Origin of the sequence: Pseudomonas sp. Sample_9, from assembly GCF_004307535.1 — a bacterium.
Taxonomy (GTDB): domain Bacteria; phylum Pseudomonadota; class Gammaproteobacteria; order Pseudomonadales; family Pseudomonadaceae; genus Aquipseudomonas; species Aquipseudomonas mercuritolerans.
On record NZ_RAZO01000296.1, the window covers coordinates 7,319 to 50,155 of the forward strand.

Here is a 42,837-nt window from a genome sequence, read left to right on the forward strand (position 1 = left end):
GTCCTCGGCGCAGCGGTGGACGCGCAATGAATCCGCGTCTGGCCGCCGCCAAGGCCCTCGCTGCCGTACTCAGCGGCAAGGCTTCGCTGAACAGCTCTCTGCCGACGCAACTGGACAAGGTCGAGGATCGCGATCGCGGTTTCACTCAGGACCTGGCCTTCGGCACCGCACGCTGGCAGCCACGCCTGTCGGCATTGGCGGAAAAACTCCTGCAGAAACCGTTCAAGGCCGCCGACGCTGATGTCGAGGCGTTGCTGCTGGTTGGTCTGTACCAATTGCTCTACACCCGCGTGCCGGCCCACGCCGCCATCGGCGAAACCGTCGGTTGTGCCGACAAGCTGAAAAAGCCTTGGGCCAAAGGTCTGCTCAACGCGGTGCTGCGCAATGCCCAGCGCGAAAGCGAGACGATCTTCGCTGAGCTGGAACGCGACCCGGTGGTGCGCACGGCTCACCCGCGCTGGCTGCAAAAATCCCTGAAGGCCTTCTGGCCCGAGCAGTGGGAAGCGATCTGCGCAGCGAACAACGCGCATCCGCCGATGATCCTGCGGGTCAACCGTCGCCATCACAGCCGCGATGCTTATCTTGCGTTGCTGGGCGAAGCCGGGATCGCCGCGACGCCGTGCGTTTACAGCCGCGACGGCATCGTCCTCGAAGCCGCTGCCGACGTGCGCAGCCTGCCGGGTTTCGCCGAAGGCTGGATCAGCGTGCAGGACGAAGCCGCGCAACTGGCTGCCGACCTGCTTGATCTGGCGCCGGGGCAGCGGGTGCTCGACGCCTGCTGCGCCCCCGGCGGCAAGACCTGCCACATCCTCGAAGCCGAGCCGGCGCTGGCCGGGGTGGTGGCGGTGGATCTTGAAGCCAAACGTCTGGTGCGCGTGAAGGAAAACCTTGAGCGCCTCGGCCTCAACGCTGAGTTGATCGCCGCCGACGGTCGCGATATCGATAAATGGTGGGATGGCAAACCGTTCCAGCGCATCCTGCTCGATGCGCCATGTTCGGCCACGGGGGTGATCCGCCGCCATCCGGATATCAAGCTGACCCGCCAGCCCGACGACATCGTCGCGCTCGCGCAACTGCAAGGCGAACTGCTTGATGCGATGTGGAAAGCCCTCGAGGTCGGCGGCATCCTGCTCTACGCCACCTGCTCGACGCTGCCGACCGAGAACACCGAAGTCATCGCTGCGTTTCTCGAACGCACCCCCGGCGCGCGGGAACTCGATCTGGCCACCGCGGCCGGCATCAAGCAGCCCCATGGTCGCCAGTTGCTGGCCCAGCAGGGCGGGCATGACGGCTTCTACTACGCCAAGCTGATCAAGATCGCCGCCGCGCGCGGCTAAACGGATTCATGGAGTGACTGGATGAAAATCATCATCCTCGGTGCAGGACAGGTCGGCGGTTCGCTGGCCGAACATCTGGCCAGCGAGGCCAACGACATCACTGTGGTCGACACCGATGGCGAGCGCCTGCGCGACCTCGGCGACCGCCTCGACATCCGCACCGTGCAGGGCCGGGGCTCGCTGCCGTCGGTGCTGCGTCAGGCCGGTGCCGACGACGCCGACATGCTGGTCGCGGTGACCAACAGCGACGAAACCAACATGGTCGCCTGCCAGGTCGCCCACACGCTGTTCCACACGCCGACCAAAATCGCCCGGGTGCGCGAAGCGTCGTACCTCAATCGCGAGGAACAGCTGTTCCAGAACGAAGCGATTCCGGTCGACGTGCTGATCAGCCCCGAGCAGGTCGTGACCAATTACATCAAGCGCCTGATCCAGCACCCCGGCGCGTTGCAGGTGATCGACTTCGCCGAAGGCGCGGCGCAACTGGTAGCGGTGCGCGCCTACTACGGCGGGCCGCTGGTGGGCCAGCAACTGCGCCAGTTGCGCGAGCACATGCCGAACGTCGAAACCCGCGTCGCGGCGATCTTCCGCCGTGATCGGCCGATCCTGCCCCAGGGCGACACGGTGATCGAGGCCGATGACGAGGTGTTCTTCATCGCCGCCCGTGAGGACATTCGCGCGGTGATGAGCGAAATGCGCCGCCTCGACGAAACCTACAAACGCATTGTCATCGCCGGCGGCGGGCAGATCGGCGAGCGTCTGGCCGAGGCCATCGAAAGCCGTTATCAGGTGAAGATCATCGAGATGAGCCCGGCGCGTTGCCGCTACCTCTCCGACACCCTCGACAGTACCGTAGTGTTGCAGGGCAGTGCCTCGGACCGCGATCTGCTGCTGGAAGAGAACATCGCCGACGCCGATATCTTCCTCGCCCTGACCAACGATGACGAAGCCAACATCATGTCGTCGCTGCTGGCCAAACGGCTGGGGGCGAAGAAGGTCATGACGATCATCAACAACCCGGCCTATGTCGATCTGATCCAGGGCGGCGACATCGATATCGCCATCAGCCCGCAACTGGCGACCATCGGCACCTTGCTCGCCCACGTGCGTCGCGGCGATATCGTCAGCGTGCACTCACTGCGGCGCGGCGCGGCGGAAGCGATCGAGGCGATTGCCCACGGTGATGCGAAATCCAGCAAGGTGATCGGCAAGCCAATAGAAAAGATCGGCCTGCCGCCTGGCACCACCATCGGCGCGGTGATCCGAAATGAGAAAGTGATCATCGCTCACGACGACACGGTGATCGAAGCGGGCGACCACGTGATTCTGTTCCTTGTGGATAAAAAGCATATTCGCGATGTGGAGAAGCTGTTTCATGTGGGGTTGAGCTTTTTCTGACCTGAAAACAACGTTGCCCGTAATTGCCCCTTCGCGAGCAGGCTCGCTCCCACAGTGGAATGCATTCCAACTGTGGGAGCGAGCCTGCTCGCGAAAGCGGTCTGACAGACTCGCAGGTTCTCTGACGAACAATAGAAAGGAATCCGCCAATGCTCGAATCCCTGGAAAAAATGCTCGCCAAGGGTGTGGATAACGCTCTGCTGCGCTTCGGTCTGGGCAAGGGTTATCTGGACTTGGGTGACAACGCCAAGGCTGCCGAGCATTTTCAGCGTTGTGTCGCGTTCGATCCGAAATACTCGGCGGCGTGGAAGCTGCTGGGCAAGGCGCAGCTGGCGCTAGGCGATCACGCCGCTGCGCGTCAGGCATGGGAACAGGGCCTCGAAGCGGCCCGCGCTCATGGGGACAAACAGGCCGAGAAGGAGATGACAGTGTTTCTGAGGAGGCTCGAGCGGCAGACGCCTTGAGCTACAGATAGCGCAAAGCGTCTGCATTTACCGTCACCACATGGAGGCGGCTCAGTACCAGCGCGCCTCGCCCGGCGGACGCTTCTTGAAGCGTTTCATGCTCCACATGTACTGGCTCGGATACGCCGCGACGTAACGCTCGACCACTTTGCTCATCGCCGCGCAGGACTCGGCGGTATCGGTGCTGTACATGGCTTCTGGCGCGGCTTCGAGAATGACTTTGTAGCCCGAGCCGTCAGGCAGGCGCAGGGCATGCAGGAACACACCGACCGCTTTGCCGCCGGCCAGCATGTTCGGCACGAATTTGCTGGTCAGCGCCTGAGTGGCGAAGAACGGCACGAAAATCCCGGCGGATTCGGCCGGTTCCGGGTCGGCGGGGATGCCCACGGCACCGCCCTTACGCACTTCCTTGATGACGCTGAGAATGCCTTCCTTGGTCGACGCCGCGACCTTGTTGCCCAGCTGCACGCGCTGTTTGCGCAGCAATTCATCCACTGCCTTGAGCTTCGGCGGACGGTAGAAAATGATCGGTTTGCACTGGCTGCAATAGAAGTGGTTGAGCACTTCCCAGTTGCCGAGGTGGCTGGTGATGCCGACCACGCCTTTGCCCGAGGCCAGCGCGTCTTTCAACACATCGAGGCCTTCAACTTCACGGACCAGATCGATCGAGCGCTGCGCCGGCCAGATCCACGCGCAGGCGCTTTCGGTCAGCGACTTGCCGATGTCCTTCAGACTCTGCCCGACCAGACGCTCACGTTCGGCCGCATCCATCTGGGGAAAACACTTGGACAGATTGATCCGCACCACGTCGCGGGAACGGTTGGGGGTTTTCCACATGATCCAGCCGATCGCCGAACCCACGGCCTGCACGGCTCGCCATGGCAGCAGGGCAAACAGCCGCAGAGCGCCTACCAGCAAGGCGCCTTTAAACTTTTCCACAGGTCACTCCTGATCTTTGTGCTGTGCGCAAGGCGGGCATTCTAACCGGCGTTGGCAAGCTGCGCGTAGCGGTCGCAATCCTGGGTGTGATCCATGACCATGCCCGAGGCCTGCATCAGCGCGTAGCAAATGGTCGGACCGACGAAGGTGAAGCCGGCTTTTTTCAGCGCCTTGCTCATCGCCAGCGCTTCGGGGGTGATCGCCGGGACTTCGCTGCGATCCTTGAAATGATTGATGATCGGTTGGTCGCCAACAAACGACCACAGAAATGCCACCGGATCCTCCAGCGCCAGCCACGCCTGGGCATTGCGCCGCGCGGCGTTGAGTTTCAGGCGATTGCGAATGATGCCCGGGTCGAGCATGAGCTCGTCGATTTCGGCATCGCTCATCTGCGCCACGCGCTGCACATCGAAGCCGAACAACACCTCGCGATAGCGCTCACGTTTGCGCAGCACCGTGATCCACGACAGCCCGGCCTGGAACCCTTCGAGCAAAAGCAACTCGAACAAACCCTGCGCATCGCGCAGCGGCGTGCCCCACTCCTGATCGTGATAAGCCATGTACAGCGGATCTTCGGTACACCAAAAGCAGCGTGGCATAAGGCTCCAGGGGGCGTGCGCAGCAACGAATCGGGTATACTCCCGCTCTTTAAATCGCAGCCCAAGAAACAGGTGAATTTCGTGAGCCAGCCTACGCCAGCCGTGCGTACCTTCCAAGACTTGATCCTCGCGCTCCAGCAATACTGGGCCGAGCAAGGTTGTGTGGTACTTCAGCCCTACGATATGGAAGTAGGCGCCGGCACTTTCCACACCGCGACCTTCCTGCGCGCCATCGGCCCGGAAACCTGGAACGCCGCGTACGTGCAGCCAAGCCGCCGTCCGACTGACGGCCGTTACGGCGAAAACCCGAACCGTCTGCAGCACTACTACCAGTTTCAGGTAGTCCTGAAGCCGAACCCGGACAACTTCCAGGAGCTGTACCTGGGCTCGCTCAAGCATGTCGGCCTCGACCCGCTGGTGCACGACATCCGCTTCGTCGAAGACAACTGGGAATCGCCGACCCTCGGCGCCTGGGGTCTGGGCTGGGAAGTCTGGCTCAATGGCATGGAAGTCACCCAGTTCACCTACTTCCAGCAAGCGGGCGGCATCGAGTGCTACCCGGTGACCGGCGAGATCACCTACGGTCTCGAGCGTCTGGCGATGTACCTGCAAGGCGTCGATTCGGTCTACGACCTGGTCTGGGCTGACGGCCCGTTCGGCAAAGTCACCTACGGCGATGTGTTCCACCAGAACGAAGTGGAGCAGTCCACCTACAACTTCGAACACGCCAACGTCGACAAACTGTTCGAGCTGTTCGACTTCTACGAAAGCGAAGCCAAGCGCCTGATCGAACTCGACCAGCCGCTGCCGTTGCCGAGCTACGAAATGGTGCTGAAGGCGTCGCACACCTTCAACCTGCTGGATGCGCGCCGGGCGATCTCGGTGACCGCGCGTCAGCAATACATTCTGCGCGTGCGCACCCTGGCGCGTTCCGTTGCGCAAGCCTACCTGCTGGCACGCGCCAAGCTGGGCTTCCCGATGGCGACCCCGGACCTGCGTGACGAAGTACTGGCCAAGCTGGAGGCTGCACAATGAGTGCTCTGGATTTTCTGGTTGAACTGGGCACCGAAGAACTGCCACCCAAAGCCCTGAACACCCTGGCCGAGGCGTTTCTTGCCGGTATCGACAAGGGCCTGCAAGCGGCTGGCCTGAACTACGAAACCAAAACCGTCTACGCGGCGCCGCGTCGCCTGGCCGTGTTGATCACCGATCTGGCGACTCAGCAGCCGGATCGCAGCATCAACCTCGATGGCCCGCCACGTCAGGCCGCGTTCGACGCTGATGGCAATCCGACTCAGGCCGCTCTGGGCTTCGCCAAGAAGTGCGGCGTCGAGCTAAGCGAAATCGACCAGAGCGGTCCGAAACTGCGCTACAGCCAAAACATCTCCGGCAAGCCGACCGCGAGCCTGCTGCCGACCATCGTCGAAGACTCGCTGAACGACCTGCCGATCCCGAAACGCATGCGTTGGGGTGCGCGCAAGGAAGAATTCGTGCGTCCGACCCAGTGGCTGGTGATGCTGCTCGGTGATCAGGTCATCGAGTGCACGATCCTCGCGCAGAAGGCTGGCCGTGATTCCCGTGGTCACCGTTTCCATCACCCTGAGAGCGTGCGCATCGGTTCGCCGTCGAGCTACCTCGCCGACCTGCGTGCCGCTTACGTATTGGCCGATGCCAACGAGCGTCGCGAGATCATCAGCAAGCGCACCGAAGAGTTGGCCACCCGTCAGGAAGGCACCGCGATCGTGCCGCCGGCGCTGCTCGACGAAGTGACCGCGCTGGTCGAATGGCCGGTGCCGCTGGTGTGCTCGTTCGAGGAGCGCTTCCTCGACGTGCCGCAGGAAGCGCTGATCACCACCATGCAGGACAACCAGAAGTACTTTTGCCTGCTGGATGCCGACGGCAAGTTGCTGCCACGTTTCATTACCGTGGCCAACATCGAAAGCAAAGACCCGCAGCAGATCATCGCCGGTAACGAGAAAGTGGTGCGCCCACGCCTGACCGACGCCGAGTTCTTCTTCAAGCAGGACAAGAAGCAGAAGCTCGAAGAGTTCAACCTGCGCCTGCAGAACGTGGTGTTCCAGGAAAAACTCGGCAGCGTCTACGACAAGGCCGAGCGCGTATCGAAACTGGCCGCGTACATCGCCGCACGCATCGGCGGCAACGCCTCGTGGGCAGCCCGCGCAGGCCTGCTGTCGAAGTGCGACCTGGCCACCGAAATGGTCGGCGAGTTCCCGGAGATGCAAGGTGTCGCCGGTTACTACTACGCCCTCAATGACGGCGAGCCACAGGATGTCGCGCTGGCACTGAACGAGCAGTACATGCCACGCGGTGCCGGTGCCGAATTGCCAGCGACCCTGACCGGTGCAGCCGTCGCCATCGCCGACAAGCTCGACACTCTGGTCGGCATCTTCGGTATCGGCATGCTGCCAACCGGCAGCAAAGACCCGTATGCCCTGCGCCGTGCGGCACTGGGCGTGCTGCGGATCCTGATCGAGAAACAACTGGATCTGGACCTGAACGACGCCGTGGCTTTCGCGGTGAATGCGTTCGGCGGCAAGGTCAAGGCGGCCGGCCTCAACGAAGCCGTGCTGGAATTCATCTTCGACCGTCTGCGTGCGCGTTATGAAGATGAAGGCGTCGACGTCGCCACTTACCTGTCGGTCCGTGCCCTCAAGCCGGGCTCGGCGCTGGACTTCGACCAGCGTGTGCAGGCGGTTCAGGCCTTCCGCAAACTGCCGGAAGCGGCAGCGCTGGCGGCGGTGAACAAGCGTGTGTCGAACCTGTTGAGCAAAGTCGAAGGCTCGGTACCGACCGTGGTCGAGGCCAAGTATTTCGACAACGCCAACGAGTTCTCGCTGTACTCGGCAATCCAGCAAGCGGATCAGGCGGTGCAGCCAATGGCCGCGGCGCGGCAGTACAACGAATCACTGGCGCGCCTGGCGGCCCTGCGCGAGCCGGTCGATGCGTTTTTCGACGCAGTGATGGTCAATGCCGACGATGCCAATGTGCGGGCCAACCGTTACGCGCTGCTGGCGCGTCTGCGTGGGCTGTTCCTCGGTGTTGCCGACATTTCGCTGCTGGGTTGAGGGATTGCTGTTGAAACTGCTGATTCTCGATCGTGACGGCGTGATCAATTACGACTCCGATGCCTACATCAAGTCGGTGGAGGAGTGGATTCCGCTGCCCGGCTCGATCGAAGCGATTGCGCAGTTGAGCAAGGCCGGCTGGACGGTGGCGGTGGCCACCAACCAGTCGGGCATTGCTCGCGGCTATTACGACCTCGCCACCCTCGAGGCCATGCACGCGCGCCTGCGCGAGCTGGTCGCGGAGCAGGGCGGTGAAGTTGGCTTGATCGTGTATTGCCCGCATGGCCCGGATGAGGGTTGCGATTGCCGCAAACCGAAACCAGGAATGTTGAAAACCATTGCCGAGCATTACATGGTGCCGTTGACCAACGTCTGGTTCGTCGGCGACAGCCTTGGTGACCTGGAGGCCGCCAAAGCCGTCGATTCACAGCCAGTTTTGGTGAAGACCGGGAAAGGCGAAAAGACTCAGGGCAAAACCCTGCCGGTTGGCACTCTGATTTTTGACGATCTGGCGGCGATTGCCGCAGAACTTATCCACAACTAGAGTACTTCTGAATTTCCTGGCCAGGGATTGCTCGGGAGTGCGCTTGAACAGTCGGGGCATTGCCCCGTAACGGTAACCGTCGCCATGTCGATACTGCGGGCCTTCAGAATCTTTGTTTTTTATCTGCTGCTGGGCACAACAGCGTTGCTGTGGTGCAGCCTGAGCTTTTTCATCGCGCCGTTTCTGTCCTTCAAGGCGCGCTATCGTTTCATCAACGTGTACTGGTGCCGTTGCGCCATGTGGCTGACCAAGGTTTTCCTCGGCATCCGCTACGAAATCAAAGGCGCGGAGAACGTGCCGGACCGGCCCTGCGTGATTCAATCGAACCACCAGAGCACATGGGAGACGTTCTTTCTCTCCGCTTATTTCTCGCCATTGAGCCAAGTGCTCAAGCGCGAATTGCTCTACGTGCCGTTCTTCGGCTGGGCGATGGCCATGCTGCGCCCGATCGCCATTGACCGCGACAACCCGAAAGCCGCGCTCAAACAGGTCGCGGCCAAAGGCGATGAGCTGCTCAAGGACAACGTCTGGGTGCTGATTTTTCCGGAAGGGACACGAGTCCCGTACGGCACCGTTGGGAAGTTCTCTCGCAGTGGCAGCGCATTGGCTGTGAATGCGGCGCTTCCGGTGCTGCCGATTGCACACAATGCCGGCAAATTCTGGCCGAAAATCGGCTGGGGTAAACAGTCCGGAGTGATCACCGTGGTCATTGGCGAACCGATGTATGCCGAAGGCAGTGGGCCGCGCGCCATCGCTGATCTGAATGACCGTGTGCAGGCGTGGAACGAGAAAACCCAGCGTGAAATGGGCTCACTGCCACCGGCGCCACAGGCACCGGCCGCTAGTGACCAACTGGCTGTCTGAATTTTGTGGATAACCTGTGTACGCTTTTGCTTCAAAAGACCGTAATTGTTTTCTAACTTGTTGATTTTAATCAATATTTATTAATCGATGAGTTGAACGAAATCCGTGCATAAGTTTTATTCGGATGTAAAAAAGCCGGCCGTTATAGCCGGTTTTTTTGTGCCCCTTTTTCATTCAGCAATCAGCGGCAACTCGATGCGGAATGTGGTTCCGGTATCGACCACGCTATGACATTCGATCGTCCCGCCATGATGGTCGATCACAGCCTTGACCATCGACAAACCCAGGCCCACGCCGTCGATGCCCTGAGCGGAGGAGAAACGCCGATACTGGCTGAACAGGTCAGGCAATTCATCGGCAGAAATCCCCTTGCCCTGATCGGTCAATTCGCAGCGCAGCCACTGTCCGTGACAACTGACCTTTAGTTGCACAGTGGTGTCTGCCGGGCTGTACTTGATCGCGTTCTCCAGCAGGTTGAACAGGGCGCGCGTCAGCAATCCCTGATCGGCCAGAAGCAGACGCTCCTGGCATTCTTCATCGACTTGATTCAACAGTTCGATATGTTTCTGCTGAGCGATGGGCAGGGCCTGATCGAGGACGTCCAATACCAGCATCGCGAACAATGTCGGGCGGAACTGGTAGGTCTCGGACTCAGCCCGCGCCAACAAGACGAAACCATCGGTCAGATCCAGCGCTCGGCGCACCTGACGCTCAATCTGCTCGAACAACGGCGCATCAGCGCCCGCCTGATGACGATGTACATCCAGCAGGGCGAGAATCGCCGAATGTGGCGCGCGCAGGTCATGGGAGAGAAAGCGCAGCAGAACGCCGCGCTGCTCCTCGGCCGCACGCTCGGCACTCAAATCCGTAAGGCTGAGCAGCCAACCGATCGGCGTATCGCCGTCGACCGGCAGCAGCGCTGCTCTTTCCAGGCGCAGGCTGCGCTCCTTGTGATCGCGAAATTCCAGCAGCGGCAGGGTGGCCAGCGGCGGTCGCGGCGCTGTGGACAACTCCGGATAGCCGAGCCGTGCCAGTTGATCGAGTACGTCGTCGCCCACCAGCGGATCCTCGAACAACTCGCGCGCCTTGCGATTGCCCAGCAGAATCTTGCCCTGCGGATCACTGATCAGCGTCGCCACCGGCAGGTATTCCAGGCCATCGGCAATGAAGCGCCGGGTATCGCGGGTGCGGCTCATGGCTTGTTCGAGCGCCATGATCTGGCCTTGCAACTGGTCGGCACCGGTGAAACGAGTCCGGCGTCGTTCCGGGAAGACTTTCGGTTCACTGTCCAGACGCGCCAGCTCCCAGCCGAAATAGGTCAGCACCACACTCAGGCGTCTCCAGTTCCAGATCAGGTAACCGAACAACATGCCCAGCGCGGCAGATGTGGGCGACCACCAGTAGCGGATCTCGGCGAGCAGGGCGCTGGCAATCAGCGTACAGGCCATACCGATCAGGGTGACCCACAGCGCCCAGCGCGGTCGCCACAGCAATAATCCCAGCACACAGGCGACCATTGCCACCGACAGCAGCGCGCCGAGCGCCGGCGACGGATTGTGCAAATTGATCTGGGCGCGATAAGACAACAAGGCAGTCAGTGGCAACAGCACTAGACTTATCCACAACCACTCGCGTACGAGCCGCCGGAACAGACGCTGGACCTGGCTCGGCTCACGACTTTCACGTCGGCGTTGAGGGTTACGCATAAGGCAAAGGGCAGGGCAGCGGGAATGGTTTCATAGGTCTCGGGTCTGAGGCGTAGACCCGAGGAATCATAGCGGACGTCGACCAGCGACGGGCCGCTTCTTTCATCGCGGCCGAGGAGTCGCTATTGTCGACATCCCAGCCCCAGCGACAAGGAACACCGCCGATGCGCGTTGCCATTCTGGACGACGAACCCGCCGAACTGCGCCGGGTCGAGCAAACCCTGGAGCAAATGGCCGAAGCTGGCGAACAGCCGTGGTCACTGCACAGCTTCGAGCGCGGCGAAGACTTGTTGCGCCAGTTGCGCCGGGAGACTTTCGACCTGCTGATCCTCGACTGGCAACTACCGGACCTGACCGGCCTGGCACTGCTACGCTGGACCCGCGAACACATGGACGCGCCACCCGCCGCAATCATGCTCACCAGCCGCGATGGCGAGAGCGATATCGTTCAAGCCCTGAACGCCGGTGCCGATGACTATGTCAGCAAGCCGTTTCGCCCCAATGAGTTGAAGGCGCGGGTGGCAGCGGTATTGCGTCGGCATAGCCAGCCGCGCAGCGCAGCGGGTGAAGTGCAGACGTTTCACGATCTGGTTTTCGACGACGCCGAACTGACCGTCACCCGTGAAGGCAAACCGATCCTCATGACCGAGCGCGAATACCGCCTGGCGCGATGTCTGTTCAGCAATCTGGGTCGGCCGCTGTCGCGGGACTATTTGTATGAGCGCTTCTGGCCGAACGAGGAGACGACATCCTCGCGACCACTGGATACGCACATCTACCGGCTGCGCAACAAGCTGGGGCTGACGGCGGATCGCGGTTGGCAGTTGCTGACGATTTATGGATATGGGTATCGGTTGGAGAGTGTGGCGACAGGGGGCGACTGAGCCACGACAATCGAAAAATTTATCAAACGATGAAAAAGGGTCTCAGGGAATTGACTGCTTATCACGAACAATCGAAACCTGCTGCCTCCATCGTGGTGTTCGAGGCCAGCGTTATCTCGGGTGACTGTGCCGAGGCTTTGCAGACCTTGGGTTTGAGCGTGACACCTGTGGCGCTGAATGAAGATAACGTCATGGCTCTGATGAGCATGCGGCCCGACTACGTGCTCACCATCAACTTCAATCAGTACATCAGTGAAGTCTGCGAACTGCTGAGAATTCCTTATCTGGCCTGGGTGATCGATACCCCGTGCTATCCGATCTATGACAAGGCGATCAATCATTCACACAGCTTTACTTTCATCTATGACGCGTCAGTTGCGCGCGGGTTGAGGCAGAGCGGGGTTCGGCAGGTCTATCATCTGCCGGTCGCTGCCAACCTGGAGCGCATTGATCAGATCGATTGTCTCCCACAGGATTCGTCTTTTGGAAACGACATCAGTTTTGTCGCCAACCTGACCCGTACCGAATACCGGACTTCGATGTTGCCGCACCTTTCGCCGCAGACCGGCGAGCGGTGTCAGCGGCTGATCGACTTGCTAGATCAACCCGAGGGTTTCTTGAACCTGTCGGCGCAGTTGGGCGAAGAGCTTATCGGCACGATCAAGCAAGAGTCGAGCTACCCGCTGGTGGGCGATCACTATCTTTCGGTGGCGCAGAAGCTGGCTTACCTGCTGGGCAGAGAGCATTCGTGGCAAGAACGCATCGACGTTATTCAACAGCTTGAAGAACGCTTCAGGGTTGCCGTGTATGGCAATAATGAATGGCAAGCCCAAGTCCGCAGCTACGTCGGACATGCCGACCACTTCGCAGAGATGCCGGGGATTTTCCAGCGCTCGAAAATCAACCTCAACATCATCCGCTCGTTCGTGGAATCTGGCCTGCCGATGCGCGTGTTTGATGTGCTCAGCTGCGGCGGCTTCCTTGTCAGCAACGATAAGGATGACCTGCACAAGCTGTTCACCGATGGCAAAGATCTGGTGATCTATCGCGACACTCAGGATCTGATCGAAATTTGCGGCTATTACCTTGAGCACGATGAAGAGCGCAGGGCGATTGCCCGGCACGGGCGGGCAACATTGGCGCAAAATCATACCTTTGTGCAGCGCATGAGCGACATGCTGTCCACGGTGCAGAGTGAGCTGCGCGGTGAGCCAGGGGCGTTCAGCCGCTGGTATCACTGATCTCGTTCCCTCCGACATAAAAAACCCCGGCGCACTGGCCGGGGTTTTTTATGGGCGGGCAAACAACAGGGATCAGAAATCCAGGTTGGAAACCGCCAAGGCGTTGCTCTCGATGAAGTCCCGGCGAGGTTCGACCGCATCACCCATCAGGGTGTTGAAGATCTGGTCTGCACCGATGGCGTCTTCGATGGTGACCTTCAGCATGCGCCGCACGCTTGGGTCCATGGTGGTTTCCCACAGCTGATCCGGGTTCATTTCGCCCAGACCCTTGTAGCGCTGGATAGTGTGGCGCTTGGTGCTTTCGGCCATCAGCCAGTCAAGGGCTTCCTTGAACTCGGTAACGGCTTTCTTGCGTTCGCCACGCTGGATGTACGCGCCTTCGTCGAGCAGGGTGCTCAGCTGCGCGCCCAGGGTGACCACGGTTTTGTAGTCGTTGCTGCCGAAGAAGTCGCGGTTGAAGGTGACGTAGTTCGACAGGCCGTGGGAGATCAGTTCGACCTCTGGCAGCCAGACGCCACGTTCACGGTCTTCGCGCAGGCTGGCCTTGTAGACCAGGCCGGACTTCTCGTTGGTCCGCAGGCGGACTTCGTACTGCGCCAGCCACTCTTGCATCGCCGCGTGGTCGCCGAGGGTTTCGAGGCTGACGGCCGGCAGGTAGATGAAGTGCTCGGTCAGTTCCTGCGGGTACAGGCGCGACAGACGCTTGAGCGTCTTCATGACCATGCGGAAGTCATTCACCAGACGTTCCAGCGCTTCACCGGAAATGCCTGGGGCTTCTTCGTTCAGGTGCAGGCTGGCATCTTCCAGGGCCGACTGCGTCATGTACTCTTCCATGGCGTCGTCGTCTTTGATGTATTGCTCTTGCTTGCCTTTCTTGACCTTGTACAGCGGCGGCTGGGCGATGTAGATGTAGCCACGCTCGATCAGCTCCGGCAGCTGACGGAAGAAGAAGGTCAGCAGCAGGGTGCGGATGTGCGAACCGTCGACGTCAGCATCGGTCATGATGATGATGTTGTGATAGCGCAACTTGTCGATGTTGTACTCTTCGCGCCCAATGCCGCAGCCCAGCGCGGTGATCAGCGTGCCCACTTCCTGGGACGAGATCATCTTGTCGAAACGCGCTTTCTCGACGTTGAGGATCTTGCCCTTCAACGGCAGGATCGCCTGGGTCTTGCGGTTACGTCCCTGCTTGGCAGAGCCGCCCGCGGAGTCACCCTCCACCAGGTACAGTTCGGACAGCGCCGGGTCTTTTTCCTGGCAGTCCGCGAGTTTGCCCGGCAGGCCGGCGATGTCCAGTGCACCTTTGCGGCGGGTCATCTCACGAGCCTTGCGCGCCGCTTCACGGGCACGGGCGGCGTCGATCATTTTGCCGACCACCAGCTTGGCTTCGTTGGGGTTTTCCAGGAGGAAGTCGGAGAAATACTTGCCCATCTCCTGTTCCACCGCGGTCTTAACTTCGGAAGACACCAGCTTGTCTTTGGTCTGCGAGCTGAACTTCGGATCCGGCACCTTCACCGAAATGATCGCGGTGAGGCCTTCACGGGCATCGTCACCGGTGGTGGCGACTTTGTGCTTCTTCGCCAGACCTTCCTGTTCGATGTAGTTGTTCAGGTTACGCGTCAGCGCCGAGCGGAAGCCCACCAGGTGGGTGCCGCCGTCGCGCTGCGGAATGTTGTTGGTGAAGCACAACAGGTTCTCGTTGAAGCTGTCGTTCCACTGCAGGGCGATTTCCACGCCGATGCCGTCTTCACGCTGGATGTTGAAGTGGAATACCTGGTTGACCGCAGTCTTGTTGGTGTTCAGGTATTCAACGAACGCACGCAGGCCGCCTTCGTACTTGAAGAGCTCTTCCTTGCCGCTGCGCTCGTCCTTGAGGACGATGCCGACACCGGAGTTGAGGAAGGACAGTTCACGAATGCGCTTGGCCAGGATGTCCCAGCTGAAGTGAATGTTCTTGAAGGTTTCGCTGGACGCCTTGAAGTGGATCTGGGTACCAGTGGTTTCGCTGTCGCCAACGATGGCCATCGGTGCCTGAGGCACGCCGTGGACGTAGGTCTGTTCCCAGATCTTGCCACTGCGACGAACGGTCAGGACCAGCTCTTCGGACAGTGCGTTCACTACCGAAACACCTACACCGTGCAGACCGCCGGAAACCTTGTAGGAGTTGTCGTCGAACTTACCGCCAGCGTGGAGGACGGTCATGATGACCTCAGCGGCGGAAACGCCTTCCTCTTTATGCACGTCTACCGGGATGCCACGACCGTTGTCTTTAACGGTGATGGATTCGTCCGGGTGGATGATGATGCTGATGTCGTCGCAATGGCCGGCGAGGGCTTCGTCGATCGAGTTGTCGACCACCTCGAACACCATGTGGTGCAGACCGCTGCCATCGTCGGTGTCACCAATGTACATACCGGGACGTTTGCGTACGGCATCCAGGCCTTTCAGCACTTTAATACTCGTTGAGTCGTACGTATTTTCTTCGCTCAATGCCTTCACTCCCGATGGTCGTGGGTCTGGGTGATACGGCCCTGTTCCACGTGGAACAAAGCGACTGGCGTTTCCGTCTGCCAGCCTTCCCTCAGTAATTCGTGATCTACACAGGTGATGAACACCTGGCAGCGTAAGTCTTCCAGCAAGCGGCATAGCGCGCGACGGTGGCTCTCGTCCAGCTCGGACGGCAAGTCATCCACCAGATAAATACACTGACCGCGGCGGGCCTGGCTGACCAGGTGCCCTTGGGCGATGCGCAATGCACAGACCACCAACTTCTGCTGACCCCGGGACAAGATGTCCGCGGCATTGTGTGCGCCCAATCTGAGACGCAAATCAGCTCGTTGCGGTCCGGCCTGGGTGTGCCCCATCTGCTGGTCCCGTTGCACGGAACCGGCGAGTACGGCGCTCAATTCGCGGTCCTTGTCCCAGCCTCGGTAATAGCTGAGCGTCAAACCCTCGAGCTCAACCAGTTCGCTCAAGGTCTGTTCGAAGACCGGTTTCAAGGCTGTGATGTAAGCGCGGCGGTATTCATCGATTTCAGCGCTGGCCTGGCACAGTTCCCTGTCCCAAACCGCTTGCGAAACGGCGTCAAGTGTACCATGCCGCAGCCAGGAGTTTCTCTGGCGCAGCGCCTTCTGCAAACGCTGCCAAGTGGCCATGAAACGCGGTTCAACGTGGAACACACCCCAGTCGAGAAACTGCCGGCGAATCTTCGGCGCGCCTTCCAGCAGACGGAAGCTGTCCGGGTTGATCAACTGCAACGGCAGGATCTCCGCCAGCTGCGCAGCGCTACGGGCGTTCTGGCCATCGATGCGAATCTGGAACTCGCCCTGACGGTCGCGAGAAATCCCCAGCGCACTGTGTCCGCCTTCAGCCAGCTCAACCTGACCAAATACCGTACAGGCGAGCTGTTCGTACTGAATGACGGGCAACAGCCGCGTGCTGCGAAACGAACGGGCAAGCCCCAGCAGATGAATGGCTTCCAGAACACTGGTTTTGCCGCTGCCGTTGGCGCCGTAAAGAATGTTGATGCGGGGGGAGGGGGAGAAGGTCACCGGGTGCAGATTACGCACCGCGGTGACCGAAACACGACTTAACGACATTCAGGATCTGCTGATTACAGACGCATCGGCATGACAACGTAAGCCGAATCGTCATTGTCGGACTCTTGCACCAGCGCACTGCTGTTGGAGTCGGACAGGATCAGGCGAACCTGCTCGGTGGTCATCACGCCCAGCACGTCGAGCAGGTAGCTGACGTTGAAACCGATCTCCAGCGAGCCGCCGTTGTACTCAACGCCCACTTCTTCTTCAGCTTCTTCCTGCTCCGGGTTGTTGGCCTGGATCTTCAACTGACCGCTGGCCAGTTGCAGACGGATACCGCGGTACTTCTCGTTGGACAGAATCGCGGTACGGCTGAACGCTTCACGCAACGCTTGACGATCGCCGAGTACCAGTTTGTCGCCACCTTTCGGCAGGACGCGCTCGTAATCCGGGAATTTACCGTCGACCAGTTTCGAGGTGAAAGTGAACTCGCCCGTGGTGGCGCGGATGTGGTGCTGGCCGAGGACGATGCTGACATTGCCCTCCGGCTCGGTGAGCAGACGCGCCAGTTCGAGAATACCTTTGCGCGGCACGATCACCTGATGACGATCCGGCTGACCGATATCGGCCTGCATCGAGCACATCGCCAGACGGTGACCGTCGGTGGCCACGGCGCGGATCACACCAGCGGAAACTTCCAGCAACATGCCGTTGAGGTAATAACGCACGTCCTGCTGGGCCATGGCGAAGCTGGTGCGTTCGATCAGACGACGCAGTTTGCTTTGCTCCAGGCTGCAAGTCAGCGAGCCCGGGCCTTCTTCAACAGTCGGGAAATCGTTGGCCGGCAGCGTAGACAGGGTGAAGCGGCTACGACCGGCCTTTACCACCAGTTTCTGCTCGTCGACCTTGATATCGATCAGCGCGTCGTTGGGCAGGCTTTTGCAGATGTCCATCAGCTTGCGCGCCGGCACGGTGATGGAGCCCGTTTCGGCCGGCTCTTCGAGTTGCACACGACCGACCAGCTCGACTTCCAGGTCGGTACCGGTCAGCGACAGTTGCTGGCCTTCGACGACCAACAGCACGTTGGACAGTACCGGCAAGGTCTGTCGGCGCTCGACGACGCCTGCGACCAGTTGCAGGGGTTTCAACAGGGCTTCGCGTTGAATGGTGAAATGCATGGTCTCGTCCCTTGCCTTAATAAGCTGCGCTGGTGTTCATCAAGTGGTCAGTGTACGCAGCAGGTTCTTGTAGTCCTCGCGGATGTCCGCGTCGGATTCCTTAAGTTCGTTGATCTTGCGGCAAGCGTGCAACACGGTGGTGTGGTCGCGGCCGCCAAACACGTCGCCGATTTCCGGCAGGCTGTGGTTGGTCAGTTCCTTGGACAGCGCCATGGCCACCTGACGCGGACGTGCCACCGAGCGCGAACGGCGCTTGGACAGCAGGTCGGAGATCTTGATCTTGTAATACTCGGCGACGGTGCGCTGAATGTTATCCACAGAGACCAGTTTGTCCTGCAATGCCAACAGGTCTTTCAGGGACTCACGAATCAGCTCGATGGTGATGTCGCGACCCATGAAGTGCGAGTGGGCGATCACGCGTTTCAGCGCACCTTCCAACTCGCGGACGTTGGAGCGGATACGCTGGGCAATGAAGAATGCGGCGTCATGTGGCAAATCGACTTTGGCCTGATCGGCCTTCTTCATCAAAATCGCCACACGGGTTTCCAGCTCCGGCGGCTCGACCGCAACGGTCAGGCCCCAGCCGAAGCGGGATTTGAGGCGCTCCTCAAGGCCTTCGATTTCTTTCGGGTAGCGGTCACTGGTGAGAATGACCTGCTGACCACCTTCAAGCAACGCGTTGAAGGTGTGGAAAAACTCTTCCTGGGAACGCTCCTTGCGAGCGAAGAACTGAATATCGTCGATCAGCAAGGCGTCCACCGAACGGTAGAAACGCTTGAATTCGTTGATGGCGTTCAGTTGCAGCGCCTTGACCATGTCGGCCACGAAACGCTCGGAATGCAGGTACACGACCTTGGCATTCGGATTCTTCTTTAATAGATGGTTGCCCACCGCGTGCATCAAGTGGGTTTTACCCAAGCCGACGCCACCATAAAGGAAGAGCGGGTTGTAACCGTGCTTGGGATTATCCGCCACCTGCCAGGCCGCCGCACGGGCGAGCTGGTTGGATTTACCTTCAACAAAATTCTCGAAGGTGAATGTGCGATTCAGGTAACTGGTGTGCTTGAGCGCACCTTCTACCTGCACGGTGCGCTGTTCGGCCCGAACCGGGGCCTGCTGCGAAGCGGCGCCGGCCATCGGGTCGAAGCTGTCGCGGGAAGGCTCTTCGCTGACTTCAGCGGTTTTCTGCGTGGAACGCTTGGCCGGAGCAGGGGCTGGCGCCGGTGCCGGATTGCTCGCTGGCACATTATTGGCCTGCGCCTGAGCAACCTGCGCGGCCGCCAGTGGTGCATTGGGTGCGGCGCGAGGTGCCGAGCTGCGTTTGCTGCCTATTAACAAGGACAGCGCCGGCGTCGAGCCATTGCCGTGCTCATCCAGCAGTTCAAGGACGCGGCCCAGGTACTTTTCGTTGACCCAGTCCAACACGAAACGATTCGGTGCGTAGACGCGCAACTCGTCGCCTTCGGCTTCGACCTGTAGTGGACGGATCCAGGTGTTGAATTGTTGGGCAGGCAGCTCTTCGCGCAAAAGCTCCACGCACTGCTGCCAAAGTTCCACTGACACGGATATCCCCTAAGTTGAAAGCCGGTGAGGCAAAAACAAGCGGCCATTGTAGCGGCGAGCGATTCACTTATCCACATGCAGGTAGGTTCGTCACCATCATTTATCAACGCGTTAACGCATTAAAAGGCGACCAACGGCATGTGAATAAGCCCTGTGGATAAACGCCTCTGAGGGCACTGGACAACTGGGGGCTAAACCCGGTGGATAACACGCCTGTGGATAACAGGCCATTCCACGCACAGCTTATCCGATAGCGCAGCACAGGCTGAACACGGTTTTCCACCGTAGTTGTCATTCTCTGTACAGCCCGTGGAATAAGGCACCATGGCAGTTATCCACAGAAGATGGCGTGTCTAGCTTTTACAAGCTTTACAGAAAAGCTTTAAATAATTCCCTTCTTTATTTCTATATCTGGCTGACAGGCTTTCAAGCTCAAAACCTGCCCGGATCTATTTATAAGGAAACGCTGGTTGGAAATTGACCTGAAGGCTTGCTTTCTCTAGAATCCCCGGTCTCTTAAAACGGGGGCCATTCCGGCCCGTTGTGGACGAACCAGGTAACACGACATGAAACGTACTTTCCAACCAAGCACTATCAAACGCGCTCGTACCCACGGTTTCCGTGCTCGCATGGCTACCAAGAACGGCCGCGCAGTCCTGTCGCGTCGTCGCGCCAAAGGTCGTGCGCGTCTGGCAGTTTGATAATCCGGTACTGGAGGTGAGTCAGGACTTCAGTCGGGAAAAGCGTCTGCTTACCCCCCGGCATTTCAAGGCAGTCTTTGACTCCCCTACCGGCAAGGTTCCGGGGAAAAATCTCCTGCTCCTTGCACGCAACAACGATCTTGATCACCCCCGTCTCGGGCTGGTTATCGGGAAAAAGAGCGTAAAGCTCTCCGTTGAGCGCAATCGCCTCAAACGTCTGATGCGCGAATCGTTCCGTCTGCACCAGGATTCACTGGTCGGCTGGGACATCGTTATCGTCGCGCGCAAAGGTTTGGGTGATGTAGAAAACCCCGAATTGATTCAGCATTTCGGCAAACTCTGGAAGCGTCTGGCACGCAACAAGCCCGTTCCGGCAGTCAAAACCGAAACTGTAGGGGTAGACAGTACCGATGCGTAAACTGGCCCTCGTTCCGATCCAGTTTTATCGCTATGCCATTAGTCCTTTAATGGCCAGCCACTGTCGCTTCTACCCCAGTTGTTCCTGCTACGCGTATGAAGCCATTGAAAATCATGGCCTTCTGCGCGGTGGCTGGCTGACCTTTCGTCGTTTAGGTCGCTGTCATCCGTGGAATCCCGGTGGTTATGACCCGGTTCCACCTGTCCCTACCTCCCGTTCTTCTTCGATGGCCGAGTAATCATGGATATCAAACGCACGATCCTGATCGTCGCCCTGGCAATCGTGTCCTACGTCATGGTTCTTAAATGGAACCAGGATTATGGCCAGGCTGCCCTGCCGACTCAGAATGTTGCTTCCAGTACGACTACATCCGGTTTGCCGGACACCGCCACTGGCACAAATGCCGCCAGTGACGATATTCCGCGCGCCGCCAGCGATACCAGCGCACCTGCCGAAACGCCGGTCGCCGCCAGCAAGGATCTGATTCAGGTCAAGACCGATGTGCTCGATCTGGCGATCGATCCACAGGGTGGCGATGTTGCGCAACTGACTCTGCCTCTGTATCCACGTCGTCAGGATCGTCCTGATGTGCCGTTCCAGCTGTTCGATAACGGCGGCGAACGTGTGTATCTGGCGCAAAGCGGTCTGATCGGTACCAACGGCCCGGATGCAAACCCGGCCGGTCGTCCGGTTTATTCCTCGGAGAAGAAGGTTTACCAACTGGCTGACGGTCAGGATCAACTCGTCGTTGACCTGAAATTCAGCAAGGACGGCGTCAACTACATCAAGCGTTTCACCCTGAAACGTGGCCTGTACGACGTCGCTGTCTCCTACATTGTGGATAACCAGAGCGCTCAGCCCTGGAACGGCGCAATGTTTGCCCAGTTGAAGCGCGACGCCAGCGCTGATCCGTCGTCGACCACTGCTACCGGCACCGCGACTTACCTGGGCGCTGCCCTGTGGACAAGTTCCGAGCCGTACAAGAAAGTGTCGATGAAGGACATGGACAAGGCGCAGCTCAAGGAAACCGTCACCGGTGGTTGGGTAGCCTGGCTGCAGCACTACTTCGTGACCGCGTGGATTCCGGCCAAGGGCGAAAACAACATCGTCCAGACCCGTAAAGACAGCAAAGGCAACTACATCATCGGTTACACCGGTCCTACCTTGACCGCTGCTCCAGGTGCAAAAGTTGAAACCAGCGCTGTGCTGTACGCCGGTCCGAAAAGCCAGGCTGTACTGAAAGAGTTGTCCCCAGGTCTGGAATTGACCGTCGACTACGGCATTCTGTGGTTCATTGCCCAGCCGATCTTCTGGCTGCTGCAACATATCCACGCCATTGTCGGTAACTGGGGCTGGTCGATCATCTTCCTGACCATGCTGATCAAAGGGATCTTCTTCCCGCTGTCGGCCGCCAGCTACAAATCGATGGCGCGCATGCGTGCCGTGGCTCCGAAACTGGCTGCGCTGAAAGAGCAACATGGCGATGACCGGCAGAAAATGTCGCAAGCCATGATGGAGCTGTACAAGAAAGAGAAGATCAATCCACTGGGCGGCTGCTTGCCGATCCTCGTGCAGATGCCGGTCTTCCTGTCGCTGTACTGGGTTCTGCTGGAAAGCGTGGAAATGCGCCAGGCGCCGTTCATGCTGTGGATCACTGACCTGTCGATCAAGGATCCGTTCTTCATTCTGCCGATCATCATGGGCGCAACCATGTTCATCCAGCAGCAGTTGAACCCGACGCCTCCGGATCCGATGCAGGCGAAGGTCATGAAAATGATGCCAATCATCTTCACCTTCTTCTTCCTGTGGTTCCCGGCTGGTCTGGTGCTGTACTGGGTTGTGAACAACTGCCTGTCGATTGCACAACAGTGGTACATCACGCGTAAGATCGAAGCGGCGACGAAAAAAGCCGAGGCGTAACTTGCACTGTGGATAACACCACTCAAAACGCCCCCTAGTGGGGCGTTTTGCTATCTGCCACTTTTGTCTGGATGCCGCTTTATGAGCACACCCCGTGAAACCATTGCCGCTGTCGCCACTGCTCAAGGGCGCGGCGGTGTGGGCATCGTCCGTATTTCCGGGCCGCTGGCCAGCGTGGCGGCAAAAACCATAAGCGGCCGTGAACTGAAACCGCGATACGCCCATTACGGGCCGTTTTTCAGTGACGACCAGCAGGTGCTGGATGAAGGTCTGGCTCTGTATTTTCCGGGGCCGAACTCGTTTACCGGCGAAGACGTCCTGGAATTGCAGGGCCACGGTGGCCCGATCGTGCTGGACATGTTGCTCAAGCGCTGCCTGGAATTGGGTTGTCGTCTGGCCCGTCCGGGGGAATTCAGCGAGCGCGCTTTCCTCAACGACAAACTCGATCTGGCCCAGGCCGAGGCAATCGCCGATTTGATCGAAGCCAGTTCTGCCCAGGCTGCACGCAATGCGCTGCGTTCATTGCAGGGTGCGTTTTCCCAGCGTGTGCATAACCTGACCGAGCAACTGATCGGTTTGCGTATCTACGTTGAAGCCGCCATCGACTTCCCGGAAGAGGAAATCGACTTTCTCGCCGACGGCCATGTACTGAGCATGCTCGACAGAGTACGCGATGAGTTATCCACAGTGATGCGCGAAGCGGGGCAGGGCGCGTTATTGCGTGATGGCATGACGGTGGTGATTGCCGGCCGTCCCAACGCGGGCAAATCCAGCCTGTTGAATGCCTTGGCCGGTCGCGAGGCTGCGATCGTTACCGAGATTGCCGGCACCACGCGGGATATCCTGCGCGAGCATATCCACATCGACGGCATGCCGTTACACGTTGTCGATACCGCAGGCCTGCGGGACACGGACGATCATGTGGAAAAGATCGGTGTTGAACGGGCCTTGAAAGCCATTGGTGAAGCGGATCGGGTTTTACTGGTGGTCGATGCGACCGCACCAGAGGCACTGGATCCTTTTGCCTTATGGCCAGAATTCCTCGAGTCTCGACCGGATCCGGCGAAAGTGACGCTGATTCGTAACAAGTCCGATCTGACCGGTGAAGCGGTTTCTCTGGAAACCAGTGACGACGGCCACGTGACCATCAGTCTCAGCGCCAAATCCGCCGAAGGCCTCGATCTGCTGCGGGACCACCTCAAGGCGTGCATGGGTTACGAGCAGACTTCGGAAAGCAGCTTCAGCGCACGTCGCCGGCATCTGGAAGCACTGCGTCACGCCAGCGCGGCACTGGAACATGGCCGCGCGCAACTGACCCTGGCCGGGGCAGGCGAATTGCTCGCCGAAGATCTGCGCCAGGCTCAGCATTCCCTGGGTGAAATTACCGGGGCGTTCAGCTCTGATGATTTGCTCGGAAGGATTTTCTCCAGCTTCTGCATCGGCAAATAAAAGAAGGGGCTGTGGTAATTCACCCACAGCCCCTTTTTGTTCACCAGTTATAGGACACCGTACCGAGCAGCGTGCGGTCTTCGCCCCAATAGCAACGGCCGGCATCGTTGCATCCCGACACATATTCCTTGTCGAACAGATTCTTCGCGTTCAGATCGACACTCCAGTGTGTATCAATCTGGTAACCAACAGCCGCATCGACCAACGTCACGTCGCCGGCATCCAGCTTTCCGTATAACGAAGGCGAGGTGTAGGCAAACGCACTGTCGAAATAGCGCACGCCACCGGCGACATACAAGCCTTTCAAATCACTGTCGAGGAAGCGATATTTCGCCCAGACCGAGGCCTGATTACGCGGCACGCCGGTCATTTGATGACCTTTGACCAGTGACGTCGCTGCATCCTTGGTGATCTTCGCATCGGTGTAGGTATAAGCCGCCGTGACATTGAGGTTCTGCGTCAGGTTGCTGTTTAGTTCCAGCTCGACGCCCTTGGCGCGGCTTTCACCCACTTGGCGATAGGTCGAAGTCGTTGCATCGAAATAGGTGTCGTCCTTCTTGCGCAGGTCATATACCGAAGCGGTGAACGCGGTGTCCCAGCCGATCGGTTCGTACTTCAAACCCACTTCGTACTGGCTGCTGGTGATCGGATCAAGCGGCGCTCCGGCGTTGGAAATCTGCTGCACCGGCACGAACGCCGTGGAGTAGCTGACATACGGCGTCATGCCGTTGTCGAACTGATACATCACGCCGCCCTGATAGGTGAACTTCTTGTCCTCGGAGCTGATGTTGCTGCCTCGGGCCACCTTGTCGCGGAAGTCACTGTCGACCCAGTCCTGGCGACCGCCGAGCAGAAACAGCCAATTGTCGTACTTGCTCTGGATCTGTGCATAAACACCTTTCATCTGCTGCTCAAGCAAAGTGTTCTGCACAGCGATCGGAGTGGTCGGATCACGCAGGTAGACCGGGTTATACACATTGATCGGCCCGACAACGCCGGCATTCCAGTCCTGATTGAACGAGGTGCGATCGTAGCTGGCGCCGAACAGCACGGTGTTTTCCAGCTCGCCTGCCTCGAACTTGCCTTCCAGCTGGTTATCCAGCGAATACACCATGGATTTGTTGAAGCGATCGTAGGCGGTCACGTTCAACCGCGTGCCGAAACCGGCGTTGTTCAGATTGCCCGGCCAGGTTTCGTGGCGGGTGATGCGCGACTGCATGTAGCGCGAGTTCTGGCGGAACTGCCAGTCATCGTTGAACGAGTGGCTGAACTCGTAGCCGGTGCTCCAGGTTTCCCGTTCGAAGGTATTCCAGTCCGGGTCACCGAGCATGGTGTCTTTGGATAGCTGGCCGTTGGGATTGCTCAGCAACGTGCCGGCGGCCGGCAGGCCAAGCTCCATGTTGGTGTGGTCTTTCTGATAGTTGGCCAGCAGCGTCAGCGTATTGAAATCGTCGAAATTCAGGGTCAGCGAAGGGGCGATATAAATACGGTCGTCAGGCACGTGATCGGTCTGGGTATCGGATTTGCGCCCCAGCATCACCACGCGTCCGAGAACGTTGCCGCTGTCATTGAGCGGGCCGGAGACATCTACGCCGATTTGCCGGCGATTGTTCGAGCCATAGCCCAGTTGCACTTCACCCTGAGGCGCGGCGGTCGGGCGTTTGCTGACCAGATTGACCAGACCGCCTGGCGCATTTTCGCCATACAGCAGCGAAGACGGGCCACGGAACACCTCGACCCGCTCAAGTCCGTACGGCTCGGTGCTGGTGTCATAGCGATTGCCCTGCACGCGCAGTCCATCGCGCAGCAAACCGTAGCCGTAATCGGTGGCGTTGAAACCACGGATATAGAACAGGTCGCCAGCCAAGCTGTCGCCGGCGGCAAAAGGTGGGGCGAAGATCCCCGGCACGTAGCCGAGTACGTCGGTGAGTGTCTGGGATTTCTGATCCTTGATGCGCTGGCCGGTCACCACTGACACCGAACGCGGTGTTTCCGACAGCGGCGTACTGGTTTTCGTACCGATCCGGCTGTTTTGCGCCTTGTAGCCGACGTCGGCGGCGTAATCGAGGTCCATCGGACTGGCCAACTGCGCATTGATGTTGGTCGGCGCCAGTTCCAGGGAGTCACCATTGGGCACTTTCTGCAGAATGTAACTGCCGGGTGCTTGTGGCACTGCCTGTAAACCCGAGCCTTGCAGCAGTTGAGCGAATCCTTGTTCGACGCTGTAGTCACCGTTCAACCCGGCACTGCGCAGGCGGCTGGTCTGTTGCGGCGAGAACGACAGAATTACATTGGCGGCAGCGGCGAACTGGCTCAACGCACTATCCAGCGGGCCGGCGGCAATGGCGAAGCGCTGGGATGTCGACGCCGCGAAGGCGCTGTTGCTGATCACCAGACAGGACGCAGCGCTGGCCATCAATAAGCTGTAGGCAATGCAATGAGGAGAAAAACGCTGACGGAAAGTGGGAAGACGCATGTGTGGATTAGCCCTGAAGGTGGCGAAGAGCCGCGTTGGTCGCGATTACCTGTAGGGCCGGACCAGGGCGAAAAAAGATAACCCTGTTTGCGATTATTTTTCCCCGGGCCATATTTCAGTCAACGCTGTGGCTGATCGACACCCAGTAACGGCTGAAATAACGCACATTGATCGGCAACGAAGCCTGAAGGTTGGCCAGCACTGCGTCGGTTGAATCGAGCCGGAAAGTCCCGGAGACCCGCAGATCCCGGGCGCTGCGATCGCAATGCAATACACCGCTGCGATAGCGGCCCAACTCTTCGAGGACAGTGCCCAGGCGCGCATCGAGTACGATCAACTGGCCGTTGATCCAGGCCACTTCTGATGCCTGGAAGGGATGACTGAGGCCGATATGCCGACTGTCGAAATCCGCGCCTTCGCCTGCTTTCAGGATGAGCGCAGCAGTGGATAACTGCGCAGGTTGAACGCTGACTCGATCCTCCAGCACGCCGACCCGGGTTGAGTTCGGCATCTGATGCACCGAGAACCGGGTGCCCAATGCATGGATCCGCCCGTCACGGGTTTGCACATAGAACGGCCGCTGATCGCCAAGCTTGCCGGTTTGGACGAGGATTTCACCGGCACGCAGTTGGATCAGGCGTTGTGCTGCGTCGAAAGAGACATCAATGGCCGAGTCGGTGTTGAGCTGGATCTGGCTGCCATCGGCCAGGCTGATGGTGCGACGCTGACCTACACCGGTTTTATAGTCGGCCCAGACGTTGCCGAGGGATGTGTGTCGTTGAGCGTTCCAGCCAACGAAACCTGTTCCCGCTGCGAGCAACAGCAGTTTGAGTACCTGGCGTCTTTGTTGGCCGCTATTGAGCGCACGTCGTTTCAGATCCTGCGGCAGCGTACCGAGGTGGCGCTGCAATTGTTCCATCTGGTTCCACGCCGCCAGATGCGCCGGATCGCTATCTATCCACAGCTGCCAGGCTTTTTGTTCGGCAAGGCTCGGTGGTTGGGATTGAAACTGCACATACCAGCTGGCTGCAGTTTCGAATACCTGACGGTCTGCAGCGGCGGCCATCATGGTTGCGCCATGATCAGGGCGCATTCAGTCAGGGCGCGAATCATGTGTTTCTTTACCGTGGTCAGCGAAACCTTCAATTGCCCGGCAATCTGTTGATAAGTCAGTCCTTCGACTTGCGAAAGCATGAAGATCTGCCGGGTTCGCGCGCCCAGGCCGGCCAGTGCCTTATCCACAGAAATCAGGGTTTCAATGATCAGTGCTCTGTCTTCTTCGCTGATGACCGTTGCTTGCGGCCGAGCTGCGAGGGTCTGCAGATAAGCGGTTTCAATCGCACACCGTCGATAACGATCAATGACCAGGCCGCGCGCAATGGTCGCCAGGTAATCCCGCGGCTCGCGAATATGAGCGGCATTGCGCGCCGCGAGAATTCTCAAAAACGTGTCATGTGCCACATCGGCTGCATCACTGGTGTTGTGCAGCTTGCCCTTGAGCCAGCCATACAGCCACGAGTGGTGTTGCTCGTAGATTTGCTCGATCGCAGCGGTGTGGGCGGGTAGGGACATGGGAGAAACTGGTCAGTTAATGATAATGGCTATTATTAGCCTCTGCTACGTGGTCTCACAATAGCCTTTTCACTTCCTGCCACTGGCTTGCCAAGCGTCACCGATTCTTCGCTGGCGCTTTTTTTCCGCCTGGAAAACGCCTTCCGAGCAAATTTCTGTGGATTAAGCCCTGTGAGTAACTGGTGCTAAGGCCAGTTGATAAGAGGGCCTGAAAACTGGATATAACCTGCCCTGTGGATAAGCAGCACTTTAATCCACAGGCTTACACCGGTTATCCAAGGGCCTCATTGTTACCTGGGCACAGGGTTTTGAAACTCTGTACACACCGTAATATAAGGCTTATAGAGATCTATCCACAGAAACGTGGCTCAGTAAGAATAAACATAAAAACAAAGGTTTTATAAATTTCTCTCTTTTTTATTCTTTTAACCCCGAGTTCTCCACAGCTGGTTAAATTTTGTGCAAAGGGTTCTTTAGAAAGGGCGAAGTCCCTATACTTGCCGACCAGGTCCAGAAACCTGAGCTCAACTATTTCCTGAATGACCTACTTAAGCAGGCACGAGGTGCGTGGTGGATTTCCCTTCCCGTTTTGAAGTGATCGTCATCGGCGGCGGTCATGCCGGTACCGAGGCAGCACTGGCGTCAGCACGCATGGGGGCAAAAACCCTGTTGCTGACGCATAACGTGGAAACCCTCGGTGCCATGAGTTGCAACCCGGCCATCGGTGGCATCGGCAAAAGCCATCTGGTCAAGGAAATCGATGCCCTCGGCGGCGCGATGGCCATGGCTACCGATAAGGGCGGCATCCAGTTTCGCGTGTTGAACAGCCGCAAAGGCCCGGCCGTACGGGCCACCCGTGCGCAAGCTGACCGGATTCTTTACAAGGCAGCTGTCCGCGAAATTCTTGAAAACCAGCCGAACCTGTGGATATTTCAACAGGCTGCTGACGACCTGATCGTCGAGCAGGAGCAAGTCCGTGGTGTGGTTACACAGATGGGTCTGCGCTTCTTCGCCGATTCCGTGGTATTGACCACCGGTACCTTCCTCGGCGGACTTATCCACATTGGTTTGCAGAATTTCTCCGGCGGTCGCGCCGGCGATCCACCGTCGATTGCTCTCGCCCATCGTTTGCGTGAATTGCCACTACGTGTCGGGCGCCTGAAAACCGGCACGCCGCCGCGTATCGACGGCAAGTCTGTGGATTTCTCGGTGATGACCGAGCAGCCGGGTGATACGCCGATCCCGGTGATGTCGTTCATGGGCAACAAGGAACAGCATCCGCGCCAGGTCAGTTGCTGGATCACTCACACCAACGCCCGTACCCACGAAATCATCGCGGCGAACCTCGATCGCTCGCCGATGTACTCGGCTGCCGGTGAAATCGAAGGCGTCGGCCCGCGCTACTGCCCGTCGATCGAAGACAAGATCCACCGCTTTGCCGACAAGGAAAGCCATCAGGTGTTCATCGAACCGGAAGGTCTGACCACTCATGAGCTGTATCCGAACGGGATATCCACAAGCCTGCCGTTCGACGTGCAATTGCAGATCGTGCAATCGATCCGCGGCATGGAAAACGCACACATCGTGCGTCCGGGTTATGCGATCGAGTACGACTACTTCGATCCGCGCGACCTGAAGTACAGCCTGGAAACCAAAGTCATCGGCGGTCTGTTCTTCGCCGGGCAGATCAACGGCACCACCGGTTACGAAGAAGCCGGCGCTCAAGGTCTGCTCGCCGGCGCCAACGCTGCGCTGCGTGCCAAGGGCAAAGAAGCCTGGTGTCCGCGCCGCGATGAAGCGTACATCGGCGTTCTGGTCGACGACCTGATCACCCTCGGCACCCAAGAGCCGTACCGCATGTTCACTTCCCGCGCCGAGTACCGCCTGATTCTGCGCGAAGACAACGCCGACCTGCGTCTTACCGAAAAAGGTCGCGAGCTCGGTCTGGTCGATGACGCGCGCTGGGCGGCCTTCTGCAAGAAACGCGAAAGCATCGAGCTTGAAGAGCAGCGCCTGAAAAGCACCTGGGTACGGCCGAACACCCCGCAGGGCGATGCGATTGCCGAGAAATTCGGCACACCGCTGACTCACGAATACAACCTGCTCAACCTGTTGAGCCGTCCGGAAATCGATTACGCCGGTCTGGTCGAAGTGACCGGGCAGGGCGCCGAAGATTCACAGGTCGCCGAGCAGGTTGAGATCAAGACCAAATACGCCGGTTACATCGACCGCCAACAGGACGAAATCGCCCGTCTGCGCGCCAGCGAAGACACGAAATTGCCTGTGGATATCGATTACACCAACATTTCCGGTCTGTCCAAGGAGATCCAGAGCAAGCTCGGTGCCACACGTCCCGAGACGCTGGGCCAGGCTTCGCGGATCCCGGGCGTGACCCCGGCAGCGATTTCGCTGTTGATGATTCATTTGAAAAAACGCGGCGCGGGCCGTCAGTTGGAGCAAAGCGCTTGAGTGCCAAGGTCACTTCGCAACACGCCGAAGAGTTATCCACAGGAGCCCGCGAGCTCGGTGTCAATCTCACAGAAACCCAGCATGAATTGCTGCTGGGTTATCTGGCCCTGTTGATCAAATGGAACCAGGCCTACAACCTGACCGCCGTGCGCGATCCAGACGAAATGGTTTCGCGGCACTTGCTCGATAGTCTCAGCGTGATGTCGTTCATCGAAAACGGTCGCTGGCTCGATGTCGGCAGTGGCGGTGGCATGCCTGGTATCCCGCTGGCGATCCTGTACCCGGAATCGCAAGTTACCTGTCTGGACAGCAACGGCAAGAAAACCCGCTTCCTGACGCAGGTCAAACTGGAGCTGAAGCTGGATAACCTGCAAGTTATCCACAGTCGCGTCGAAGCGTTCCAGCCTGCGCAGCCATTCAACGGGATCATTTCCCGGGCGTTCAGCAGCATGGAAAACTTCACCAACTGGACTCGCCACCTCGGCGATGCCGATACACGCTGGCTGGCAATGAAGGGCGTTCATCCGGCCGATGAGCTGGTAGCATTGCCGGCAGATTTCAAACTCGATAGCGAACACGCCCTGGCCGTCCCCGGTTGCCAAGGCCAACGCCATCTGCTGATACTGCGCCGCACGGCATGATTGGGAACACAAGCAAGAATGGCTAAGGTATTCGCGATAGCGAACCAGAAGGGTGGTGTGGGCAAGACCACCACCTGCATCAACCTCGCAGCATCCCTGGTCGCGACCAAGCGCCGGGTGTTGTTGATCGATCTCGATCCACAGGGCAACGCCACCATGGGTAGCGGTGTGGATAAACATGGTCTGGAAAACTCCGTCTACGATCTGCTGATCGGTGAATGCGACCTGGGCCAGGCCATGCACTTCTCCGAGCACGGCGGTTATCAACTGCTGCCGGCCAACCGCGATCTGACCGCGGCCGAAGTGGTGCTGCTGGAAATGCAGATGAAGGAAAGCCGTCTGCGCAGTGCGCTGGCGCCAATCCGTGACAACTACGACTACATTCTGATCGACTGCCCGCCGTCACTGTCGATGCTCACGCTCAACGCACTGGTCGCCGCTGACGGGGTAATTATCCCCATGCAGTGCGAATACTTCGCGCTGGAAGGTTTGAGCGACCTTGTGGATAACATTAAGCGCATCGCCGAGCTGCTGAATCCGAACCTGAAGGTCGAAGGCCTGCTGCGGACCATGTACGACCCGCGCCTGAGCCTGATGAACGATGTTTCGGCGCAGCTCAAGGAACACTTCGGCGACCAGCTGTACGACACGGTGATCCCGCGCAACATTCGCCTGGCCGAAGCACCGAGCTACGGCATGCCGGCGCTGGCTTACGACAAGCAATCGCGTGGCGCCCTGGCCTATCTGGCTCTGGCGGGCGAGATGGTTCGTCGTCAGCGCAAAAATTCACGCATTGCTGCTGCTCAGCCAACTTAAGGAATCCCCATGGCCGTCAAGAAACGAGGTCTCGGACGTGGACTGGATGCACTGCTGAGTGGTCCGACGGTCAGCGCGCTGGAAGAACAAGCCGCGCAGGCTGACACCCGCGAACTGCAACATCTGCCGCTCGACCTGCTGCAGCGCGGCAAATATCAGCCGCGCCGCGACATGGATCCGCAGGCCCTGGAAGAACTGGCGCAGTCGATCAAGGCCCAGGGCGTGATGCAGCCGATCGTGGTGCGCCCGATCGGCGGCGGTCGCTTCGAGATCATTGCCGGTGAACGCCGCTGGCGTGCCAGTCAGCAGGCCGGGCAGGAAACCATCCCGGCGATGGTTCGCGATGTGCCGGATGAAACCGCCATTGCGATTGCGCTGATCGAGAACATCCAGCGTGAAGACCTCAACCCGATCGAAGAAGCCGTCGCCTTGCAGCGCTTGCAGCAGGAATTCCAGCTGACTCAGCAGCAGGTTGCCGAGGCTGTGGGTAAGTCGCGGGTGACTGTGGCTAACCTGTTGCGACTTATTGCACTGCCTGAAGTGATCAAGACAATGCTGTCGCACGGTGACCTGGAAATGGGTCATGCGCGTGCGTTGCTCGGTCTGCCGGACAATCAGCAGGTCGAAGGGGCGCGACATGTTGTCGCACGAGGGCTGACTGTGCGCCAAACCGAGGCACTGGTTCGTCAGTGGTTGAGTGGCAAACCGGAGCCTGTGGAAGCTGCAAAACCCGACCCGGACATCGCTCGCCTCGAGCAGCGCCTGGCCGAGCGCCTAGGCTCTGCGGTGCAGATTCGCCATGGCAAGAAGGGCAAAGGCCAATTGGTGATTGGTTATAACTCGCTCGACGAGCTTCAAGGTGTGCTCGCACACATCCGCTGAAACATTTCCTCATGTAGCGCGCAGTCGGAAATCACTACCTGACAGTTGAATAGGGGCAGAACCGCCCCTATACTCTGCGCGCATTTTGTCGGCACAAATTATGCCAAGTTATTGAATTTCGGCAGCCGACCATTGGAGAGCAAACGTGATGGAAACCCGCAAGCCAAACCGCCTGCCCTTCCATCGCCTGGCAGTTTTTCCGGTGCTGATGGCTCAATTTGTCGTTTTGCTCATTGCCGCTTTGGCGCTCTGGCAATGGCATGGAGTCGTTGCCGGATACTCGGGACTTTGCGGAGGCCTGATAGCCTTGCTGCCCAATGTTTATTTCGCTCACAGGGCATTTCGGTTTTCCGGCGCCCGAGCAGCCCAGTCCATCGTCCGGTCTTTTTATGCCGGCGAGGCAGGCAAACTTATTTTGACGGCAGTGCTGTTTGCACTGGTGTTCGCAGGTGTGAAGCCACTGGCGCCGATCGCAGTATTCGGCGTGTTCGTGCTGACGCAGTCGGTCAGCTGGTTCGCTCCCCTGCTGATGAGAACAAGACTTTCGAGACCTTAGGGCGTTTGAGGCAACCATGGCAGAGACAACCGCTTCGGGCTATATCCAGCACCACTTGCAGAACCTGACTTTCGGTCAGCTACCCAACGGCGGCTGGGGCTTTGCCCACACCGCAGCAGAGGCCAAGGAAATGGGCTTCTGGGCTTTCCACGTCGATACCCTCGGCTGGTCGGTCGCGCTGGGTCTGATCTTCGTTCTTCTTTTCCGCATGGCGGCAAAGAAAGCGACGTCGGGTCAGCCGGGTGCCTTGCAGAACTTCGTTGAAGTATTGGTCGAATTCGTCGATGGCAGCGTGAAAGACAGCTTCCATGGCCGTAGCCCGGTGATCGCACCGTTGGCACTGACCATCTTCGTCTGGGTGTTCCTGATGAACGCCGTCGACCTGGTACCGGTCGACTGGATTCCTCAACTGGCCATCCTGATTTCCGGCGATGCCCACATCCCGTTCCGCGCCGTGTCGACCACCGACCCGAACGCGACCCTGGGCATGGCGTTCTCGGTTTTCGCACTGATCATTTTCTACAGCATCAAGGTCAAGGGCATCGGCGGCTTCATCGGCGAACTGACCCTGCACCCGTTCGGCAGCAAGAACATCTTCGTTCAGGCCCTGCTGATCCCGGTGAACTTCCTGCTGGAATTTGTCACCCTGATCGCCAAGCCGATCTCTCTGGCTCTGCGTCTGTTCGGCAACATGTATGCCGGCGAGCTGGTGTTCATTCTCATCGCTGTGATGTTCGGCAGCGGCCTGCTCTGGCTCAGCGGCCTGGGCGTTGTTCTGCAGTGGGCGTGGGCTGTATTCCACATCCTGATCATCACCCTGCAGGCGTTCATCTTCATGATGCTGACCATCGTCTACCTGTCGATGGCGCACGAAGAAAACCATTAAGACCAGTCTCGACTAGTCTGATGTTCCTCCCGGTCAAACGGGAGGGAGCTCCTTGCGGGGCAGCTGAAACGATTTGTTTTACCGCTTTAATCTAAAAAACCTAAACCATACGACGTAAAAGTCGGGAGGAAAGATGGAAACTGTAGTTGGTCTAACCGCTATCGCTGTTGCACTGTTGATCGGCCTGGGCGCACTGGGTACCGCAATTGGTTTCGGCCTGCTGGGCGGCAAGTTCCTGGAAGGCGCAGCGCGTCAGCCAGAAATGGTTCCAATGCTGCAAGTAAAAATGTTCATCGTTGCCGGTCTGCTCGACGCCGTAACCATGATCGGTGTTGGTATCGCTCTGTTCTTCACCTTTGCGAACCCGTTCGTTGGTCAGATCGCTGGCTGATTACTCGGATCTTCCGGGTAATTTGGTGTGATGGACAACGTAACTGCGAGGTGTTGGCGTGAACATTAATGCGACCCTGATTGGCCAGTCCGTTGCGTTCCTGATTTTTGTACTGTTCTGCATGAAGTATGTATGGCCTCCGGTCATCGCTGCTCTGCACGAACGTCAAAAGAAGATCGCTGATGGTCTGGACGCTGCCAGCCGTGCAGCTCGCGACCTGGAGTTGGCCCAAGAGAAAGCGGGTCAGCAACTGCGCGAAGCGAAAGCTCAGGCAGCTGAAATCATCGAGCAAGCCAAGAAACGCGGTAACCAGATCGTCGAAGAGGCTGTTGAAAAAGCCCGTATCGACGCTGACCGTGTGAAGGTTCAGGCTCAAGCCGAGATCGAACAGGAACTGAACAGCGTCAAAGACAAGCTGCGTGCCCAAGTGGGCTTGCTGGCTGTCGGCGGCGCCGAGAAGATCCTGGGTGCCACAATCGATCAAAACGCGCACGCAGAGCTGGTTAACCAACTGGCTGCTGAAATCTAAGCGAGGGCGATCATGGCAGAACTGACCACGTTGGCCCGACCTTACGCTAAGGCGGCCTTCGAGCACGCTCAGGCCCACCAGCAACTGGCCAATTGGTCAGCCATGCTCGGCCTGGCAGCAGCGGTGTCGCAAGACGACACCCTGCAGCGCGTGCTCAAGGCCCCGCGACTGACGAGCGCAGAAAAGGCCGCCACGTTCATTGACGTGTGCGGCGACAAGTTTGATGAAAAGGCACGCAATTTCATCAACGTCGTTGCCGAGAACGACCGTCTCCTGCTTCTGCCGGAGATCGCCGCTCTGTTCGACCTGTACAAGGCCGAACAAGAGAAATCGGTAGACGTTGAAGTAACCAGTGCATTTGCATTGAACCAAGAACAGCAAGACAAACTCGCCAAGGTTCTCAGTGCACGACTCAACCGGGAAGTGCGCCTGCAAGTTGCGGAGGACGCTGCCTTGATTGGTGGTGTCGTGATCCGCGCCGGCGACCTGGTTATCGATGGCTCGATTCGCGGCAAAATCGCGAAACTTGCCGAAGCATTGAAATCTTGAGTTTGAAGGGGCAGCAGAGCAATGCAGCAACTCAATCCTTCCGAAATAAGTGAAATTATCAAGGGCCGCATCGACAAGCTCGATGTGACCTCCCAAGCCCGTAACGAAGGCACTGTCGTCAGCGTATCTGACGGCATCGTGCGGATTCACGGTCTGGCCGACGTCATGTACGGCGAGATGATCGAGTTTCCGGGCGGCGTCTACGGTATGGCTCTCAACCTGGAGCAGGACTCCGTAGGTGCCGTGGTATTGGGCTCCTACCAGTCGCTGGCTGAAGGCATGAGCGCCAAGTGCACCGGCCGCATCCTCGAAGTTCCTGTTGGTAAGGAATTGCTGGGCCGCGTAGTCGATGCTCTGGGTAACCCTGTTGACGGTAAAGGTCCACTGGGCAACACCGAGACCGACGCGGTCGAGAAAGTTGCTCCAGGCGTGATCTGGCGTAAGTCGGTAGACCAGCCTGTACAGACTGGCTACAAGGCTGTCGATGCCATGATCCCTGTCGGCCGTGGCCAGCGTGAGCTGATCATCGGTGACCGTCAGATCGGTAAGACCGCTCTGGCGATCGACGCGATCATCAACCAGAAAGACAGCGGCATTTTCTGCGTCTACGTAGCCATCGGTCAGAAGCAATCGACCATCGCCAACGTGGTTCGCAAGCTGGAAGAGAACGGCGCCCTGGCCAACACGATCATCGTGGCTGCCAGTGCTTCGGAATCTCCTGCGCTGCAATTCCTGGCACCGTACTCCGGTTGCACCATGGGTGAATTCTTCCGCGACCGCGGTGAAGACGCGCTGATCGTTTATGACGATCTGTCCAAGCAGGCAGTGGCTTACCGCCAGATCTCCCTGCTGCTGCGCCGTCCACCAGGCCGTGAAGCTTACCCAGGCGACGTGTTCTATCTCCACTCCCGTCTGCTGGAGCGCGCATCCCGCGTTTCGGAAGAATACGTAGAGAAGTTCACCAACGGCGCAGTGACCGGCAAAACCGGTTCCCTGACCGCACTGCCGATCATCGAAACCCAGGCTGGCGACGTTTCCGCGTTCGTTCCGACCAACGTGATTTCCATCACCGACGGTCAGATCTTCCTGGAATCGGCCATGTTCAACTCGGGCATCCGCCCGGCAGTGAACGCCGGTGTTTCGGTATCCCGTGTGGGTGGTGCCGCTCAGACCAAGATCATCAAGAAGCTCTCCGGTGGTATCCGTACCGCTCTGGCTCAGTACCGTGAACTGGCGGCATTCGCCCAGTTCGCTTCTGACCTGGACGAAGCGACCCGCAAGCAACTTGAGCATGGTCAGCGCGTTACCGAGCTGATGAAGCAGAAGCAATACGCACCAATGTCGATCGCTGACATGGCGCTGTCGCTGTATGCCGCTGAGCGTGGGTTCCTGACTGACATTGAAATCGCCAAGGTCGGCAGCTTCGAACAAGCGCTGATCGCTTTCTTCAACCGCGATCACGCCGATTTGATGGCCAAGATCAACGTTAAAGGTGACTTCAATGACGAAATCGACGCTGGCATGAAAGCCGGTATCGAGAAGTTCAAGGCCACCCAAACCTGGTAAGCCGCAGCGGGAGCCGCGAGGCTCCCGCTTGCTAACCTGATAGGTGTTACATGGCAGGCGCAAAAGAGATTCGCAGTAAGATTGCGAGCATCAAAAGCACGCAAAAGATTACCAGCGCCATGGAAAAAGTGGCGGTCAGCAAAATGCGCAAGGCACAAATGCGCATGGCTGCTAGCCGTCCTTATGCGGAGCGTATCCGCCAGGTAATTGGGCATCTGGCCAACGCCAACCCGGAATACCGCCACCCGTTCATGATCGACCGCGAAATCAAGCGCGTCGGTTATGTCGTCGTGAGCAGTGACCGTGGTCTGTGCGGCGGCTTGAACACCAACCTGTTCAAGGCCCTGGTCAAGGACATGGCGGTAAACCGCGAAAACGGCGTCGAGATTGATCTGTGTGTAGTCGGTAGCAAGGGTGCGGCCTTTTTCCGCAACTTCGGCGGTAACGTCGTTGCAGCTATCAGCCACCTGGGTGAAGAGCCGTCGATCAATGATCTGATCGGCAGCGTCAAGGTGATGCTGGATGCCTACCTGGACGGCCGTATCGATCGCCTGTCCGTGGTGTCCAACAAGTTCATCAACACCATGACGCAACAGCCTACCGTGGAGCAGTTGATTCCACTGGTGGCAACCCCGGATCAGGATCTCAAGCACCACTGGGACTATCTCTACGAACCGGACGCCAAAGAGCTGCTTGACGGCTTGATGGTCCGTTACGTCGAGTCGCAGGTCTACCAGGCGGTGGTCGAGAACAACGCGGCTGAACAGGCTGCGCGGATGATCGCGATGAAGAACGCTACCGACAACGCCGGTGATTTGATCAGCGATTTGCAGCTGATCTACAACAAGGCGCGTCAGGCTGCGATCACCCAAGAGATCTCGGAAATCGTCGGCGGCGCTGCCGCGGTTTAACGGTTCAAATATTCAGAGGATCCAGCTATGAGTAGCGGACGTATCGTTCAAATCATCGGCGCCGTTATCGACGTGGAATTTCCACGCGACAGCGTACCGAGCATCTACAACGCGCTGACTGTACAAAGCGCGGCCGCAACCACCCTGGAAGTTCAGCAGCAGCTGGGCGACGGCGTGGTGCGTACCATTGCGATGGGTTCCACCGAGGGCTTGAAGCGCGGTCTGGAAGTCACCGACTCTGGCGCAGCCATCTCCGTACCGGTCGGTAAAGCGACCCTGGGCCGGATCATGGACGTCCTCGGTAACCCGATCGACGAAGCTGGCCCGATCGACACCGAAGAGCGCTGGGGCATCCACCGCGCAGCACCTTCGTTCGCCGAGCAAGCAGGCGGCAACGACCTGCTGGAAACCGGCATCAAGGTTATCGACCTGGTCTGCCCGTTCGCCAAGGGCGGTAAAGTCGGTCTGTTCGGTGGTGCCGGTGTAGGCAAAACCGTAAACATGATGGAACTGATCCGTAACATCGCCATCGAGCACAGCGGTTATTCCGTGTTCGCAGGTGTTGGTGAGCGTACTCGTGAGGGTAACGACTTCTACCACGAGATGAAGGACTCCAACGTTCTGGACAAAGTGGCACTGGTTTACGGTCAGATGAACGAGCCGCCGGGAAACCGTCTGCGCGTAGCACTGACCGGCCTGACCATGGCCGAGAAGTTCCGTGACGAAGGTAACGACGTTCTGCTGTTCGTCGACAACATCTATCGTTACACCCTGGCCGGTACTGAAGTATCCGCACTGCTGGGCCGTATGCCTTCGGCAGTAGGTTACCAGCCGACCCTGGCTGAAGAGATGGGCGTTCTGCAGGAACGTATCACTTCGACCAAGGAAGGTTCGATCACCTCGATCCAAGCGGTATACGTACCTGCGGACGACTTGACCGACCCGTCGCCAGCGACCACTTTCGCCCACTTGGACGCCACCGTCGTTCTGTCCCGTGACATCGCTTCCCTGGGTATCTACCCAGCGGTAGATCCACTGGATTCGACTTCGCGCCAGCTGGACCCGAACGTGATCGGTCAGGACCACTACGACACCGCTCGCGGCGTTCAGTATGTTCTGCAGCGTTACAAAGAGCTGAAAGACATCATCGCGATCCTGGGTATGGACGAGCTGTCGGAAGCCGACAAACAGTTGGTTAACCGTGCTCGTAAGATCCAGCGCTTCTTGTCGCAGCCGTTCTTCGTGGCTGAAGTCTTCACCGGTGCTTCGGGTAAATACGTTTCCCTGAAAGACACCATTGCTGGCTTCAAAGGCATCCTCAACGGTGACTACGACCACCTGCCAGAACAAGCGTTCTACATGGTTGGCGGCATCGAAGAAGCGATCGAGAAAGCCAAGAAACTGTAATCCCGGCGCCCGGCAACGGGCGCTAATTTAGGTTGAGGCAATCAGATGGCTATGACAGTCCATTGCGATATCGTCAGCGCGGAAGGGGAAATCTTTTCCGGCCTGGTCGAGATGGTGATTGCGCACGGTGCACTGGGTGATCTTGGTATCGCTCTGGGTCACGCGCCGCTGATCACTAATCTCAAGCCGGGTCCGATCCGCCTGATCAAGCAAGGCGGGGAAGCCGAGGTGTTCTACATCTCCGGTGGTTTCCTCGAGGTTCAGCCGAACATGGTCAAGGTACTTGCCGATACCGTGCAACGTGCCGCCGACCTGGATGAAGCTCAGGCTCAGGCAGCTCTCAAGGCTGCCGAGAATGCCCTGAACGAAAAAGGCGCGGACTTCGATTACGGCGCCGCTGCCACACGTCTGGCCGAGGCTGCAGCCCAGCTGCGCACCGTCCAGCAGATCCGCAAGAAGTTTGGCGGTTAATCCGCCAGCTGCTTGTTGTGCGATTGATAAAAAAGGGTAGCCTCGGCTACCCTTTTTTCTTTTCCGAATTCCCACAACCCGGTCGCAGTTGCTGACCACCCAGGATTGGTAGCCAGTCATGTCTCTCGAAATCGTTATCCTCGCGGCCGGTCAAGGCACTCGCATGCGCTCGGCGCTGCCCAAGGTGCTGCACCCGATTGCCGGCAACTCCATGCTCGGCCATGTTATCCACAGCGCTCGGCAACTTGATCCACAACGCATTCACGTGGTGATCGGTCACGGTGCCGATGTGGTGCGTGAGCGGCTGGCAGCTGATGACCTGAATTTCGTGTTGCAGGACAAGCAACTGGGCACTGGCCACGCCACCGCCCAGGCGGTGCCGTTCATTGATGCCGACACCGTGCTGATTCTTTACGGTGATGTGCCGCTGATCGAAGTCGAAACCCTGCAACGTCTGCTCAAGCATGTCGTACCGGGCCAGATGGGTTTGCTCACTGTCGAGCTGGATGACCCGACCGGTTACGGCCGCATCGTGCGTGATGCTGACGGCAAGGTCGCGGCAATCGTCGAGCACAAGGACGCCAGCGAAGCGCAACGTGCGATCACCGAAGGCAACACCGGCATCCTCGCTGTGCCGGCCGATCGTCTGGCTGACTGGATGAGTCGCCTCTCGAACAATAACGCGCAGGGCGAGTACTACCTCACCGACGTGATCGAAATGGCGGTCAGCGATGGTTTGGTCGTCGCCACCGAACAACCGCACGACCCGATGGAAGTGCAGGGTGCCAATGATCGCAAGCAGCTCTCTGAACTGGAGCGTCATTACCAGTTGCGCGCCGGCCGTCGTCTGATGGCTCAAGGCGTTACCCTGCGCGACCCGGCGCGTTTCGATGTGCGTGGCGAAGTCAGCGTCGGCCGCGATGTGCTGATCGACATCAACGTGATCCTCGAAGGCAAGGTGATCATTGAAGACGACGTACAGATCGGCCCGAACTGCGTGATCAAGGACAGCACCCTGCGCAAAGGCGTGGTGATCAAGGCCAACAGTCATATCGAAGGTGCCATTCTCGGTGAGGGCAGCGACGCTGGTCCTTTCGCGCGTCTGCGTCCAGGCACTGTGCTCGAGGCTCGCGCTCATGTGGGCAACTTCGTTGAGCTGAAAAATGCGCACATGGGCGAAGGTGCAAAGGCTGGCCACCTGACCTACCTGGGCGATGCCGAAATCGGTGCACGCACCAACATCGGCGCCGGCACCATCACCTGCAACTACGATGGCGCCAACAAGTGGAAGACGGTGTTGGGCGCTGATGTATTCATCGGTTCCAACAATTCGCTGGTTGCCCCTGTGGATATCTCCAACGGTGCGACGACCGCAGCCGGCTCGACCATCACCCAGAATGTGGATAACGCCCAATTGGCGGTTGGCCGAGCGCGACAGAAGAATATCGACGGCTGGAAGCGCCCGGAAAAGATCAACAAATCCTGACTTATCCACACCACCCCTGTAGGAGTGAGCCTGCTCGCGAATGCTGTATCTCAGTGACATATCCAGTCACTGACTCCCCTTTCGCGAACACGCTCGCTCCCCACACAGCTCAACCTTTCTGAATTTTTCTCCCTGCGTCTTGACGGCAACCTTTCGATAGAGTTTCATTGCTTACGTTATCTTTCGAATCGAAACTTAAGCCGCCATGTCCAAGCGCAATACGCCCCAGCGTCGTCATAACATCCTCGCCTTGCTCAACGAGCAGGGCGAAGTCAGTGTCGATGAGCTGGCCAAGCGCTTTGAAACTTCCGAAGTTACGATTCGCAAGGATCTCGCGGCGCTGGAAACCCATGGTCTGTTGCTGCGTCGTTACGGCGGTGCGATCACCATGCCGCAAGAGCTGGTCGCGGAAACAGCGCAGAGTATTTCCAAGTACAAGCAGGCGATCGCCCGCGCGGCGGTCAAACGCATCCGCGAGCACGCGCGCATCATCATCGACAGCGGCAGCACCACCGCCGCGATGATTCCCGAACTGGGCCAGCAACCGGGCCTGGTGGTGATGACCAATTCCTTGCACGTTGCCAATGCCTTGAGCGAACTGGAACACGAGCCAGTGCTGCTGATGACCGGCGGTACTTGGGATCCACACTCGGAATCCTTTCAGGGCCAGGTCGCCGAGCAAGTACTACGCTCTTACGACTTCGACCAACTGTTCATCGGCGCCGACGGCATCGACCTGGTGCGCGGCACCACCACCTTCAATGAACTGCTCGGCCTCAGCCGGGTGATGGCCGACGTTGCACGAGAAGTCATCGTTATGGTCGAGGCCGACAAGATCGGTCGCAAGATTCCCAACCTGGAGCTGCCCTGGAGCAGCATCCATACCCTCATTACCGATGATCGCCTGCCCGTCGAGGCACGCGATCAGCTTCAGGCCCGCGGGATCACGTTGATCTGTGCAGCTGTCAGTCAGGAGAAATAACCATGTGTGGCATTGTCGGCGCTGTAGCTGAACGTAATATCACCGCCATCCTTCTCGAAGGCCTGAAGCGCCTCGAATACCGCGGCTATGACAGCGCCGGTGTGGCGGTCTATACCAATGAAGAAACCCTGGAGCGCATGCGCCGTCCGGGCAAGGTCAGCGAACTGGAAACCGCATTGGCCGAACAGCCGCTGGCCGGTCGTCTCGGTATTGCCCACACTCGTTGGGCCACCCATGGCGCGCCCTGCGAACGCAATGCCCACCCGCATTTTTCCGGCGACATTGCGGTGGTGCACAACGGCATCATCGAGAACCACGAAGCCCTGCGCGAGCAACTCAAAGCATTGGGCTATGCGTTCAGTTCGGACACCGACACCGAAGTCATCGCCCACCTGCTGACCCACAAGCTCAAGGAAC

39 protein-coding genes and 1 pseudogene are annotated in these 42,837 nt (G+C 58.7%); 30 read left to right on the forward strand and 10 right to left on the reverse strand.

Annotated features, from left to right (window positions below; translation table 11 throughout):
• Positions 1-26: 26 nt before the first annotated feature.
• From rsmB to D6877_RS16155, 3 genes are all read left to right on the forward strand, one after another.
• Entirely contained in the window at positions 27-1,337 is a 1,311-nt protein-coding gene (gene rsmB / locus D6877_RS16145) for a 16S rRNA (cytosine(967)-C(5))-methyltransferase RsmB (RefSeq protein WP_130911435.1), read from the forward strand.
• 21 nt (positions 1,338-1,358) lie between these two features.
• On the forward strand, positions 1,359-2,735 hold the full coding sequence (gene trkA, locus D6877_RS16150; RefSeq protein ID WP_016772381.1) for a Trk system potassium transporter TrkA: 1,377 nt from the start codon (positions 1,359-1,361) through the stop codon (positions 2,733-2,735).
• A 149-nt stretch (positions 2,736-2,884) separates the two neighbouring features.
• Positions 2,885-3,199, forward strand: a complete 315-nt coding sequence (locus D6877_RS16155) for a tetratricopeptide repeat protein (protein WP_130911436.1) — start codon at positions 2,885-2,887, stop codon at positions 3,197-3,199.
• Positions 3,200-3,250: 51 nt separating this feature from the next.
• Here the strand turns inward: D6877_RS16155 and D6877_RS16160 are convergent, their stop codons facing one another.
• Together D6877_RS16160 and D6877_RS16165 are read right to left on the reverse strand one after the other, a co-directional pair.
• A complete protein-coding gene (locus D6877_RS16160) occupies positions 3,251-4,138 on the reverse strand; it encodes a lysophospholipid acyltransferase (RefSeq protein WP_039757181.1) in 888 nt (295 codons plus the stop codon).
• A gap of 41 nt (positions 4,139-4,179) precedes the next feature.
• The gene (locus D6877_RS16165; protein WP_129998030.1) at positions 4,180-4,737 is read right to left on the reverse strand and encodes a DNA-3-methyladenine glycosylase I; all 558 of its coding nucleotides are present in this window, start codon (positions 4,735-4,737) and stop codon (positions 4,180-4,182) included.
• An 81-nt stretch (positions 4,738-4,818) separates the two neighbouring features.
• Here D6877_RS16165 and glyQ point away from each other — a divergent pair, with 81 nt between their 5' ends.
• From glyQ to D6877_RS16185, 4 genes are all read left to right on the forward strand, one after another.
• Entirely contained in the window at positions 4,819-5,772 is a 954-nt protein-coding gene (gene glyQ / locus D6877_RS16170) for a glycine--tRNA ligase subunit alpha (protein ID WP_003187265.1), read from the forward strand.
• Entirely contained in the window at positions 5,769-7,823 is a 2,055-nt protein-coding gene (gene glyS / locus D6877_RS16175; protein ID WP_130911437.1) for a glycine--tRNA ligase subunit beta, read from the forward strand. Before glyQ ends, glyS begins: the two co-directional genes overlap by 4 nt.
• A 4-nt stretch (positions 7,824-7,827) precedes the next feature.
• On the forward strand, positions 7,828-8,367 hold the full coding sequence (gene gmhB / locus D6877_RS16180; protein WP_178083696.1) for a D-glycero-beta-D-manno-heptose 1,7-bisphosphate 7-phosphatase: 540 nt from the start codon (positions 7,828-7,830) through the stop codon (positions 8,365-8,367).
• An 84-nt stretch (positions 8,368-8,451) separates the two neighbouring features.
• Complete coding sequence (locus D6877_RS16185; RefSeq protein ID WP_130911439.1) at positions 8,452-9,231, forward strand: lysophospholipid acyltransferase family protein; 780 nt, start codon at positions 8,452-8,454, stop codon at positions 9,229-9,231.
• Positions 9,232-9,401: 170 nt separating this feature from the next.
• On the opposite strand, the gene D6877_RS16190 is transcribed toward D6877_RS16185, so the two are convergent.
• On the reverse strand, positions 9,402-10,937 hold the full coding sequence (locus D6877_RS16190; protein ID WP_130911440.1) for a HAMP domain-containing sensor histidine kinase: 1,536 nt from the start codon (positions 10,935-10,937) through the stop codon (positions 9,402-9,404).
• Positions 10,938-11,101: 164 nt separating this feature from the next.
• Here D6877_RS16190 and D6877_RS16195 point away from each other — a divergent pair, with 164 nt between their 5' ends.
• Both D6877_RS16195 and D6877_RS16200 read left to right on the forward strand, forming a co-directional pair.
• On the forward strand, positions 11,102-11,821 hold the full coding sequence (locus D6877_RS16195) for a response regulator transcription factor (protein WP_130911441.1): 720 nt from the start codon (positions 11,102-11,104) through the stop codon (positions 11,819-11,821).
• The gene (locus D6877_RS16200) at positions 11,755-13,062 is read left to right on the forward strand and encodes a glycosyltransferase (RefSeq protein ID WP_241662913.1); all 1,308 of its coding nucleotides are present in this window, start codon (positions 11,755-11,757) and stop codon (positions 13,060-13,062) included. The genes D6877_RS16195 and D6877_RS16200 overlap by 67 nt, the downstream gene beginning before the upstream one ends.
• Before the next feature lie 72 nt (positions 13,063-13,134).
• Here D6877_RS16200 and gyrB read toward each other — a convergent pair whose 3' ends face one another.
• From gyrB to dnaA, 4 genes are read right to left on the reverse strand one after another with little or no spacing between them, the layout of a single operon-like run.
• Positions 13,135-15,552 (reverse strand): DNA topoisomerase (ATP-hydrolyzing) subunit B, encoded by a 2,418-nt coding sequence (gene gyrB, locus D6877_RS16205; RefSeq protein WP_024014948.1) that lies wholly within the window; start codon positions 15,550-15,552, stop codon positions 13,135-13,137.
• A 5-nt stretch (positions 15,553-15,557) separates the two neighbouring features.
• Complete coding sequence (gene recF, locus D6877_RS16210; RefSeq protein WP_016772389.1) at positions 15,558-16,661, reverse strand: DNA replication/repair protein RecF; 1,104 nt, start codon at positions 16,659-16,661, stop codon at positions 15,558-15,560.
• 14 nt (positions 16,662-16,675) lie between these two features.
• Positions 16,676-17,779 (reverse strand): DNA polymerase III subunit beta, encoded by a 1,104-nt coding sequence (gene dnaN / locus D6877_RS16215; protein ID WP_130911442.1) that lies wholly within the window; start codon positions 17,777-17,779, stop codon positions 16,676-16,678.
• A gap of 39 nt (positions 17,780-17,818) precedes the next feature.
• Positions 17,819-19,342, reverse strand: coding sequence for a chromosomal replication initiator protein DnaA (gene dnaA / locus D6877_RS16220; protein WP_130911443.1), 1,524 nt, complete (start codon positions 19,340-19,342; stop codon positions 17,819-17,821).
• Between the two features lie 566 nt (positions 19,343-19,908).
• On the opposite strand from dnaA, the gene rpmH reads away from it, so the two are divergent.
• From rpmH to mnmE, 5 genes are all read left to right on the forward strand, one after another.
• Entirely contained in the window at positions 19,909-20,043 is a 135-nt protein-coding gene (gene rpmH / locus D6877_RS16225; RefSeq protein ID WP_003213577.1) for a 50S ribosomal protein L34, read from the forward strand.
• Between the two features lie 16 nt (positions 20,044-20,059).
• Positions 20,060-20,461, forward strand: coding sequence for a ribonuclease P protein component (gene rnpA, locus D6877_RS16230; protein ID WP_024014946.1), 402 nt, complete (start codon positions 20,060-20,062; stop codon positions 20,459-20,461).
• The gene (gene yidD / locus D6877_RS16235) at positions 20,454-20,699 is read left to right on the forward strand and encodes a membrane protein insertion efficiency factor YidD (RefSeq protein ID WP_027901580.1); all 246 of its coding nucleotides are present in this window, start codon (positions 20,454-20,456) and stop codon (positions 20,697-20,699) included. Before rnpA ends, yidD begins: the two co-directional genes overlap by 8 nt.
• A 2-nt stretch (positions 20,700-20,701) precedes the next feature.
• Positions 20,702-22,381 carry a membrane protein insertase YidC gene (gene yidC, locus D6877_RS16240; RefSeq protein ID WP_071173916.1) on the forward strand — a complete coding sequence of 560 codons (1,680 nt, stop codon included), beginning with the start codon at positions 20,702-20,704 and terminating at the stop codon, positions 22,379-22,381.
• 81 nt (positions 22,382-22,462) lie between these two features.
• The gene (gene mnmE, locus D6877_RS16245) at positions 22,463-23,830 is read left to right on the forward strand and encodes a tRNA uridine-5-carboxymethylaminomethyl(34) synthesis GTPase MnmE (RefSeq protein ID WP_130911444.1); all 1,368 of its coding nucleotides are present in this window, start codon (positions 22,463-22,465) and stop codon (positions 23,828-23,830) included.
• A gap of 40 nt (positions 23,831-23,870) precedes the next feature.
• Here mnmE and D6877_RS16250 read toward each other — a convergent pair whose 3' ends face one another.
• From D6877_RS16250 to D6877_RS16260, 3 genes are all read right to left on the reverse strand, one after another.
• A complete protein-coding gene (locus D6877_RS16250; protein WP_130911445.1) occupies positions 23,871-26,306 on the reverse strand; it encodes a TonB-dependent siderophore receptor in 2,436 nt (811 codons plus the stop codon).
• A gap of 115 nt (positions 26,307-26,421) precedes the next feature.
• Positions 26,422-27,372, reverse strand: coding sequence for a FecR domain-containing protein (locus D6877_RS16255; protein ID WP_130911488.1), 951 nt, complete (start codon positions 27,370-27,372; stop codon positions 26,422-26,424).
• A complete protein-coding gene (locus tag D6877_RS16260; protein ID WP_130911446.1) occupies positions 27,372-27,878 on the reverse strand; it encodes a sigma-70 family RNA polymerase sigma factor in 507 nt (168 codons plus the stop codon). The genes D6877_RS16255 and D6877_RS16260 overlap by 1 nt, the downstream gene beginning before the upstream one ends.
• A 570-nt stretch (positions 27,879-28,448) precedes the next feature.
• Between D6877_RS16260 and mnmG the strand changes: the two genes are divergently transcribed.
• From mnmG to D6877_RS16340, 16 genes and pseudogenes are all read left to right on the forward strand, one after another.
• Positions 28,449-30,347: a tRNA uridine-5-carboxymethylaminomethyl(34) synthesis enzyme MnmG gene (mnmG, locus tag D6877_RS16265; RefSeq protein ID WP_130911447.1), complete on the forward strand. Its 1,899-nt coding sequence runs from the start codon at positions 28,449-28,451 to the stop codon at positions 30,345-30,347.
• Positions 30,344-30,988: a 16S rRNA (guanine(527)-N(7))-methyltransferase RsmG gene (gene rsmG / locus D6877_RS16270; RefSeq protein ID WP_130911448.1), complete on the forward strand. Its 645-nt coding sequence runs from the start codon at positions 30,344-30,346 to the stop codon at positions 30,986-30,988. The genes mnmG and rsmG overlap by 4 nt, the downstream gene beginning before the upstream one ends.
• Before the next feature lie 18 nt (positions 30,989-31,006).
• On the forward strand, positions 31,007-31,804 hold the full coding sequence (locus tag D6877_RS16275) for a ParA family protein (protein ID WP_016772400.1): 798 nt from the start codon (positions 31,007-31,009) through the stop codon (positions 31,802-31,804).
• A 9-nt stretch (positions 31,805-31,813) separates the two neighbouring features.
• The gene (locus tag D6877_RS16280) at positions 31,814-32,686 is read left to right on the forward strand and encodes a ParB/RepB/Spo0J family partition protein (RefSeq protein ID WP_007960777.1); all 873 of its coding nucleotides are present in this window, start codon (positions 31,814-31,816) and stop codon (positions 32,684-32,686) included.
• Positions 32,687-32,834: 148 nt separating this feature from the next.
• On the forward strand, positions 32,835-33,242 hold the full coding sequence (locus D6877_RS16285; protein WP_090287824.1) for a F0F1 ATP synthase subunit I: 408 nt from the start codon (positions 32,835-32,837) through the stop codon (positions 33,240-33,242).
• A gap of 16 nt (positions 33,243-33,258) precedes the next feature.
• On the forward strand, positions 33,259-34,128 hold the full coding sequence (gene atpB / locus D6877_RS16290; RefSeq protein WP_016772402.1) for a F0F1 ATP synthase subunit A: 870 nt from the start codon (positions 33,259-33,261) through the stop codon (positions 34,126-34,128).
• A 133-nt stretch (positions 34,129-34,261) separates the two neighbouring features.
• Positions 34,262-34,519 (forward strand): F0F1 ATP synthase subunit C, encoded by a 258-nt coding sequence (gene atpE / locus D6877_RS16295; protein WP_003097235.1) that lies wholly within the window; start codon positions 34,262-34,264, stop codon positions 34,517-34,519.
• Between the two features lie 58 nt (positions 34,520-34,577).
• Positions 34,578-35,048 (forward strand): F0F1 ATP synthase subunit B, encoded by a 471-nt coding sequence (locus tag D6877_RS16300; RefSeq protein WP_016772403.1) that lies wholly within the window; start codon positions 34,578-34,580, stop codon positions 35,046-35,048.
• A gap of 12 nt (positions 35,049-35,060) precedes the next feature.
• Entirely contained in the window at positions 35,061-35,597 is a 537-nt protein-coding gene (locus D6877_RS16305) for a F0F1 ATP synthase subunit delta (RefSeq protein ID WP_016772404.1), read from the forward strand.
• Positions 35,598-35,618: 21 nt separating this feature from the next.
• A complete protein-coding gene (atpA, locus tag D6877_RS16310; RefSeq protein ID WP_016772405.1) occupies positions 35,619-37,163 on the forward strand; it encodes a F0F1 ATP synthase subunit alpha in 1,545 nt (514 codons plus the stop codon).
• 50 nt (positions 37,164-37,213) lie between these two features.
• Entirely contained in the window at positions 37,214-38,074 is an 861-nt protein-coding gene (gene atpG, locus D6877_RS16315; RefSeq protein WP_007911960.1) for a F0F1 ATP synthase subunit gamma, read from the forward strand.
• A 27-nt stretch (positions 38,075-38,101) separates the two neighbouring features.
• Entirely contained in the window at positions 38,102-39,481 is a 1,380-nt protein-coding gene (gene atpD / locus D6877_RS16320; RefSeq protein ID WP_016772406.1) for a F0F1 ATP synthase subunit beta, read from the forward strand.
• 45 nt (positions 39,482-39,526) lie between these two features.
• Positions 39,527-39,952: a F0F1 ATP synthase subunit epsilon gene (locus D6877_RS16325; protein ID WP_016772407.1), complete on the forward strand. Its 426-nt coding sequence runs from the start codon at positions 39,527-39,529 to the stop codon at positions 39,950-39,952.
• 118 nt (positions 39,953-40,070) lie between these two features.
• The gene (glmU, locus tag D6877_RS16330) at positions 40,071-41,438 is read left to right on the forward strand and encodes a bifunctional UDP-N-acetylglucosamine diphosphorylase/glucosamine-1-phosphate N-acetyltransferase GlmU (protein WP_130911449.1); all 1,368 of its coding nucleotides are present in this window, start codon (positions 40,071-40,073) and stop codon (positions 41,436-41,438) included.
• 205 nt (positions 41,439-41,643) lie between these two features.
• Positions 41,644-42,420, forward strand: coding sequence for a DeoR family transcriptional regulator (locus D6877_RS16335; RefSeq protein WP_041476528.1), 777 nt, complete (start codon positions 41,644-41,646; stop codon positions 42,418-42,420).
• A 2-nt stretch (positions 42,421-42,422) separates the two neighbouring features.
• Positions 42,423-42,837, forward strand: a pseudogene (locus tag D6877_RS16340) (class II glutamine amidotransferase); the annotation flags it as partial.

Coding starts and splice junctions, on each gene's coding strand:
- rsmB (WP_130911435.1), top strand. CDS start 27: ATGAATCCGCGTCTGGCCGCCGCCAAGGCCCTCGCTGCCGTACTCAGC.
- trkA (WP_016772381.1), top strand. CDS start 1,359: ATGAAAATCATCATCCTCGGTGCAGGACAGGTCGGCGGTTCGCTGGCC.
- D6877_RS16155 (WP_130911436.1), top strand. CDS start 2,885: ATGCTCGAATCCCTGGAAAAAATGCTCGCCAAGGGTGTGGATAACGCT.
- D6877_RS16165 (WP_129998030.1), bottom strand. CDS start 4,737: ATGCCACGCTGCTTTTGGTGTACCGAAGATCCGCTGTACATGGCTTAT.
- glyS (WP_130911437.1), top strand. CDS start 5,769: ATGAGTGCTCTGGATTTTCTGGTTGAACTGGGCACCGAAGAACTGCCA.
- D6877_RS16185 (WP_130911439.1), top strand. CDS start 8,452: ATGTCGATACTGCGGGCCTTCAGAATCTTTGTTTTTTATCTGCTGCTG.
- D6877_RS16190 (WP_130911440.1), bottom strand. CDS start 10,937: ATGCGTAACCCTCAACGCCGACGTGAAAGTCGTGAGCCGAGCCAGGTC.
- D6877_RS16195 (WP_130911441.1), top strand. CDS start 11,102: ATGCGCGTTGCCATTCTGGACGACGAACCCGCCGAACTGCGCCGGGTC.
- recF (WP_016772389.1), bottom strand. CDS start 16,661: ATGTCGTTAAGTCGTGTTTCGGTCACCGCGGTGCGTAATCTGCACCCG.
- dnaN (WP_130911442.1), bottom strand. CDS start 17,779: ATGCATTTCACCATTCAACGCGAAGCCCTGTTGAAACCCCTGCAACTG.
- rpmH (WP_003213577.1), top strand. CDS start 19,909: ATGAAACGTACTTTCCAACCAAGCACTATCAAACGCGCTCGTACCCAC.
- yidD (WP_027901580.1), top strand. CDS start 20,454: ATGCGTAAACTGGCCCTCGTTCCGATCCAGTTTTATCGCTATGCCATT.
- yidC (WP_071173916.1), top strand. CDS start 20,702: ATGGATATCAAACGCACGATCCTGATCGTCGCCCTGGCAATCGTGTCC.
- mnmE (WP_130911444.1), top strand. CDS start 22,463: ATGAGCACACCCCGTGAAACCATTGCCGCTGTCGCCACTGCTCAAGGG.
- D6877_RS16250 (WP_130911445.1), bottom strand. CDS start 26,306: ATGCGTCTTCCCACTTTCCGTCAGCGTTTTTCTCCTCATTGCATTGCC.
- D6877_RS16255 (WP_130911488.1), bottom strand. CDS start 27,372: ATGGCCGCCGCTGCAGACCGTCAGGTATTCGAAACTGCAGCCAGCTGG.
- D6877_RS16260 (WP_130911446.1), bottom strand. CDS start 27,878: ATGTCCCTACCCGCCCACACCGCTGCGATCGAGCAAATCTACGAGCAA.
- D6877_RS16275 (WP_016772400.1), top strand. CDS start 31,007: ATGGCTAAGGTATTCGCGATAGCGAACCAGAAGGGTGGTGTGGGCAAG.
- D6877_RS16280 (WP_007960777.1), top strand. CDS start 31,814: ATGGCCGTCAAGAAACGAGGTCTCGGACGTGGACTGGATGCACTGCTG.
- D6877_RS16285 (WP_090287824.1), top strand. CDS start 32,835: ATGGAAACCCGCAAGCCAAACCGCCTGCCCTTCCATCGCCTGGCAGTT.
- atpB (WP_016772402.1), top strand. CDS start 33,259: ATGGCAGAGACAACCGCTTCGGGCTATATCCAGCACCACTTGCAGAAC.
- atpE (WP_003097235.1), top strand. CDS start 34,262: ATGGAAACTGTAGTTGGTCTAACCGCTATCGCTGTTGCACTGTTGATC.
- D6877_RS16305 (WP_016772404.1), top strand. CDS start 35,061: ATGGCAGAACTGACCACGTTGGCCCGACCTTACGCTAAGGCGGCCTTC.
- atpA (WP_016772405.1), top strand. CDS start 35,619: ATGCAGCAACTCAATCCTTCCGAAATAAGTGAAATTATCAAGGGCCGC.
- atpG (WP_007911960.1), top strand. CDS start 37,214: ATGGCAGGCGCAAAAGAGATTCGCAGTAAGATTGCGAGCATCAAAAGC.
- atpD (WP_016772406.1), top strand. CDS start 38,102: ATGAGTAGCGGACGTATCGTTCAAATCATCGGCGCCGTTATCGACGTG.
- D6877_RS16325 (WP_016772407.1), top strand. CDS start 39,527: ATGGCTATGACAGTCCATTGCGATATCGTCAGCGCGGAAGGGGAAATC.
- glmU (WP_130911449.1), top strand. CDS start 40,071: ATGTCTCTCGAAATCGTTATCCTCGCGGCCGGTCAAGGCACTCGCATG.
- D6877_RS16335 (WP_041476528.1), top strand. CDS start 41,644: ATGTCCAAGCGCAATACGCCCCAGCGTCGTCATAACATCCTCGCCTTG.